The following is a 57,671-nucleotide window of genomic DNA, read 5'->3' as shown; positions in this document are numbered from 1 at the left end:
GGCGAAGGCTTTGGCCTGCAGTGTCGGGTTGAGTTCGAAAACTTCGGTCTTGTAGTCCAACGGCGGTTTTTCGTTCGGACCCTTGGTGTTGATGCCGAGGTAACCGGTCGGCCAGCTCGCCGGCGCATCGCGCGAATCCAGCTCCCATTGCGTGCCGAATTCCACCAGGTAGTGCGCCCACGCGGCGGTGCCGATGGTCCCGTGTTTCGGGCTGATGCCGGCGATCCCGGCGATCAGAAACCAGCTTTTGCGTAGGTCGAATTTCGGCGACAGGGCCAAGGCCAGGGTTGAAGCGGCGGCGTTGCTCTGGCCCATGCCGGTGGTCAGCAGGCACACCTGTTGCGCGTTGCAGCGGATGGTCGGGTACTCGGCGGACAGCCCCGGTACGCGGATTTCCTGCTTGAGATCGAGGCGCTCGATCCAGTTCTGTGCCTCGGGGGCGAACATGGTGATCAGTACGACTTTCGGCTGGATCGGCGCTTCAGCCGCCCACGCCGTGGAAGAGAGCAGGGCCGCAGCGGCCAGGGTCAGACGCGTCATTGCTTGCATGAGAATCTCCTGATTTCAGAACTGATAGCCGATGCCGGCGTAGTAACCCCAACCGTTGGAGCGCGCGCGGAAATTACCGTCGCCAAAGTTCAGCTCGCTGCCGTCTTCCCAGTTGCCGCCGTTGTGGAAGTAACGGCCGACTAGGGTGAAACGCAGGTGGGTGAACGAGTACAGCAACACGTTGGTCGCCACCGTGGCATTGGCGGTGCGCGCCGGGTTGTCCTTGTGAATGTCCGAGCCGAAATCGAAGTTGGTGAAACCGATGTAGGTCAGCGACGCGCCGTTGCTGAATTTGTCGATGGGCACGATGTACTTGAGCTGCGCGCGGTAGCCGTCCCACGAATACTCATTGCTCGCGCCATAGTTTTCCCACTGGTAGCGCCCGTACAGGTTGGCCGACAGGTTGACCCGCGAATGGGTGTCGATGTCGGTGCCGAAGCCGCTGTACAGGGTGTTGGCGCGGTTCTCTTTACGGCTGCCGTGATCGTAGATCCAGTCGAACGCCACGTACCATTCCTTGAACGGGCCGATGGCCAGGCTGCGGCCGGCGAGGTAGTCGATGGAGATGCGCGGCTCGTGTTCCATGAACACCGGTGAGCCGTGATCCCACACGCCTTTGTCGTGGCTGTTGCCGATGTTGAAGATCTTCGGAATGTCTATGTAGCCGTACAGCTCGAACGGCCCCTTGCGCCCGAAGTATTCGTATTCCAGATAGATATCGTCGGCCGGTTGCGGCCCGAAGCTGATGTCCTTGCTGCCGATCAGCGTCAGGTCCTGGTTGTACCAGTCCGACAGATACGCGCCTTTTTTCGGCGGGGCAGCTTCCGGGCTGAGGGCTTCACCCTGGGCGGACTCGTCGGGCAGCGCCGGTTGCGCCAATGCGCTGTGGCTGAGAACTCCGGTAACGCCGGTCAGTAGCAGGGAAACAGCAAACGTGCGCGCAAACGGGGCGCGAAGAAGGGAAGCAACGTGCATTCAAAGTCCTTTTTTTGCGGATCGAGGCCCGGGTTCTGCGGGTCTGTACGGTTTTGTTACGAAAAAGTCGTTATAGGCAGGTCGCAAACGTTTGCACAAGGCGTACCAGTTTCTTTTAAACGCTGAAATTCTCCTGTGGGAGCGGGCTTGCTCGCGAAGGCGTCGGGTCAGGTGACACATCCTTCTCAGTTACACCGCTTTCGCGAGCAAGCCCGCTCCCACAGGGTTAGTCAGGTGTCGCCAAACCCAGTGTTTACTGACCGAAACCCGCGTTCTAGACGGTCCTAGTATTAAAGTATTAACACCATTTAATCAGTGCCCCATCGCGGGGCGTATACTAGCTTGTCAGCCATGACGCGGTTTTGTGATGACCGTCGCAGTCTTGATTCGCGTGTGGAATAAGCACGTTTCCCACGCCTTCAAGGAAGAATTTGGCCACGACAAGGAGTAGCCCGTGGAAGCAAGGTTTGGTGTCGCCCTCGTTTCGCGTTTTTCCCCACTTTCCCTTGCTGTGCACCTGAGCGTTGCCGGGCTGTTGTTCGGTGGGGTCAGCGCACCGGCACTGGCCACATGCTCCACGGCGGGTTCCACCGTGACCTGTAGCGGCGTGCCGAGTCTGCCGCTGTTTCTCAACAATTTTGCCAGTGCCACCAACGGCCTGACGGTCAACGTCAATTCCGGGGCGCAGATGAACGCGACGCTCGGCGGCCATGTGATGGACCTGACCGGGGTCAACATCAGCCTGAACAACTCCGGGACGATCGACCCGGCGCTGCTCGGGCTGGTCTCGGTGTTGAGCGGCGGTGCCTTCATCGGTACGGGCGCAACCAGTACGGTCAGCGTGCTCAATAATGCCAGCGGGATCATTCGCGGTACCGGCATGTTGCTCGGGCTCAACCTGACCAGCGTTGACGGCCTGGGCATCGCGGTGAACAACGCTGCGGCCGGCACTACCAGCATCACCAACAACGGCACCATCACCTCGACCGGACTCTCGGTCGGCGGCATCACCTTGGCCGACACCCCGGTGGTCGGTGTGTACGGCGGCTCGCAGGTCAACATGACCAACAGCAGCACCGGCGTGATCAACGGCCGGATCGCCTTCGAGACCTCGGCGGCGGGCAACACCTTCACCAACGCCGGTGCGATCACCGGCGGCGTGTCGATGGGCGCGAGCAGCACCAACACCTTTACGGCGGTAACCGGCTCCAGCGTCAACGTGGGTGACGGCGTGCAGGTCAGCGTCGGCCTCGGCGGACTGATCGGCATCAACCTGACCTTCGCCCCGACCGGCACTGTCGATGGCGGCGCGGGCGGTACCAACAACCTGATCCTGCAAAACCCGGCCGGTGTCGGCGGCGGCACCACCGGGGTCGGCACGGCGTCGAGCGCCACTTACGTCAACTTCAACAACCTGACCATCAACAGCGGCACCTGGACCTTGCAAGGGCCACTGGTCAGCGGCGCGACCACGCTCAATGGCGGTGTCGCCCAGTTCAACAACAACGCCACGTTCGGCAGCGGGGTGCTCACCTCCAACGGCGGGATCCTCCAGGCCAGCAACGCCGGGTTGAACCTCAGCAATCTGATCTCCCTCGGCGCCGGTGGTGTGACCGTGCAGGGCACCAACGCAACCACCCTGAGCGGGGTGATTTCCGGCAGCGGCGGCCTGAGCAAAGTCGGCTCCGGGCAACTGAGCCTCAGCGCTGCCAACACCTATCTGGGCAACACCACACTCAACGGCGGCACCGTGCAGTTGGGCAACAACCTGGCGCTGAGCACCGGAACCGTCAACGTCACCGTCGCGACCACCTTGAGCGCGCCCGGCACGATCAACCTGAACAATGCGATCAGCCTCGGCGGCACATTGACGGCCGGCGGCTCCGGCGCTCTGACCCTCGGCGGCTTGATCACAGGCAGCAGCGGTTTGACCAAGACCGGCACCGGCAGCCTGACCCTCAGTGGCGCCAACAGCGGCTATACCGGCACTACCACTTTGAGCGCCGGCAGCCTGCTGGTGACCAACAACAACTCGCTGGGTAGCGGCGCGCTGAACACCGCTGCCGGCACCAGTCTCGATAGCACCGCAAACGTTACCTTGGCCAACAACATCGGCATGACCGGCGCGCTCAACGTGCTCGGCAGCAATGCCCTGACCCTGGGCGGCGTGTTGTCCGGCACCGGCGGGATTACCAAGTCCGGTACCGCCAGCCTGACCCTGACGGGGAACAATACCAACGCCGGCAACACGCTTCTCAACGCCGGCAGCCTGTTCGTCGGCAGCAACACCGCACTGGGGACTGGCGCGTTGAACGCCGCGGCCGGCACCACGCTGGATGCGACCACGGCGGTGACCCTGGCCAACGCTGTCGCGCTGGCGGCGGATCTGACCATTGGCGGCACCCAGGCACTGGGCCTGAGCGGGGTCGTCAGCGGCGCCGGCAATCTGATCAAGAACGGCACTGCGAGCCTCAGCCTCAGCGGCAATAACACTTTCTCCGGCGGCACCGCGCTCAACGCCGGTACGCTGATTGTCGGCAGCAACACCGCATTGGGCACTGGCGCATTGACCACGGCGGCGGGCACCACGCTTGATGCCAGCACCGCGGTGGCGCTGACCAACGCGGTGTCACTCGGTGGCAATCTGAACATCGGCGGCAGCGCCAACCTGACCCTCGGCGGTATCGTCAGCGGCAGCGGCGGGCTGACCAAGAACGGCGCGGCCAATCTGATTCTCAATGGCGCCAATACTTTCCTCGGTGCCGTCGCGTTGAACGCCGGCACCATTACGGCCGGCGCGAATGCGGCGCTCGGCAGCGGCAACATCACCGTCGGCGGCGTGGCGACGCTCGACAGCAATGCGGCGGTGACACTGAACAACAACGTCATTCTCAATAACAGTCTGGGGATTGGCGGCAGCAACGCGCTGACCCTCGGTGGCGGGATCAGCGGTACCAGCCAACTGGTGAAAAACGGCGCCGCCAATCTCACCCTCAACGGCACCAATACCTACAGCGGCGGCACCACCCTGAATGCCGGCAGCCTGACCGTCGGCAATGGTGCGGCACTGGGCACCGGCGCCTTGTCGGTGGAAGGCGCGGGCACCCTCAACAGCAGTTCCGCCGTGACCCTGAACAACAACGTGATTCTCAATGCCAACCTCACCGCAGGCGGCGCCAACGCGCTGACCCTCGGCGGGGTAATCAGTGGCGCGAACGGCCTGATCAAGACCGGCGCATCGAGCCTGACCCTGACCGGCAACAACACCTACACCGGCACCACGGCGCTGAATGCCGGTTCGCTGGTGGTCGGCTCCAACACCGCTCTGGGTACGGGCGCACTGAACGCGTCGAACGGCACCACGCTGGATGCAAGCACGGCGGCGACCCTGGCCAACAACGTCAACCTCGGCGGCACGCTGACCGTCGGCGGCAGCAATGCGCTGACCCTCGGCGGGGTGGTCGCCGGCATCGGTGGGCTGACCAAGAACGGCGCGGCCGACCTGACCCTCAACGGCGCCAACACCTATTTCGGCAACACTGCACTGAACACCGGCAAGCTGATTGTCGGCAGCAACACCGCGCTGGGCGTCGGTACGCTGAATGCGGCGGCCAATACCACGCTGGACGCCAACACCGCCGTCAGCCTGAACAACGCAGTGGGCCTGGCGGGAGCCTTGAATATCGGTGGCACGGCAGATCTGACCTTGACCGGTCTGGTCAGCGGCGCCGGCAGTCTGGTGAAAGACGGCGCGGCCAATCTGATTCTCAATGCGGCCAACAACTACCTCGGCGGCACCACGTTGAACGCCGGTACGCTGACCGTCGGCAACAGTTCGGCGCTGGGTTCCGGCGCTTTGACTGTCGCGGGTGCTGCCACACTGGACAGCAATTCACCGCTGGTCAGCCTCAATAACGGCGTCGCTCTCAACGCGGTATTGATTGTCGGCGGCACGCAGAACCTGACCCTCGGTGGCGTGACCAGCGGCACTGGCCAACTGATCAAGGACGGTGCGGCCAACCTGACGCTCAACGGCAACAACACCTTCAGCGGCGGCACCACCCTCAACGCCGGTACCCTGACCCTGGGCAATGCCAACGGTCTGGGTAGTGGTGGCTTGACCGTCGGCGGCGCGGCGACTCTCGATAACAGCGCCTCGTTCGGCATCGGCAACGCGATCACCCTCAACGCCGGGCTGACGGTGGCCGGCAATAACGACCTGAGCCTCAACGGCATCATCGACGGCGCCGGCAGCCTGACCAAAAACGGCCTGTCGGACCTGACTCTGGCCGGCAACAACACCTTTACCGGCGCCGTGAACATCGTCTCCGGCAGCGTCACTACCCTCAACACCAACGCACTGGGCAACACTTCTGGCGTCAACATCAGTGCCGGTGCCGGCCTGAATCTCGGTAGCGATGCCAGCCTCGGCGCGCTGACCGGCAGCGGCAGTGTGCAACTGACTGGCAGCAACACGTTGACCGTCGGTGGCGGCAACGTCACCAGCACCTTTGATGGTGATCTCAGTGGCAGCGGTGGCCTGACCAAAGTCGGCACCGGCACCTTGAACCTCACTGGCATCAACGGCATTACCGGCAATACCGCGATCGATGGCGGTATCGTGAACCTGAGCGGTTCGCTGGGCAGTGCACAGGTCAACGTCAACACCGGCGGTACCCTGACCGGTACCGGCTCGGCGCTTGGCACAGTGAACATTAATAGCGGGGGCCATCTGGCGCTGTCATCGGGCAATACCTTGTCAGCCAGTGGCCTGACCCTCGGTGCCGGTAGCAACGTGGATGTGGCGCTGGGGACTCCGTCGACCAGTTCGCTGATGAACATCGGCGGCAACCTTACCCTTGACGGCAATCTCAACGTCAGCGATGCCGGCGGTTTCGGCGTCGGTGTGTATCGCCTGTTCAACTACACCGGTGCCCTGACTAATCTCGGTCTGGACGTCGCCAGCGTGCCGGTCGGCTATGGCCTTGGCGATCTGGTGGTGCAGACCGGCGTGGGCAATCAGATCAATATTCAAGTGTCGGCACCGAACAGCAACATCCGTTACTGGGACGGCAGCCAGACCATCGCCAACGGCGTGGTCGATGGCGGCAGCGGCACGTGGAATGCGGTCGGCACCAACTGGACCGATGCCAATGGTCTGGTCAACCAGCCATGGGCCGGTGACTTCGCGGTATTCCAGGGTGCTGCGGGCACTGTGACGGTGAACGGCACGCAAGCGTTCACCGGCATGCAATTCCTCACCGACGGCTACAACCTGGTCACCGGTGCGGCGGGGCAATTGACCGCTGTCAACGGCACTGGCGGTACCACAGCACTGCGGGTTGATCCGGGCGTTACTGCGACCATCGGCGTGAATATCGATGGCAGCGGCATCCTCAATAAACTCGACGCCGGTACCCTGGTGCTCAATGGCGCCAACACCTACAGCGGCGGCACGCAGCTGGACGGCGGCAAGATCATTGTCGGCAGCAACACCGCGCTGGGCAGCGGCACACTGACCGCCAACGCCGGTACGCAACTGGACAGCAACACCGCCGTAACCCTCGGCAACGCCGCCACACTCAACGGCAACCTCACCGTGGTCGGTAGCAATGCGCTGACCCTCAACGGCGTAATTGGCGGCACCGGTGGCCTGATCAAGAATGGCGCGGCGAACCTCACCCTCGGCGGCAACAACGCCTTCCTCGGGCCGGTGGCGCTGAACGCTGGCGGATTGGTTCTGGCGTCGAACTCGGCGCTGGGTTCCGGCACCTTGAACGCGGCGGGCGGCACCACGCTGGATGCGAGCACGGCGGTTTCGGTGAACAACGCGGTCGACCTTGCCGGCAACCTCGGCATTGGCGGCACCGCAGATCTGACGCTGGCCGGCACGGTCAACGGCGCCGGCAGCCTGAGCAAAAACGGCGCAGCCAACCTGACCCTCAGCGGCAACAACAACTTCCTCGGCGGCACTACCCTGAACGCCGGCACCCTGACCGCCGGTAGCAACTCAGCACTCGGCCTGGGCAACCTGACCGTGGCCGGCGCTTCGGCGCTGGACAGCAGCGCAGCAGTGAGTCTGGGCAACAACGTGGTGCTCAACGCCAATCTGAGCAACACCGGCAGCAACGACGTAGCGCTCAGCGGCGTGGTCAGCGGCGCCGGTGGCCTGATCAAGAACGGCGCGTCCAACCTGACCCTCAACGGCATCAACACCTACAGCGGCGGCACCACACTGAACGCCGGCACCGTGACCCTCGGCACCTCGGCGGGCCTGGGCTCCGGCGCGGTAACCGTGGCGAGTGCATCGACCCTCGACACCACCGCGCCGCTGGTGCTGGCCAACAACGTCAACGTCAATGCCAACCTGAGCGTGGCTGGCAACAACAACCTGACGCTCGGTGGCGTGATCGCCGGGGCGGGCACCCTGACCAAGAATGGTCTGGCCGACCTGACGCTGTCCGGCAACAACACCTTCAGCGGCACCTTTGATGTGCAATCGGGCAGCCTCACGACACTGGGCAACTCGGCACTGGGCAGCAATGCCGGGGTCAACCTCGGCGCTGCGTCAACTCTCAATCTCGGCGGCTCGGGCAGCCTCGCCAGTCTGACCGGCAGCGGCACCGCACTGATCGGCGGCGGCAACACTCTGAGCATCGGCGGCAACAACGCCAGCAGCCTTTTCGCCGGTGTCCTCACCGGAACCGGCGAATTGAACAAGCTCGGCACCGGAACCCTGACCCTGACCGGCCTCAACAGCCTGACCGGCAACACCACGGTCAACGCCGGCACCTTGAACGTCAGTGGCTCGCTGGACAGCGCCAGCGTACTGGTCAACAGCGGCGGCACCCTGACGGGCGGCGGCTCGCTGGGCGGCGCGGTGACCGTGGCCGACGGCGGTCATCTGGCCGGCGCCACCGGCAGCACCCTGTCGGTGAACTCGCTGGTGTTCAACGCCAACTCCAATTTCGATGTCGGACTGGGCACGCCGGTTTCCGGTGGCGGCAATGCGCTGGTGAATGTCGGCGGCAACCTGACCCTCGACGGCACCCTCAACGTCAGCGACATCGGTGGTTTCGGCAGCGGTGTGTACCGGTTGATCAACTACACCGGGGGCCTGACCGACAACGGCATGCTGATCGGCACGGTGCCGGGCAGCGTCACCCCGGGCGATCTGACCCTGCAAACCGCGCTGGCCAACCAGATCAACCTGCTGGTTACCGCACCGGGCGTCACCGTGCAGTTCTGGGACGGCAACCAACTGGTGGCCAACGGCTCGGTCGATGGCGGCAGCGGCACCTGGGGCACCGGCACCACCAACTGGACCGACGTCAACGGCACCACCAATCAGGCCTGGACCAACAACTTCGCGGTGTTCCAGGGCACGGCGGGCACGGTCACCGTGAACGGCGCACAAACCATCACCGGCATGCAGTTCGTCACCGATGGCTACAGCCTGCAGGACGGCACCGCGGGTTCGCTGAATCTGGTCAACGGTTCGTTGGGTAATGCCACGGTGCGAGTCGATCCGAACGCCACCGCGACCGTCGGCGTTGCGCTTAACGGCAGCGGCACCCTCGGCAAATACGACACCGGCACGCTGGTGCTCAACGCCGCCAACGGCTACACCGGCGGCACCGCGCTCAATGGCGGCAAGATCGTGGTCGGCAATAACGCCGCGCTCGGTACCGGCGTGTTGACTGCCGCTGACGGCACCGCGCTGGACAGCAACGCGGCCGTCACGCTGGGCAACGATGTGCTAGTGAACGGTGGTCTGACTGTCGCTGGCAGTAACGCCTTGACCCTCGACGGTGTAGTCAGCGGTGCCGGCAGCCTGATCAAGTCCGGCGCTTCGAGCCTGACCCTTAACGGCAGCAACACCTACAGCGGTGGTACTCAGCTCGCTGGCGGTACGCTGGTGCTGGGCAATAACAGCGCAATCAGCAGCGGTGCACTGAGCGTGACCGGCAACGGCAGCCTCGACAGCAGCTCGGCGCTGCAACTGGCCAACGCGATCAATCTGGGGTCGCAACTGACCCTGGCCGGCAACCAGAACACCACGCTGCTCGGCGCCATCACCGGTACCGGCAGTCTGGTGAAAAACGGCAGCGCTGACCTCGTGCTGAGTGGTGCCAATACCTACAGCGGCGGCACCACGCTGAACGCTGGCACTACCACTGGCGACATCAGCAGCCTGCAAGGCGCCATCGTCAACAACGCGGCGCTGACCTTCGCGCAGAACGCCGACGGCAGCTACACCGGCAACCTCACCGGCGCCGGCACGCTGAACAAAACCGGCACCGGCCAATTGCTCCTGACCGGTAACAACACCTTCACCGGTGATACCTCGGTGCAGGCCGGCAACCTGATCGTCAACGGCGTGCTCAACAGCGCCAACGTCAACGTCGCCAGTGGTGCGAAAGTCGGTGGCAGCGGACAACTGGGCGGCAACGTGCAACTGGCCAGCGGTGCGACGCTGACCGGTGGCGGCACGGCTACACCGTTGTCGGTCGGTTCGCTGGCGCTGTCCTCGGGCACCAACCTGGACTTCAGCCTCGGCTCGGCCGCCAGCTCCACCACGGTGGTCAATGTCGCCGGTAACCTGACCCTCGACGGCACGCTGAATATCAGCAACGCCGGCGGTTTCGGCACCGGGGTCTATCAACTGTTCCGCTACGGTGGCAGCCTGACCGACAACGGTCTGGTCTACGGCAGCCTGCCGGTATCGGCGGCCAACCTGACCCTGCAAACCGCGATCGCCAATCAGGTCAACCTGCTGGTGCAGGGCAGTCCGGGTGAAGTGCAGTTCTGGAACGGCGACACCACCAATCCTGACGGCAGTATCGGTGGCGGCAGTGGCGTGTGGGGCCCGGGCACCAACTGGACCGATCCGAGCGGCACGCAGGCGCTGGCGTCCAATGGTCAGTTCGCGGTGTTCGGTGGCCAGGCAGGTACCGTCACTGTGCAGGGCAATCAGAACTTCACTGGCCTGCAGTTCCTCTCCGCAGGTTACAGCCTGGTGCCGGGGGCTGGCGGTACGCTGACACCGGTCAACGGTGCCGACGGCAGCCTGGCGCCGGTGCGGGTCAATTCCGGGGCCAGTGCTGAAATCGACGTGCCGCTGATCGGCACCGGCGGTATCGAGAAACTCGATTCCGGCACCCTTGTACTGACTGGCGCCAACACCTACAGCGGTGGCACCACCGTCAGTGGCGGTACGCTGATCGGTAGCACCACGAGCCTGCAAGGCAACATCACCGACAACGCCACACTGGTGTTCCAGCAAAACACCGATGGCCGGTTCAACGGTGTGCTCAACGGCACCGGCGCGCTGTTCAAACGCGGCGTGAGTCGCCTGTTGATGGTCGGCAATCAACCGTTCAGCGGTACGGTTTCCGTCGATCAAGGCCTGCTGCAAGTCGGCAGCCGTGCGGCCCGGGCTTCGCTGGGCGCACAAGTCACGGTCGCCAACGGCGCAGGCCTGAGCGGTAACGGCAGCGTCGGTTCGGTGGTCAACCACGGTGTGGTGGCTTCCGGTGGCGCTGACGGCACCTTGAGCGTGGCCGGCAACCTGACCAACAGCAGCGATGGTGTACTGGCGCTGACCGTCAGCTCGCCAACCGCCACGCCACTGGCGGTGGGTGGTACGGCGGCATTGGGCGGCGGTCTGGTGGTCAACAGCCTGGCGCCGTTCACCGGCAACACCACTTACTCGCTGATCACTGCGGGCGGTGGGGTGACCGGCACCTTCAGTGCCACCGATCTGCCGCAGTACGCGTTCCTTAACAGCTCGCTGATCTACGGTGCCGACTCGGTCACCCTGGCCGTGAGCCGCAACGGCAACTCGTTCGCCGACGTCGCTGCCACGGGCAACCAGCGCGGCACCGCCACGGCACTGTCCAATAACGGGGCGGCTGGCGCGGCGTTGCAGAACCAGATCGTCAACCTCAGCGTGGCCGGTGCACGCAATGCGTTCGACAGCCTCTCCGGGGAAATCCACGCCAGCACTGCCAGCGCCATGCTTGAGGACTCGCGCTTCATCCGTGAGGCGGTCAATGACCGTATGCGCCAGCCGTCGTGCAGCGCTGCGGATGATCCACGCAGAACCCTGGCCCCGAGCGACACGCAACTGAGCAGCAACGGCTGCCATGGGGAAATGGTCGGCTGGATCCGGGCTATCGGTGCCTGGGGCGACATGGGCGGCGACAGCAACACGGCAAAAGTCGATCGCAACCTTGGCGGTTTCATGCTCGGCACCGACAAGGCGCTGGATGACACCTGGCGTGCCGGGATGGCGGCCGGCTACACCCGCAGCAACCTCAACGCGCATGATCGCAACTCGGATGCCAAGGTCGACAGCTACCACCTGGCCGGTTATCTGAACTCGCAATTCGATGCACTGGCAGTGCGCCTCGGCGCGGCTTACAGCTGGCACAGCATCGAGACCAAACGCGATGTCAGCGTCGGTACTTACAACGATCGCCTGAAGGCCGATTACGACGCGCGCAGTGCGCAGGTGTTCGGTGAAGTGGGTTACGCGATCAGCGCAGCAGGCGTTGCCATCGAACCGTTCGCCGGGCTGGCCTACGTCAACTACGACAGCGACACCGGCAAGGAAAAAGGGGGAGTGGGGCGCCTGAAGGCCGACGCCGATCAGGACATCACTTACTCGACCCTCGGTGTGCGCATCGGCAAGTTGGTGACCCTGGCCAACGGCAGCCAACTGACGCCACGCGCGGCCATCGGCTGGCGGCATGCCTACGGCGACACCAAACCTGACGCCGACCTGACCTTCATCGACGGCGGCGCCTCGTTCAGCACCCAGGGCGTACCCATCGCCAAGGACAGCGCATTGCTCGAAGCCGGCATCGACTTCCAGGTCACCCCGACCGGCAAGCTGGGCATCGGCTACTCAGGCCAGGTGTCGAGCGACAACAACGACAGCGCGTTCAACATCAGCTTCAGTCAAAGCTTCTGAATCATGGTCGAAGTACTTTAGCCGCCCGAAAGGGCGGTTTTTTTTGCACAATCGAAAGTCTTTGTGGCGAGTGATTTCTGCACTGAGGTAGGAACGAGATGGATCTGTCGAAGCATTTGTTACATCTGGAAAACCGCCTGCTGTCGCGCGCCGTGCGCGAGGATGCCGCAGAACTGGCGAGATTGATCGCGGACGACTTTGTCGAATTCGGCGCCAGCGGCGGCATCTGGAACAAGTCCGATGTGCTGGCAGCGCTGCCGCAGCAAGCATTCGCACCACGTACCGTCAGTCAGTTCACGCTCAAGCCGTTGTCGGAAGATTCGGCGCTGGTGACGTATCACTGCCATACCGTCGCTGGCGGCCAGCGGATGCCGGCGGACAGTTTGCGCAGTTCGGTATGGCGGCGGCAGGACGAGCAGTGGCAAATGGTTTTTCATCAGGGCACCTTTTGTGCCCGGCCGTGAAATCGTGGTGACCCATCGATAGCTTTCGCGAGCAAGCCCGCTCCCACAGGGGATCGCATTGCAACTAATGTGGGAGCGAGCCTGCTCGCGAAGGGGCCCGGACAGTCAGCGCAAAAATCTGCCGGCCCGCGCTCTGCTAGAATCCGCCCCATCAATTGCCAGAGACTCTCCCATGAGCGAGCCGATTCGCCTGACCCAATACAGCCACGGTGCCGGTTGTGGCTGCAAGATTTCCCCGCAGGTGCTGGAAGTGATTCTGGCCGGCAGCGGTGCGCAGAACCTTGACCCGAAACTGTGGGTCGGCAATGCCTCGCGTGATGACGCGGCGGTTTACGAGATCGATGCCGAGCGTGGTGTGGTGTCGACCACGGACTTCTTCATGCCGATTGTCGACGATCCGTTCGACTTCGGCCGGATCGCTGCGACCAATGCGATCAGCGACATCTATGCGATGGGCGGCGATCCGTTGATGGCGATTGCGATCCTCGGCTGGCCGGTGAATGTGCTGGCGCCGGAAGTGGCGCGGGAAGTGATTCGCGGCGGGCGCGCGGTGTGTGACGCCGCCGGCATTCCGCTGGCCGGCGGGCATTCAATCGATGCGCCGGAGCCGATCTTCGGCCTGGCCGTGACCGGTCTGGTGGAAAAGCGCCACATGAAGCGCAACGACACCGCCACCGCCGGTTGCCTGCTGTACCTGACCAAGCCGTTGGGCATCGGCATCCTCACCACCGCCGAGAAGAAAGGCAAATTGCGTTCCAGCGACATTGGCGTGGCCCGTGACTGGATGTGCACCCTGAACAAACCCGGCAGCCGTTTTGGCAAACTGGCCGGCGTCACCGCGATGACCGACGTTACCGGTTTCGGCCTGCTCGGGCATCTGGTGGAAATGGCCGACGGCAGCCACCTGACCGCACGTATCGGCTACAACCACGTGCCGCGTCTGGACAGCGTCGAGTACTACCTCGAACAGGGCTGTGTGCCCGGTGGCACCTTGCGTAACTTTGACAGCTATTCGAGCAAGCTCGGCCGTCTGCAGGAGTTGCACAAGCGCGTGCTGTGCGACCCGCAGACCAGCGGCGGTCTGCTGATTGCAGTTACACCGGAAGGCAACGCCGAATTCCTGGCCGTGGCTGCCGAACTGGGCCTGGACCTGGCGCCGATCGGCGAGCTGGTCGAGCGACAGACCCACGCAGTCGAGGTGAACTGATGTCACGCGACTGCACCGATTACCGCGATATTTTCCTCAACGACCGGCCAATGATGGATGCCCGTGCGCCGATCGAGTTTGCCCACGGCGCGTTTCCCGGCGTGGTCAACCTGCCGCTGATGAACGACCGCGAGCGCGAGCAGGTGGGGACTTGCTACAAGCAGCATGGACAACAAGCCGCCATCGCCCTGGGTGAGCGGCTGGTGTCTGCCGAAGTGCGGGAGCAGCGCATTCAAGGCTGGGTCGAGTTTGCCCGGGCACACCCCGACGGCTATCTGTATTGCTTTCGCGGCGGCCTGCGTTCGCAGATCGTCCAGCAATGGATCAAGGAAGAGGGCGGGATTGATTACCCGCGTGTCGGCGGTGGCTATAAGGCGATGCGTACGTTCCTGCTGGAGACGATCGATCAGGCCGTGGCCGAGTGCGATATGGTGCTGCTGGGTGGCATGACCGGCACCGGCAAGACCGAACTGTTGGTGCAGTTGAGTAATGGTCTGGATCTGGAAGGCCACGCCAATCATCGGGGCTCGAGTTTCGGCAAGCGCGCCACCGGCCAACCGACCAACATCGATTTTGAAAACCGTCTGGCCGTTGATGTGCTGAAAAAACGCGCCGGCGGGATCCAGCAGTTTGTGCTGGAAGACGAGAGCCGGGTAGTCGGCAGTTGTGCCTTGCCATTGCCGCTGTACCGAGGCATGCAAGTGGCGCCGATGGTCTGGCTCGAAGACAGCCTGGAGCAGCGGGTCGAGCGGATTCTGCAGGATTACGTGATCAACCTGCACGCCGAGTTCGTCGCCGTGCATGGCGAGCAGGGCTTTGCGCTGTATGCCGAGCGGTTGATTGCGAGTTTGAACAATATCCAGCGCCGGCTGGGCGGCGAACGCCATCAGCGGATGTTCCTGCAGATGGAAGAGGCCTTGGCGGAGCAGGCGCGCAGCGGTTCGGTCGAGCAGTTCCGTGACTGGATCAGCGTGTTGCTGCGCGAATATTACGACCCGATGTATGCGTTCCAGCGTGAGAAGAAGGGCGGGCGGATTGAATTTGCCGGGGAGCGCGGGGCGGTGCTGGAGTATCTGCGTGAGCGGCTGAATCAGCGGGTTTGAGGGTGCTCTTGCGGGCCTCTTCGCGAGCAAGCCCGCTCCCACATTGGGTCTCCACTGGGCAGAAATTTCTGCCTGACACAGATCCCGTGTGGGAGCGGGCTTGCTCGCGAAAGGGCCGGTACAGGCAGCGCAAAACTCAAGTCGGACAGGTCACCTTGCCGTTATCCAGCCCCTGCTTGTAGCTGTGGCTCTGCAAACTGGCCTTGCCGTTGTGCCAGGTCAGGGTCAGCACGTACAGCGAATCGAAATCGCCCGACGCCCAGTCATCGGTGATGGTCTGCTTTTCGCCGACGGCCTTGCCGGCTACCTTGTTGATCAGCTCCGGCAAATAGCCGTGCGACCAGGCGGTGTAGATCGTCGCGTTGTGGTACTTGTCCTCGATCAGTTCGCGCGCCAGATCACTGGTGTCGTTGGCGGAGAACTCGATGTTCACCGGCAGGCCGAGCTTGATCGCGGCGGGGCTGATGGTCATCAACGGACGGATGTAGCTGTAGGAGTTGTCCAGTTCGCCTTCCTCGACATTGCGTGTCGGGTTGGCGGCGAACACGTAATCGGCCTTGCCGAATTTTTCCGGCAGCAGGGTCGACAGCTCGATCGCCCGGTTCAGACCCTGACAGTTGAGCTGGCCGAGACCGCCCTCGGGTTTTTCCGCGTGGCGCAGGAAGATCAGTGTCTGCGTACCGTCCACCGGTTGCGCGCGAATCTGGCTCGATTCGAGCGACAAGGTCAGCGCACTGACTGCCAGCAGGGAGGGCAGGGCCACATAGGCGCGATGTTTGAAGCGTTTGGCGAAACTCATGAGGTTCGTCATTGAATATAGGATTCTTCAGCAAATTCGGTTGGGGCTGACCAACCCTTACACCGCGGGCTCCCAGCACCGGGTGTTGTCCATGTCGTGTCGTACTTCCCTTGCAAAGACATAGCTCAGAGTCCACTGAGGCCGCTTGGTTCGATCCTGGCTTCTGCACACTAGCTGCAGAATGTTACGGTTCCTGGATTATGATCAGCGCTTCCCATGTGACTGGATGTTTCCCATGACCGATCTGTCCGCGTTCCCCATCACCCAGAAATGGCCGGCGCAGTACCCCGACTGGATTCAACTCTATTCCCTGCCGACCCCCAACGGCGTCAAGGTCTCGATCATGCTCGAAGAGATCGGCCTGCCCTACGAGCCGCACCGCGTGGGTTTCGACACGCAAGACCAGATGTCCCCGGAATTTCTGTCGCTGAACCCCAACAACAAGATTCCGGCGATCCTCGACCCCCACGGCCCCGAGGACCAGCCGCTGCCGCTGTTCGAGTCCGGCGCGATCCTGATCTACCTCGCCGACAAGAGCGGCCAGTTGCTCGCCCAGGAAGGCGCGCTGCGTTACGAGACGATTCAGTGGCTGATGTTCCAGATGGGCGGTATCGGCCCGATGTTCGGCCAGCTCGGCTTCTTCAACAAATTCGCCGGCAAGGACTACGAGGACAAGCGTCCGCGTGATCGCTATGTCGAGGAGAGCAGACGCCTGCTCAGCGTGCTGGATAAACGCCTGGAAGGTCGCGACTGGATCATGGGCGAGCGCTACACCATCGCCGACATCGCCACGTTTCCGTGGGTGCGTAACCTGATCGGGTTCTATGAGGCGGGGGATCTAGTGGGCATCAGCAACTTCCCGAACGTGACCCGGGTGCTGGAGCGCTTTCTGGCTCGCCCGGCTGTGGTGCGCGGGTTGACCATTCCTTCCTGAGGCCACACATAACCCTGTGGGAGCGGGCTTGCTCGCGAAGGCGTCGTGTCAGTCAACACGTCTTTTTCTGATACACCTCCTTCGCGAGCAAGCCCGCTCCCACAGGATTAGTGATGACGCCCGCAGATTATTGCGTCCTCGGTAACGCACTGTTGATTGATCCAGGTTTGTACCTGCGCCCAACGAAGGCATAAGCTTCGCCCCCTACGACTTTCGTCTCATCTTCCGATTTCAGGAAAGCCCCATGTCCAGCCAGTTCCCCGAAGCACGTCCCCGCCGTCTGCGCCGCAATGCGAGCCTGCGCAGCCTGTTCCAGGAAACCGAGTTCAGCCTGAATGATCTGGTGCTGCCGATTTTCGTCGAAGAAGAGATCGACGACTTCGTGCCGATCAAGAGCATGCCGGGGGTGATGCGTATTCCCGAGCGCAAGCTGGCCAGTGAAATCGAGCGTTATGCCCGTGCCGGGATCAAGTCGGTAATGACCTTTGGCGTTTCCCATCACCTGGACGCCAACGGCAGCGACACCTGGCGCGAAGAGGGACTGGTCTCGCGCATGTCGCGGATTGCCAAGGACGCGGTGCCGGAAATGATCGTGATGTCCGACACCTGCTTCTGCGAGTACACCGATCACGGCCACTGCGGCGTGATGCACAACCACGAAGTCGACAACGACCAGACCCTGATCAACCTCGGCAAGCAAGCTGTGGCGGCGGCGCGTGCCGGCGCTGACGTGATCGCACCGTCGGCGGCGATGGACGGCCAGGTGCGGGCGATTCGCCAGGCGCTGGACGCCGCCGGTTTCACCCAGATTCCGATCATGGCCTACTCGACCAAATTCGCCTCGGCGCTGTACGGCCCGTTCCGCGAGGCCGGCGGCAGCGCGCTGAAGGGTGATCGCAAAAGCTATCAGATGAACCCGATGAACCGCCGCGAAGCCCTGCGCGAATCGCTGCTCGACGAGCAGGAAGGCGCCGATGCGCTGATGGTCAAGCCGGCCGGTGCGTACCTCGACATCATCCGCGACATCCGTGAAGCCTCGAACCTGCCGTTGTCGGCGTATCAGGTCAGCGGCGAATACGCGATGATCAAGTTCGGCGCGCAGGCCGGTGCAATCGACGAGGATCGCGTGGTGCGCGAAAGCCTGGGCGCGATCAAGCGCGCGGGGGCGGATCTGATCTTCACCTACTTTGCGATGGATCTGGCGCTGGCCGGGATCTGACGAATACCGCACAACCCCCTGTGGGAGCGGGCTTGCTCGCGAAGGCGGTGTATCAGCAACGAATAGGTTGACTGACACGACGCCTTCGCGAGCAAGCCCGCTCCCACATTGGGACTGTGTAGAGTCAGGGGCAGTGGAAGTAGGGTCGGATCCCGTGATCCCGAAAGTACCGCTCGATCACCTTCGGATCCGCGCTGTTATCGGCAATCGCCACATAGGTATCCGGGCGCAGCAGATAAAACCCGTTACGCCCCAACCCCGCCGTTTCAAACGCCGGCCGCCAGTCGAACACGTGCAGCGGCAGATGGTGTTCATTGCACCAGGCGATCATCTCGTCGCTGGTGTCGCCGTACACGTGCACCTGCCAGCAGGGCTGGCGCAGTGGCTCGAAATTATCCCCCTCGCCATCATGCGCCCACGGCAAGCGGTCGCCGCCATGCACATGGCCGGCCGTGCCTTGGCTCAGCGGCATGCCGCGATAGTTGAGGGTGACCTGTGAGACGGTGCGAAAGAGGAACTCGCGGCTGGCCTCGAACGTGGCCATTTTCGGGATCAAAAAGGGTGCCAGGCGCGTACGCAGCAGATCGGCGATGCGCCCTTCGGCGGTGACGAAGCTGAACACCTTGTCGGTGGTTGACACCAGCCGCCGGGCGAAGGCGATGCGTTCGGTTTCGTAAGTGTCGAGCAGCTTCGCCGTGGCGCTGCCGTTGAGCACGGCGGCGAGTTTCCAGGCCAGGTTGATCGCATCGCCGATGCCGGTGTTCATGCCCTGGCCGCCGGCGGGGCTGTGCACGTGCGCGGCGTCGCCGAGGAGAAACGCCCGACCGCTGCGAAAATGCTCGGCCACGCGGTGATGCACGCGGTAGGTGGAGAACCAGTTGACCTCGTCGATGTGCACTTTCAGGTGCTCGATGGCGCGGCTGCTGACGTCGGCAAATTGCAGGGTTTCGGCGCGGTCGGCACGTTCGTCACGCACGGTGCCGATCAGTCGGGCACGGCCTTCGCCGGCCAGTGGAAACACCGCAAGGAAGTCCGCTTCATCCAGATCCAGGTGCAGCTCACCGTTCATCGCCGGGCCGCTGGCCTGCACATCCGCGACGTAGAAAACCTGCTGATAGGTGCCACCCGGGAAACCGGTGTCGAGGGTTTTGCGCACCATCGAGCGGGCGCCGTCGGCACCTGCCAGATAGCACGCCTGACAGATTTCCTGCTGCCCGTCCGGCAAGCGCAAATGCGCGCTGAGGCCGTCGCCGGTTTCTTCGAAACTCTCAAGCTCGGTGTTGCGCTCAACCGTCACGTCATAGTCTTCGAGGCGTTCGAGCAGGAGCTGTTCGTGTTGGTCCTGGGGGAAGATTTCGATGAACGAGTAGGGCGTCAGGCCTTCGCCGATGCGCTGCAACGGCAACTGCGCGACCGGTTTGCCCTTGACCCAGAAATTCGCCGCCGCGACCTTGTGGCCGTTGCGCACCACGGTGTCGGCCAGGTCCAGCTGGCGATACAACTCCAGGGTGCGCGCCTGCACCGCCAGTGCTCGTGAGGTGGTGCCGGGCGCGGAGGTCTTGTCGATGATGCGCACGCGCACGCCCAGTTTGCTCAGCCACAGGGCCAGCACCAGACCGGTCGGGCCGGCGCCGATGATCAGTACGTCGCTGCGGTTCATGGGCCTGTCCTCCGTTGGCTGTGGAGCAAGTATGGATCAGATGGAAAGGCTAGCCAGTGCCGGCCTCTTCGCGAGCAAGCCCGCTCCCACAGTCGAACGCATCCCAATGTGGGAGCGAGCCTGCTCGCGAAAAGGCCTTTTCAGGCACCCAAAAACCAAAAAGGCCCCACAGCGGTGAAGCTGCGGGGCCTTTTTCATTTTTGGCTGAGACTCTGTGGCGAGGGAGCTTGCTCCCGCTGGACTGCGCAGCAGTCCGCTTTGCTCACAACAGCGGGTTAGAAATCGATCGTGCCCGACAACTTCGCCACCCGCGGCTCACCCTGGGTCAGGTAGCCGCCCTGCGCCGATTCCCAATACTTCTTGTTCGCCAGGTTTTCGACGCCCAGGCGCAGGGTCACGTCTTTCTGCGAAACCTTGAAGGCGTAACGCGCACCCGCGTCGAAGCGATTCCAGGTTGGCAGGCTGAGGTTGTTGGCCGCGTCGGCGTACTGGCCGCCGGTGCGTAGCATCCGCGCATTCAGCGCCACGCCTTGCAGGCCCGGTACATCCCAGTCGGCGCCGGCGTTGAACTGGAAGCTCGGCACGCCGATGGCACGGTTGCCGTCGTTGGCGCCGTTCTGGGTGTTGCGCAGTTCGGTGTCCATCAGCGTCAGGCCGCTGATCAGGCGCAGGCCGTTGATCGGCTCGCCGAACACGTTCATCTCTACGCCTTTGTTGATCTGCTCGCCTTCACGCACGTAAGTGCAGGTGGCGGCGCTGTTGATTTCACAGTAGCCATCGCTCGGCTGTTCGATGCGATAGACGCCCAGGCTCGCGCCGTAAGTGCCCATGTCGACCTTGACCCCGGCCTCGGTCTGCTTGGAGCGCGCCGGTGCGTAGACTTCGTTGCCGTTGGTCACACGCAAGCCGCCGGCGCTGGTCGGCGAGGTCGGCCCCTGGGCCAGGCCTTCGATGTGGTTGGCGTAGAACGACACGTGCTCCCACGGCTTGAACACGATGCCGTAGACCGGCGTGGTGATCGATTCGTCGTAGCTCGACTTGCGGCTGCCGCTGCCGTAACTGGCGTAGTTGTAGCCTTGCACCACCAGTTGCTGACGACGTAGGCCAGCGGTGATCAGCAGGCGATCATCGAAGAAACCGAGGGTGTCGGAGAGCGCGAGGCTGCGGTTGAAGGTCTTGCCGACGATGCCCGGGTCATTGAGATCGCCGCCGGCAAAATTGCCGACCGGCGACGGGGTTTCCACCGGGTGGTAGATGTTGTTGGCGTACTTGGTCAGGTCGAAATCATAGGCACTGCGCTGTTCGGCCCACAGACCGCTGAGGCCGAAATTGAGCTTGTGGCTGACCGCGCCGGTATTGAACTTGCCGTTGAGGCCGGCCATCAGGCTGGTGTTGTCCTCATCGTGGGGGATGAACGAGCCGGTGGTGTAGGAGGCGCCGTTGTTGCCCACCAGGGTTGTCGAGTTGTAGCGGCCGACTTCGCGGGTGTGCTTGGCGCCGCCGGCGACGTACGCGGTCCAGTTGTCGTTCAGGTCGTATTCGGCGCGGAGCATGCCGAAGGTGTCTTCGATGTCGGTGTAACCCCACTTCGGCGCGTAGTTGGTGTCGGCCGAGGGCGCGTCCGGGATGTGCGTGGCGGTGCCGAGGTTGACCGAGTTGCGGCCACCGTTGACGCGTTCTTTCTGGTAGGCGAAGTCGCCGGAAATACGCAGCGCGTCACCACGATAGTCGAGGCCGATGCTGAACAGTTTCGAGCGCTGGTTTTCGTGATCGATGCCGGTGTCGCCTTCGCGCTGCGACAGGTTGATTCGCGCGCCGAAGCGGTTGTCTTCGCCGAATCGCTGGCCGATATCGAAGTGCTGACCGATGCGACCTTCGCTGTTGATGTCGGTGGTGTAGCGACGCAGCGGCTCGTCGCCGGCACGCTTGGGCTGCAGGTTGACGCCGCCACCGATGCCGGAGCCGGTCGGGGTCACGCCGTTGATGAAAGCGTTGGGGCCTTTGAACACTTCCACGCGCTCCAGGGCGTCGGTGGAAATGATCTGCCGGGGCAGCACGCCATACAGGCCGTTATAGGAAATGTCGTCGCCGTTGAGCGGCAAGCCGCGAATCATGAACACCTGCGCCTGGTTGGAGAAGCCCGAGGCCTGACGCACCGACGAATCATTGAGCAACACGTCGGCAACGTTTTCCGCTTGCTGGTCCTGAATCAGCTGTTCGGTGTACGACGCGGCGCTGAACGGCACGTCCATCATGTCCTGATTGCCGAGCACGCCGAGCTGACCGCCACGGGCGACCTGACCACCGGCGTAGACCGGGGGCAGGGCGTTGGACGTTGGCGCTTGGGCGTTGATGTTGACGTTGTCGAGCACCAGCTCCTTGCCGTTTTCATCGGCAGCGTGAGCGGTGACAGTCAGGGAGCACAGCAGGGCGAGAAGCGTCGGGCGAAACGGGACGGCGAGTCGAGCTGAAACGGGCATGTCGATACCTGGAGGCGTACGGCCGGTGAGAAAATTAGAACGGCGCGGGGAACTCCTTGCGCAAATACGACTCCAGGTGCAAATGATAGGAGTTCGCAGTAACGTTTTGCAATCAGTTTATCTTGGTGAATTTCCCGATCTGAAAGGAAACCTGTAGTGAGGGGATTTATCCCCGATGGCGCGCGGAGCGGGCCGCTTTGATATTGGAGGGCTGCTGCGCAGTTCATCGGGGATAAATCCCCTCACCACAAGGTCACAGTCCTAGCCTGCGTGACGCCTTTGATCGTATGGTGAACCTGCCTCAATGCACGCCAAGGAGCGCCATGCACACCCCTCGATTACTCATTACCCTCGCCGCGCTGCTGGCGCTCGCCGGTTGCGCCGGCCAGCGCAGCCAGGAGCCGGCACCGCGTGCGCCGGCTGAAGTGAAAGCCGAAATAGTGCGGCTGATGCCGGCGAAAGTGCCCGACCGTCAAGGCTGGGCCACCGACATCTACGCCGCGTTCGCCGCACAGAACATCAGCCCGACCACGCAGAATCTGTGTTCGGTGCTGGCCGTGGCCGAGCAGGAGTCCACCTTTCAGGTAGACCCCACGGTGCCGGGGCTGGGCAAGATCGCCCGCGACGAAATCGACCGTCGTGCCGCCAAAGTGCATATTCCCAGTCTGTTGGTCAGTGGCGCGCTGCAAGTGCGCTCCACCAACGGCAAGACCTACAGCGAACGCCTGAACGCGGCACGCAGTGAAAAAGAACTCAGCGCCATTTTTGACGATTTCATCGGTAGGGTGCCGATGGGCCGCACCTTGTTCGGCGGCTTCAACCCGGTACACACCGCCGGACCGATGCAGGTCAGCATCGAATTCGCCGAGCAGCACGCCAAGGAGTATCCGTATCCGGTAGACGGCACGATCCGCCACGAAGTGTTCACCCGCCGTGGCGGCATGTACTTCGGCATCGCGCATTTACTTGGCTACCCGGTGAGTTACCGCGAGCCGCTGTACCGCTTCGCCGACTTCAATGCCGGCTGGTACGCCAGCCGCAATGCCGCGTTTCAGAACGCCGTCAGCCGAGCTTCGGGCATTCCGCTGGCGCTGGATGGCGACTTGATTCGCTACGACTCGATCATGCCTGGCACCACCGAACTGGCGGTGCGCACCCTCGGCAAGTCGCTGGGCATGCGTAACCCGACCATTCGCGATCAACTGGAGAAGGGCAAAAACCTGGAGTTCGAAGAGACCAGACTCTATCAGCGGGTGTTCGAACTGGCGGAGCAAGCGGAGGGAAAAAAACTGCCGCGTGCAGTGTTGCCGGGGATCGTTTTGCAGAGCCCGAAAATCACCCGCAAGCTGACCACGGCGTGGTTCGCCAAACGCGTGGATGAGCGCTACAAGCGCTGCATGGCCAAGGCCGGTTGACGCCGGTTCAAAGCACTTTGACGGCTCGGCCAATGGCTTGAATCGGCCCGGTCGGTTTACCGATCGGCGAGCCATTGGCGCCTTCCAGCGTCAGCTCGAACAGTTGATTCGGTTGCAGCGGCGGCAATTTATCCAGCGGCACCGAGAGCGTCTGCCCCGGTTTGACCAGCCCCAGCGACACCGGCCCTTGCCAGCCGTCAGCTTTGGTCCAGAACTCCAGCGCCTTGTCCGCCGGCACTTCGACCACGCCCAGCGGGATTAACTGAATTTCCCGTGGATTACTGGCCTGAATCACCCAGCCTGGCGCCTTGTCCTGCGGCGCGACCAGCACCACCAGATAATTCGGTTTAGGCGGGGTCTGGGTCAGCAGAATTGAACCCAGGACCAACGTCGCAGCCAGTCCGGCAGCGCTCAGCCCGCGCCACAGCGGCAGCAGATTCCACCACGAGGTGGTGGACGTTTCAGGCGTCAGTCGCTCGACGCTGCGCTCGATTCGCGGCCACAGGAACGCCGACGGTTGCTGCGCTTCGGCATAGTCCGTCAGCTCCAGCAGCCGCCGTTCCCAGGCGTCCACCGCCGCGCGCAGAGCCGGTTCATGCGGCAGGCGTTTCTGCACCTCTATCCGCTGTTCAGCAGAGAGTGTGCCGAGCACGTATTCGCCGGCCAGTTCATCACGTTCCTGCGCCGATTCAGTGGTCATCCCATGCACTCCCGCAAAGCGTTGAGGCTGCGTTTGATCCAGGCTTTGACCGTGCCCAGCGGCGTGCCCAACCGTTGAGAAATCTGCGCGTGGCTGTAGCCGTCGACATAAGCGTGGAGGACGCAGCTTCGCCGCTGCGGGTCGAGTTGTTCCAGACAACGATGGATCCGCGCCGAATGGCCCTGCACATCGAAGGCGTCCTCGTCAGGCTCGGCATCGTGTTCTTCGTTGAACGGCGTCTCCCGGCTTTGATCACGCAGCTGGTTCAACGCCAGATGTCGGGTCACGCTGAACATCCAGCCGCGCGCTGAACCGCGCGCCGGATCAAATTGCGCCGCACCGTTCCAGATCTTGATAAACGCCTCATGCACGATGTCTTCGGCCAGCGCCGTGTCACGCACCAGCCGTTTGGCCACGCCGAGCAGGCGCGGGCCTTCCTGCACGTACAAATCGCGCAGGGCCGACTGCTCGCCGCGGGCACAGGCAGCGAGACGGGCTTCGTAATCAAACACGGATTCGGGCAAGGACATGTGGTGCAATCTAGCTCACATTCCGCAAACATCCAGACAACTCGGCTCTCCCTATGGACTCCTCTGTGGGAGGGGGCTTGCTCCCGAATGCAGTGTGCCAGTGAACGAGATGCTGGCTGACACGCCGCCTTCGGGAGCAAGCCCCCTCCCACAAGGAAAGATTTGAGTGGGCCAGAAACTCAGTTCGCCGCCCAGAAAATGTAGTCGGCCTGATACTTCACCACTTCCTGCTTGCCCTTGTTCGCCGCCGTGCATTCGCTGCCCGGCGCCACGCCGCCCTTGAGCGCGACACGCTGGATATAACTCACGCCGCTCATCGCGCCTTTGCCTTCAGCCGGGTTGGCCTTGACCAGTTGATAGGGCAGGTTGCCCGGGCTCGACGGAGCGACGGCCAATTGCGTGCCGGTGACTTTCGAACCGTCCTTGGCCTGCCAGGTGGCGGGCGGGCCGAAGTAGGTGCCGACCTGCTTGCCGCTGCGATCATTGAGCACCGCTTTCGGGCCGACGAAGGTCCATTCGGTTTGCCCGGCGGCATTGGGCTTGTCGCGGCATTCGTAAGTGATCTCGCCGACCCCGGTGGTTTCCAGGGCGATCTTGTGACCGTCCGGGACTTTGATTGCGTCGGGATAGTTGCTTTGGGCGAAGGTTGTCGAGGACAGGGCGAGCAAACCGGTGAGGCCAATCAGTTGAGTGATGTTCATCAGTGTTATCTCCGAAAGGGGTAGACCGCTGACAGCCGAAGAGGGCTGTTACAGGGACTACCCGTGGCGGAGGCGTTTGGATGCAGTGCCCGACAAATATTTTCCACCTCCACCGATCTCCCCCTGTGGGAGCGGGCTTGCTCGCGAAGGCGTTCTGTCAGTCGATATTCATGTCACAGGCATATCGCATTCGCGAGCAAGCCCGCTCCCACAGGGATTTGCGTCGGGCTTGAGGCCGGAGGCTTTCAGCAGTTCCTGGGTGTAGGGGTGGGCTGGCGCAGCAAAAATCTCCCGCGACGAACCCTGTTCCACGACCTTGCCATCCTTGATCACCAGCAAGTCATGGGCCAGCGCATGCACCACCGCCAGGTCATGGCTGATGAACAGATAGGTCAGCCCATGCTTGATCTGCAGTTGCCGCAACAGCTCCACCACTTGTTTCTGCACCGTGCGATCCAGCGCCGAGGTCGGTTCGTCGAGCAGGATCAGCGCCGGCTCCAGCACCAGCGCGCGGGCGATGGAGATGCGCTGACGCTGGCCGCCGGAAAACTCGTGGGGGTAGCGATGACGGCTCTTGGGGTCAAGGCCGACTTCTTCGAGTACGCGAATCACTGCTGCTTCGCGCTCGGCTTCGGTGCCGATGCCGTGGGTCAGCAAGCCTTCGGCAATGATCTGCTGCACCGACATACGTGGGCTCAGGCTGCCGAACGGATCCTGGAACACCACCTGAATCTGTCGCCGCAAGGGGCGCATCAAGCGTTGATTGAGCAGGCTCAGCTGCTTGTTGCCGAAGCGGATATCGCCCTCGGATTCCACCAGCCGCAGGATCGCCTGGCCCAGCGTCGATTTGCCCGAACCGGATTCGCCGACAATCCCCAACGTTTTGCCGCGTTGCAGGCGGAAACTGACCCCGTCCACCGCTTTGACGTACGCCTGCGAACGACTGAACAGCGCCTTGGGCAGGGCAAACCAGACCTTCAGATCATCGACTTCCAGCAGGTTGTGCTGGTACGGGCTCGGCACCGGCGCACCGCTCGGTTCAGCTTCGATCAGCAAGCGGCTGTAAGGATGCTGCGGCGCGCGAAACAGGGTCTCGCAGTCAGCCTGTTCGACGACTTCACCGTGACGCATCACGCACACCCTTTGCGCGATGCGCCGCACCAGATTCAGATCGTGACTGATCAGCAGCATCGACATGCCGAGCCGCTGCTGCAACTCGATCAGCAGCTCGAGAATTTTCTGCTGCACGGTCACGTCCAGCGCCGTGGTCGGCTCATCGGCGATCAGCAGTTCCGGTTCGTTGGCCAGTGCCATCGCAATCATCACCCGTTGCCGCTGACCGCCGGAGAGCTGATGCGGATAGGCTTTCAAACGCTGCAACGGCTCGCGAATGCCCACCAGTTCCAGCAGCTCCAACGTGCGCTCACGGGCTGCGCGGCCCTTGAGGCCCTTGTGAATCTCCAGCACTTCACTGACCTGTCGCTCCACGGTGTGCAGAGGATTGAGCGAGGTCATCGGCTCCTGGAAAATCATCGCAATCCGGTTGCCGCGCAAACCGCGCATCTGCTGCTCGCTGGCGTGCAGCAAGTTCACCCCGTTGTAAGCAATCGAACCGTTGCTGCTGACGGTTTTGCCCGGCAACAGGCGCAAAATCGAATGCGCCGTCACCGACTTGCCCGAGCCGGACTCGCCGACCAGCGCCAGGCATTCGCCACGACGAATGTCGAGGTTCAGACCGTGCACCACTTCCTGCCCGGCGAAGGCGACACGCAGGTCGCGGATTTCAATCAGGTTGTCGCTCATGTCAGCTCCTCGGATCAAGATCGTGGATCAAACGCATCACGGCAAGCCTCACCGATGAACACCAACAACGACAGAATCAGCGCCAAGGCAAAAAATGCCGTCAGCCCCAGCCATGGCGCTTGCAGATTGCGCTTGGCCTGGCCAATCAGTTCGCCCAGCGAGGCGGTCCCGGCGGGCATGCCGAAACCGAGGAAATCCAGCGCGGTGAGGGTGGCGATGGCGCCGGTCAGAATGAACGGCAAGTAGGTCAGGGTGGAGGTCATCGCGTTGGGCAGGATGTGCCGCAGCATCAGTTCGCTGTCGGTCAGCCCCAGCGCCCGCGCGGCTTTGACGTATTCCAGATTGCGTCCACGCAGAAACTCGGCGCGCACCACATCCACCAATGCCAGCCAGGAAAACAGCGCCATGATCCCCAGCAACCACCAGAAACTCGGCGAGACGAACCCGGACAAAATGATCAGCAGATACAGCACCGGCAGCCCCGACCAGATCTCCAGCACCCGTTGCCCAAGCAAATCGACCCAGCCGCCGTAATAACCCTGCAGCGCCCCGGCAACGATGCCGACCAGCGCACTGATGCCGGTGAGGATCAGCGCAAACAGAATCGAAATTCGTGTGCCGAAAATCACCCGTGCCAACACGTCCCGCGCCTGATCGTCGGTGCCCAGCCAATTGCTGGATGAGGGTGGGCTGGGTGCCGGTTCAGTCAGGTCGTAATTGACCGTGTCGTAGCTGAACGGGATCGGCGGAAACAGCATCCAGCCGCCCTGATCCTCGATCAGCCCGTGCACATAAGCGCTGGCGTAATCAGGCTGGAACGGCAGTTCGCCGCCGAAATCGGTTTCCAGGTATTCGCTGAGGATCGGGAAGTAGTAGGCGCCGTGGTAGCGGATCACCAACGGTTTGTCGTTGGCAATCAGTTCGCCGCCGAGGCAGATCAGGCACAGGCCAATGAACAGCCACAGTGACCAGCGTCCACGGCGGTTGGCCTTGAACTGCGCGACCCGGCGCTGACCCAAAGGAGAGAGTGTAAACATCAGGCAGTCCTCGCCGAGAAGTCGATGCGTGGGTCGAGCAGGGTGTAGCAGAGGTCACCGATCAGCTTGATCAACAGGCCAAACAGGGTGAACAGAAACAGCGCGCCGAACACCACCGGATAGTCACGCGACACCGCCGCCTCGTAACTCATGCGCCCGAGGCCGTCGAGGTTGAAGATGGTTTCGATCAGCAAGGAGCCGGCGAAAAACACCTCGATCAGCGCCGAGGGCACACCGGCCACCACCAGCAGCATCGCGTTGCGAAACACGTGGCCGTAGAGCACGCGACGCTCGGTCAAACCCTTGGCCCGCGCGGTGATCACGTATTGGCGGCTGATCTCGTTGAGGAAGCTGTTTTTAGTGAGGATGGTCAGGGTGGCGAAACCGCCGATCACCAGTGCCGTGACCGGCAACACCAGGTGCCAGAGGTAGTCGCCGATCTTGCCCAGGGTGCTGAGGCTGTCGAAGTTATCCGACACCAGGCCCTGCACCGGAAACCAGTTGACGTAGCTGCCGCCGGCGAACACCACGATCAGCAGCATCGCAAACAGAAACGCCGGCATCGCGTAGCCGATGATGATCGCCGTGCTGCTCCAGACATCGAACGCGCTGCCGTTGCTGATCGCTTTGCGGATGCCCAGCGGGATTGAAATCAGGTAGGTGATCAGCGTTGCCCACAGGCCGAGCGACAACGACACCGGCAGTTTCTGCACGATCAGATCGGTGACCTTGGCGCCGCGAAAGAAACTGCTGCCCAGATCCAGCTGGGCGTAGTTTTTCAGCATCAGCCACAAGCGTTCGTGCATCGGTTTGTCGAAGCCGTAGTGGTGTTTGATTTCCTCGATCAGCGCCGGATCGAGGCCACGGCTGCTGCGCCCGGCACCGCCAACCGCGGCGACTTCGCCACCACCGCTCATGCCGTGCCCGCCGAAACCTTGCAGGCGGGCAATGGCTTGCTCCACCGGGCCGCCCGGTGCGGCCTGCACAATCACGAAGTTGACCACCAGAATGCACAGCAGCGTGGGGATGATCAGCAGCAAACGTCGACTCAGATAACGCAGCATGTCACTGGCCCCCCGCGAGCTGGGTGTGCATCTGTTGCGTGGTCAACGGCTTGGCCGAGACCTCCCACCAGGTGTTGAGGCCTTCGTCGTACGCCGGTTGCACCTGCGGCATGCCGAAGCGGTTCTGATACACCGTCGGCGTGCCCTTGGAGTAGTAGTTGGGAATCATGTAGTAACCCCATTGCAGCACCCGGTCGAGGGCGCGGGCGTAATGCACCATGGCGTCGCGGGTGTCGGCCTTGACCAGCCCGTCGATCAGTTGATCGACCGCCGGGTTGGCCAGCACCATCGAGTTCGAACTGCCGACTTGCGTGGCACTTTGCGACGCATACAGGCTGTACAGCTCGCGGCCGGGGGAGACGATCGGGTCGCCACTGCGCGGGAAACTGGTGACGATCATGTCGTAGTCCCGGGCGTTGAGCCGATTGACGTATTGCGCCGAGTCGATCCGCCGTAGATTGAGGGTGATGCCGATCTGCGCGAGGGTGCGTTTGAACGGCAGCAGCATGCGATCGAAACCGCCCTGACCGTCGAGGAAGGTGAACTCCAGAGGCTCGCCGGCGGCGTTGACCAGTCGGCTGTGTTGCGGCGTCCAGCCGGCCTCGGCGAGCAGCTTCAGAGCTTGCAGCTGCTTGTCGCGGATGTAGCCGCTGCCATCGGTTTTCGGCGCCTGATACACCGTGGTGAACACCTCGTCCGGAATCTGTCCGCGCAACGGTTCGAGGATCTTCAATTCCTCGGCGTCGGGCAGGGCGGTCGCGGCCATTTCACTCTTCGGCCAGAAGCTGTTCTGGCGTACATAAAAGCCGCGCATCATCTGCTTGTTGGTCCATTCGAAATCCCACAGCAGGCTGATCGCCTGACGCACGCGGCGATCCTGAAAAATCGGGTTTTGCAGGTTGAACACGAAGCCTTGGGCGGCGGTGGGTTTTTCCGGAGCGAGGATCGCCTGCTGCAAGCGACCGTCACGCAGTGCCGGGCTGTCGTAACCCACCACGTAGCCGGACGAGGAAAACTCGCGGTTGTAGTCGAACGCGCCGGCCTGCAACAGCTGGCGCGCGACGTCGGTGTCGCCGTAGAAATTCACCGTGAGCGTGTCGAAGTTGTACATCCCGCGACTGACCGGCAGGTCCTTGCCCCACCAGTCCGGGTCGCGCTGGAAACTGATGCTGCGTCCGGCATCGACCTTGCTGACCCGATACGGGCCGCTACCCAGCGGTGGTTCGAAGCCGCCGCCGTTGGCGAAATCGCGAGTCTTCCACCAGTGTTCGGGCACCACGCGCAGCGTCGCCAGGTCCAGCGCCAGGGTGCGGTTGAGGTTGTTCTTGAAGGTGAAACGCACCTGCCGTGGGTTTTCGATCAGCACGTCCTGCACGTCGGCGTACTGCTGACGATAACTGAGGCTGCCCTTGGTCATCAGCAGGTTGAAGGTGTAGCGCACGTCTTCGGCGGTGATCGGCGTGCCGTCGGCGAAGCGGGCCTTGGGGTTGAGGGTGAAGCGCACCCAGAGGCCTTCGGGATCACGTTCCATCTGTTGCGCGACCAGACCGTAAACGGTATAGGGCTCGTCGAGCGAACGGAACGCCAGCGGCGCATACACCCAGTCGTTGACCTGCACCACGGAAATGCCTTGATCGGCATACGGGGTGATGTAGTTGTACTGGCCGATTTCCATCGACGCACGGCTGAGCGAACCGCCCTTGGGCGCGTCGGGATCGACGAAATCGAAATGCTCGAAACCCGCCGGATACTTCGGCGCCTCGCCGTACACCGTCAGTGCGTAGCTGCCGGCGGCCAGTCCCGAGGGGCCGGTGCACAGCAGTGCACTACCCAAAAGCAGGCCTGCCATGTTGCGCAAAACACTCATGCAATCACTCCTCAAAATCCCTGGAAAAGCTCAGCTCAACCTGTGGGAGATCTACTGTGGGAGGGGGCTTGCTCCCGAAGGCGGTGTGTCAGTCAACACACCCTTCACGGATATACCGCCTTCGGGAGCAAGCCCCCTCCCACAGTGGAAACATCTCCCACAGGAGAGACATCCGGTGTTTCCGGTCAGAAGTGATACGTCATGCGCGCAAACAGCGTGCGGCCCAGCGGGTCGGTGTAGCGCGGGTCATAACCGCTCTGGAAGTTGTAGGCCTGGTTGGAGAACGGCGGGTTGCGGTCGAACATGTTCTTCATCCCGGCATCGACGTCCAGCACCTTGTTGAAGGTGTAGCCGGCCGACAGGTCCCACACCGAATACGAGGCCACGCGCGCATGGGTATCGCGGTCGTAGTCGTTGTAACCGGTGGTGAAGCGGTTGGTCAGCGACGCACGAGCTGCACCGAAGGTCCAGCTGCCGGTGAGGTTGTGCTTCCAGCGCGCGATCACGCCGTCCCCTTCGAAGTCGCCGACCTTGTCGGTAAACGGGCCTTTGATGGTGCTCTGGAAGTCATAACTGTCGACGTAGGTGCCTTGCAGCCCCAGGCCGAACTGGCCGTACGGGGTGTTCGGGAAGCGGTAGTCCAGCGACACATCGACACCGTTGGTTTCGACGATGCCGAGGTTGGCGTTGCCGGTGACGATGTAGTTGAGCGTGCCGTCGGCGTTGCGCACGAAGCGATCCGGGTAGCTGCCGGCCTGATCGAACACGGTGGATTCAGGGAACGGCTGGATCTGGTTGGAAATGTGAATCCACCAGAAATCCAGCCCCACCGACAGGTTGCTGACCGGCTGATAGACGAAGCCCAGCGTCACGTTGCGCGCCTTCTCCGGAGCCAGATCTTCATTGCCGCCGATCTGATTGAGGAACTGCTGACCGCAATCGCGCCCGCCGTTGCCGCCCGGTTGCACCACGCCACCGGTACACAGCACCGGGTCGTTGTAGTAGCCCTGGGTGTAGGTGATGCTGCGCGGCGAATACAGCTCGTAGAGCGATGGCGCACGGAACCCTTCGCTGTACGCGCCACGCACTACCAGCTCTTTCAAGGGCTGGTAACGGAACGAGTATTTCGGGTTGGTGGTGCTGCCGAAGTCGCTGTATTTGTCGTGACGCACAGCGGCGGACAGTTCGAGGCTGTCGAGCACCGGCACGTTGATTTCGGCGTACGCGGCTTTCACGCTGCGGTCGCCCTCGACGCTGCCGGCCGGGTCGATACCGAGGCTCTGAATGTCGCCGGCAAACTGCTCGAAATCCTGATGGAATTTCTCTTTGCGGTACTCGCCGCCCAATGCCAGACCCGACGGTCCCGCACCGAACCAGTCACCGATCTCGCGGCTGACCCGCCCGTCGAAACCGGCCACGCGGCCGACGGCGGTGGAATAGGCGCCGTGATACATGGCCTGGTCGATGTACTGCTGACCGGCGGCCGATTGCGGGCCGAACGGGTTGAGCAGACCGCTGGCCAGGCCATCGATCATCGCCTGATCGCTGACATAACCGCTGGTGACGCTGGAGACGATTTTGTTCTGGTTGTACGAGGCGCCGACGTTGTAATCCCAACCGCCGACCAGACCGTCGAAGCTCAGGAGAAAGCGCTGGCTGGTGTTCTGGTCTTTTGATTCACGCGGGCCGGCGGCGGTTTCGCGCCAGTTGACATCGACCGGTTGCGTCGGGTCGAGGGCGAAGCCGGTCGGGCCGGGGGTGATGCCGTTGCCGGGGTAGTAGGGCGACGACGAGTCCAGGCTCAGGCCGGTGAGCGGGGCCGGGCCGACTGCGGTGGCGTTGTTGTTGCGTGACCAGAAGTATTCGAGGTTGACGTTGTGATCGTCGCCGAGCTTGCCGGTGGTCTTGCCGAAGAACGACGTTTTTTCGGTTTGCGGAATCAGGTCGATGTATTCGCGGGTGCTGAAGCGGCACAAGCCGTCGCGGGCCACCAGGTTGGGGCCGTTGCAATTGCTGTTGGCCAACGGGTTGGTGGCGTTGCCGTTCTGGCTGTAGTTGCCGGGGAACGCGGTGCCGGAGGTCTGATCCAGACCGCGGCCGGGCACATAGTCGCGGGCGAAGGAGCGGTCGTTGGCGTCGAGGTTCTGCTGCTTGTTGTAGTTGAACACGCCGAGGACGTTGAAGCGGTCTTGCTCCAGATCGCCGTAGCCCCAACTGGCGCTCATGTCTTTGGTGGCACCGCCGCCGCTGTGGGTCGGGGTTTCGCCACCGAGGGTGAGCTGGCCGTCGGTCATGGATTTCTTGGTGATGAAGTTGATCACGCCGCCGATGGCGTCGGTGCCGTACAGGGCTGATGCGCCGTCGCGCAGAACCTCCACGCGCTCGATCGCGGCAAACGGGATCATGTTCAGATCCACCGCGCCGCCGGCCGAGTTGGTGCCCGACAAGGCGTTGTTCGCCAGGCGTCGACCGTTGAGCAGCACCAGGGTCTTGTTCGCGCCGATGCCGCGCATGTCGGCAAATGAAGCGCCGCCAGTAGCCGCGCCCACGGAGCCGGCGCTGTTGTTGATCGACTGGCTGCCGGTGATTCGCTGCACCAGTTCGGCGGTGGTGGTCACGCCCTGTTTGCGCAACTCATCGGCCTTGAGAATGGTGATCGGCACCGCCGTTTCCGCATCGACCCGGCGAATCGCCGAACCCGTCACTTCCACCCGTTGCAGTTGCGTGGTCGGCGCCACCACCGCTGCCGCAGCGGGCACGGTGGCGTTGTCATCCTCGGCGGCTTGCACAGTCCCGGCGCCCATCCCCATGGCCACCAGATACAACGGAACAAAACGGTGACGAGAGATCGTTGCCACCAAAGGTTTGAGCGTGAAGCGTGGAGTGTTCATCAGCATGGTTGTTTCCGACTTGTCAGACGTTATCGAATTGGCCTTGTGAGCCCCTCATTGCTCCGCTTTCGGTGATACCGCGTGCGGAAAACCACTTTCTTCAAGCAAGCCGATCCCCTCCGAAGACGCCTGGCGTTTTTTCGGTCGGCTGATTGCGACGGGATTCTTCAGCGGTGCCGGGCGCGCTTCTCAAGGTGCGCCCGGCACCGCACTCAGTGGGTGGTCATCACCGAAATCTTGCTGATGCCCGAGCGTTCGATGGATGCCATGGCCTTGGCCACCTGGCCGTAGTTGACGTTGGCGTCGGCCTGCAACTGCACGCGTACTTCGGCGTCCTTGGCCTTGACCTCCTTGAGGCTGGCTTCCAGCGATTCCGGCGCCAGTTCGGTTTTCGCCAGGTAGAACTTGCCGTCCTGATCGACGCTGACCACCACTGGGTCTTTCTTTTCGGCGGGAGCGACGGCGTCGGTTTTCGGCAAATTGACCTTGATCGCATTGGTCATCAGCGGCGCGGTGACGATGAACACCACCAGCAGCACGAGCATCACATCCACCAGCGGCGTGACGTTCATTTCGCTGAGCACTTCATCGCTGTCTTGGGTAGAAAAGGACATCAGCTGGCCTCCCGCACGGCGGCTGTGGTTTTGCTGGCGATGGCCTGGCGGCTGATGGAGAACGCGCTGCGTGAGGCCAACGCATCGAAATCGTGGGCGAAGTCATCCATGTCCGCCGAGGCGAGTTTCAGGCGGCGCAGGAAGAAGTTGTAAATCAGCACTGCCGGGACCGCGACGGCGATCCCCACGCCAGTGGCGATCAGTGCATGACCGATGGGGCCGGCGACCGCTTCAAGGCTGGCCGAGCCGGTTTCGCCGATGCTTTGCAGGGCTTCCATGATTCCCCACACGGTACCGAACAGGCCAATGAACGGCGCGGTGCTGCCGATACTGGCGAGAATCGCCTGACCGTTTTCCAGCGAGCGGCGTTCCTTCTGAATCTGCTGGCGCAGGTTGCGCTCCAGGCGATCGGAACGGTTGATGGTGTGCGCCAGTTGTTGCGTGGTACGCGGCGATTCTTCCACCAGCAAGGCTTCGAAACCGCTGCTGGCGATGCGTGCCAGCGAGCCCGGATACTGGCTGGCGTGTTCGGCAGCGGTGAGCAGATCCGGCGCGCCCCAGAAGGCTTTGCTGAACTGTTTGTTCTGGGCTTTCTGGCGCAGGTATTGCGCCGACTTGACCAGCAGGATCGCCCAACTGACCACGGAAAACAGCACCAGGCCCCAGAGCACACCGGGGACAATCATCGAAGACAGTGAATGGTTCATCGCTACACCTCGCTTGCATTAAGTCGGTTGTGAGTTCGTCGGGTTGTGCCGTTATTGCGGCAATTTGAAATCGATGGTCTGGGTGGCGAAGCCGTCAATCGGCGTGTCACCGCGTTTGGCCGGAATGAACTTCCAGTTCTTTACCGCCGCGACGGCGGCGTCATCCAGTTGCGGCTTGCCGCTGGACTTGGTCACTGTCACCGAGCCGGCGCGACCGTTGGCCAGCACCTGAATGCGCAGCACCACGCTGCCTTCCCAATTGCGCCGCAGCGCCAGCGACGGGTATTCCGGCGGCGGGTTGCCAAGGCTGGCGAGACCGGAAATCGCTGCCGATTCCTTGACCGGGGCAGGCGCGGTGGCCGGGGCCGGTGGCGCGCTCGGTGTCGCCGGCGCAGCGGGAGCGGCCGGTTGTGCCGGGGCGGGCGGAGCTTTCGGCGGCTCGACTTTCTTCACCGGTTTGGGCTTCTCGACCGGTTTCGGTTTTTCGATCGGCTTGGGTTTTTCCACCGGTTTTGGCGGTGGCTTGACCGCGTCTTCGTCTTCCACCGGTTGTTCAGGCTCCGGTTCCGGAGGTGGAGGGGGCGGCGGAGGCGGTGGCGATTCCGGTGTGGGCGGTGCCGGCGGCGTCGGGCTGGTCAACTCGACGGTCATTTCCGGAATCTGCGGCGGAGTCGGCAGTGGCTCGGGCCGGGTCTGCTGGAAAAACCACCAGGCGCCGCCGTGTATCAGCGCCGATACCGCCACCAGCAACAGCATCTGCTGTTTGTTCAACCCGCCGGGTTGCGAGGTATTGGCCGTGAAGGCTGGCCTGTCCGGTGACAGCGGGATTGGCGCTTCCCGTAACGACCCCGGCAGGGTTCTGTGCTTTACCGCATCGTTCATTAAAGCTCCCTCGGGTTGATGAAGGGCAATAAGGTGCCGTCCGAACATAGGGGTGATGTTCGAGTGGGTGGGTGTAACTTTCTTCAAGGTGTACGCAGGCCGATAGTTGAACTATCTATAGAGCAGGGCTTGCTTACAGTTACTGGCTTAGAGCCATCGACTTCGAGTGTTCATTGGCCATTCCCTGGTTGTTCTTCTATTGCTTGAGATCAGTGTTGGTGTCTCATGCTTGTGCTTTTTGCATGTAGCAACCGCTGTGCCAGATGTTGCCGAAATGTATAGGTCTTATTTCATCCGTGTTACCCATGTCGCATTTATATAAGTTTTGCCTTGGTCGTGTATTTCTCCGGCCAACAGTTTCCCGAAACTCCTTTGAGTGGAGTTTTTTCATAGGCGAGTCAGGCTCTACGCGGTATCACGCTGATCGGCGGGATAGAGCGGCGGCTTGGCTAACGGCCCGGGCACTTGCTGGTGCGCGGCGGACTGATTTGGTGCGGGTCTGTGTTTTAGCGGGTCACGGCGTATGTTCCTTGTTCTTGTTTAAATGAAATCACTGTTTCCAGTGCTGAATAATTCAACTCGCTGGAGCCGTTTTGGTGCGCTTGCAAAGTCGCTGAAAGTTATTGTCCGACAATCCAGCCTGCGTTCATTTAATACGGCGCTGGTGCAGGAATTTTTGCAGTTGTATTTAAAAAATAAATAACACGCCCTTGTCGGCGAAGAGTCATCGCCGATCACGGTGTGTGGTCATGGAGTCAGGTAATAAAGTAGAGGCACTGGCCGCCGGGACTGTTCGAATGAACTCGGCGTTGTTGATAAACAAGCAAGCAGAGGCTGATGCGGCAGAGCGTTTGAAGATTCACGCGGTGAACTCCTTGTTGCCAGCTCGGATACGCGAACTTTTGGTTCGGTATCGCACCTTACAAGAACGCGGATAGCGTTCGATGATTGCTCTTGGTGCGGGATGGGCACCGCCAGCGCTGTTTTGCGAGGTTTGAATTCGCAAGTCGCGATTGCATGGGAAAAACGTGCCAAAGCGGATACACCCGCTATAAATAGGGCTACACAGATCTGTCGAGATCGAGGAGGGGGCATGTATCAACTGTACGGACATCGCAATTCAGGTGCCGCAGCCATCGAGGCGGCGCTGGAGTTATGCCAGATCGCCTATCGCTTTATCGATATCGAAGCCTCAAGCGAAGCCGCCGAGGCACTGGCGCGCCTCAATCCACTGAAGCAGGTGCCGACCCTGCAATTGCCCGATGGCAGTGCGATCACCGAGAGTGTGGCGATTCTGATTCATCTGGGCCTGAGTTTTCCCGAGTCCGGTCTGTTGCCGGCCAAGGCGGCTGATCGCGATCAGGCGATTCGCGGCATGGTCTACATCGCCAGCAATTGCTATGCAGCCATCGGCGTCATCGATTACCCCGAGCGCTGGCTGGTGATGCCGGACGAAGCCTCACGGCAGAACCTGATGGCCGGCGCACGTGAGCGCCTGCACTGGAGCTGGGAAGTGTTTGCCGATCAGTTTTCCGCCGAGTTGTACCTGGACGACGAAACGCCCGGCGCGCTGGATGTGCTGGCAGCCGTGGTGACGCGTTGGGCGGGCGGCCGCGAGCACCTGCGCCAGAGCCGTCCGGGGTTTTATGCGTGGTTGCAGCGCATCGACCGGCACCCGGTGCTGGCACCGGTCTTCGCCCGGCATTGGCCGTCCTGAACACCCTGTTAACCAATGTGGGAGCGGGCTTGCTCGCGAATGCGGTTTGCCAGTCAGAGATTTTTCGACTGATACACCGCATTCGCGAGCAAGCCCGCTCCCACAGGGGAGGCGGTGCATGGGCGAAAGGAGATTATTCCCCGCGAATGTACTGCTCCAACTGCTTGATCAGCTCCGCTTGTTCGGCAATCGCCTCTTTCACCAGGTCGCCGATCGACAGCAGACCGATCAGTTTGCCGTTCTCCACCACTGGCAAGTGGCGCAGGCGTTTGTCGGACATGATGCCCAGGCAGGTGTCGACGGTCTGGTGGGTGTCCACGGTGATGACGTCCTTGACCATGATGTCGCGCACCGGTGTGCCCACTGACGAGCGCCCGTGCAGTACCAGTTTGCGTGCGTAATCACGCTCACTGATGATGCCTACGACTTCTTCCACTTCTTCGAATTGTTTACCTGTCTTGACGTCCTCGGTCATCTCCTCGGCGTTCAGCAAAGTTTTGGTCTTTTTCACCACGAGCAATGCGCCGACGTTCTTGGCGGCCATGTCCATCAAGGCTTGCAGAACCATGTCGTCAGGCGAGATGGTGTGCACTTTCTGATTTTCCTGGACTTTGAGCTTGAGCAGTTGGGCGACGGTCTTCATGGCGGTTACTCAGGTGTTGTCGTTGTTCTTCAAGCATCGTAGACCCTTGCGCGCAGGGCAAGGTGGCAAAGCGGCAGATAGCACGCAAAAAACGTCATTTGGCGGTTTTTCCGCCTTTGCTCTAACCCTGTGGCGAGGGAGCTTGCTCCCGCTGGACTGCGTAGCAGGCCCAAACCCTGAGAATTCGGTTTGCCTGATACACCGATTTGCCTGGTTTTGCGACTGCTGCGCAGCCGAGCGGGAGCAAGCTCCCTCGCCACAGGGGATGGGGTTATCTCGGACGATGCCGCGTAGAATGCCCCTCTGATTCAATTCCTGAGGTTGCAGTGGTGGATTTACAGCAGGGCTTCGTCCTGACCCGGCATTGGCGCGATACCCCGGCCGGCACCGAAGTCGAATTCTGGCTGGCGACCGACGCCGGGCCGCGCCGTGTGCGCCTGGCGCCGCAAACGTCAGTGGCGTTTATCCCCGCCGAACAGCGTGAAGCAGCCGAACGCCTGCTGCACGATGAAAAGAACGTCGAACTGCGCCCGCTGGCCCTGCAGGATTTCGAGCATCGCTCGGTGCTGGGCCTGTATTGCCAGCAACACGGCCAGTTGATGCGCCTGGAAACCGCGCTCAATCGCGCCGGGGTCGACGTCTTTGAGGCCGATGTGCGTCCGCCGGAACGCTACCTGATGGAGCGCTTCATCACCGCGCCGGTGCTGTTCAGTGGCAGTGCCGATGACGACGGCGTCTTGCTCAATGCCCAACTGAAACCCGACCCCAACTACCGACCGCAACTACGGCTGGTCTCGCTGGATATCGAAACCACCGAAACCGGCGAGCTGTATTCCATCGCCCTTGAAGGCTGCGGCCAGCGTCAGGTGTACATGCTCGGTACGCCCAACGGCGACGCCAGCATCGTCGACTTCGACCTCGAATACTGCGACTCGCGCACCGTGATCCTGAAAAAGCTCAACGACTGGTTCGCCCTCCACGACCCCGACGCGATCATCGGCTGGAACGTCGTGCAGTTCGACCTGCGCATCCTTCACGAACACGCGCGACGCCTCGGTGTGCCGTTGAAAATCGGCCGTGGCGGTGAAGAGATGCAGTGGCGCGAACACGGCAGCCGCACGCACTACTTTGCTTCGGCAGCGGGGCGCTTGATCATCGACGGCATCGAATCGCTGCGCTCGGCGACCTGGAGTTTCCCCTCGTTCAGCCTGGAAAACGTCGCGCAGACCCTGCTCGGCGAGGGCAAGGCGATCGATAACCCGTACCAGCGCATGGACGAGATCAACCGCATGTTCGCCGAGGACAAACCGGCGCTGGCCAAGTACAACCTCAAGGACTGCGAGCTGGTGACGCGGATCTTCGCCAAGACCGAACTGCTGACGTTTCTCCTTGAACGCGCCAGCGTCACCGGGCTGCCGGCGGATCGCAGCGGCGGCTCGGTAGCGGCGTTCACCCATTTGTACATGCCGCTGATGCACCGTCAGGGTTTCGTTGCGCCGAACCTGGGCACCAATCCGCCACAGGCCAGCCCCGGCGGCTTCGTCATGGACTCACAGCCGGGGCTGTACGAGTCGGTGCTGGTGCTCGATTACAAGAGCCTGTATCCGTCGATCATCCGCACTTTTCTGATTGACCCGGTGGGACTGATCGAAGGCCTGCAACACCCGGACGATGCCGATTCGGTGCCGGGTTTTCGCGGCGCACGGTTTTCGCGCACCCGGCATTGCCTGCCGTCGATTGTCGCGCGGGTCGCCGAGGGCCGCGAGACCGCCAAGCGCGAGCACAACGCACCGTTGTCGCAAGCGCTGAAGATCATCATGAACGCCTTCTACGGCGTGCTCGGTTCCAGCGGCTGCCGGTTTTTTGATACGCGTCTGGCGTCGTCGATCACTCTGCGCGGCCACGAGATCATGCTGCGCACTCGTCAGTTGATCGAAGCGCAGGGCCACGCGGTGATCTATGGCGACACCGACTCGACCTTCGTCTGGCTGCGTCGTGCGCACGGTCAGGAGGAAGCGGCACAGATCGGTCAGGCGCTGGTCAAGCACGTCAACGACTGGTGGCGCGAGCATGTGCGTGAGGAATACGGCCTGCAAAGTGCTCTCGAATTGCAGTACGAAACCCACTACAAACGTTTTCTGATGCCGACCATTCGCGGTGCCGAGGAGGGCAGCAAAAAGCGCTACGCCGGCCTCGTTACCCGCGCCGATGGCAGTGACGAAATGGTCTACAAGGGCCTGGAAACCGTGCGCACCGACTGGTCACTGCTGGCTCGGCAGTTCCAGCAGGAACTCTACGAGCGGATCTTCCAGCGCAAGCCGTATCAGGATTACGTGCGCGATTACGTGCGCAAGACTCTGGCCGGCGAGTTCGATGAACGACTGGTCTACCGCAAGCGCCTGCGCCGCACCCTCGACGACTACGAACGAAACGTGCCGCCGCATGTGCGTGCAGCGCGGCTGGCCGACGATTACAACGCGCAACAGGGTCGCCCACGGCAGTACCAGAACGGCGGCTGGATCAGTTACGTGATCACCCTGGCCGGGCCGGAACCGCTGGAAGTGCGCCGCGCGGCGATCGACTACGACCACTACATCACCCGCCAGCTGCAACCGGTGGCGGACGCGATTCTGCCGTTCGTCGATGACGATTTCTCAACCCTGATCGGGGGGCAACTGGGCCTGTTTTGAGTCCAGCAGTTGCAGGGTCCATTCATCGAGGATGCCGTGGAAGTAGCGCTCCAGCGCCTGAGCGAACGGGCAATCTTCGGTGCTGAACTGCGCAAACAGGGTCATCGAGGAGTGGAATTTTAGGTCATCCGGGTGGCCAAAAATCTCGGCAATCGAGCGCTGGCGGATGTTCAGTACCAGCTGCGTGCAGGTGCGCAGCCGCGCACCGAGCAGGTCGTGGGCCAGATAGGCCCGCGCCTCGTCGGCGGATTGAATGGCGAAGCGCCGGGACATTTCGCTGCCGCCCAGCCCGGCGAACTGCGGGAACACAAACCACATCCAGTGGCTACGCTTGCGCCCCTCGTCGAGTTCACGCTGGACCCGTTCGAACACCGGGTCCTGCGCCTGGACGAAACGCTGCAGATTGAACGGGTCGTACTGATCAGTGCTTCTCATGACGAAGCCCTCGCCAACGGCCAGCGACTCAGACCATCGCCAGCCGCTGCTTGCGTTGTGGCGCTTTGAATACCTGGTCCAGCGCCGCCAGATCCCCGGCATCCAGTTGCAACTGCGCCGCTTGTGCATTGAGTTGCACATGTTCCGGTCGCACAGCCTTGGGAATCGCAATCACACCATCCTGACGCAGAATCCACGCCAGTGAAACCTGTGCCGGGGTCACGTTGTGACGAGCGGCAATCTTGTTCAGTACCGGTTCGGCGAGCATCGCGCCGCCCTGACCGATCGGGCAGTACGCCATCAACGGCATACGCTGTTGCTGGCACCAGGGCAGCAAGTCGAATTCGACGCCGCGCTCTTCCAGGTTGTACAACACCTGATTGTTGGCGCAGGCAGGATTGGCCAGCTCTTCGAGGTCATCGACGTCGAAATTCGACACGCCCCAACGGCCGATCTTGCCGTCCTCGCGCAGGCGTTCGAAGGCTTCGACGGTTTCTTCCAGCGGATACTGGCCGCGCCAATGCAGCAGATAGAGGTCGATGTAGTCGGTGTCGAGCCGGCGCAGACTGCGCTCGCAGGCTTGCGGGATGCCTTTGCGGCTGGCGTTGTGCGGATAGACTTTGCTCACCAGAAACACCTGATCACGCAGGCCGGCAATGGCTTCGCCGACCACGCTTTCGGCACCGCCCTCGGCGTACATTTCCGCCGTGTCGATCAGAGTCATGCCGAGTTCGATGCCTTGGCGCAGCGCGGACACTTCACGCGGGTGCGCCGAGCGATCTTCGCCCATGCGCCAGGTGCCCTGGCCAATCACTGGAACCTGCACGCCTGCCAGTTCAAGGGTACGCATTCAAACCTCCTGTGCTGATGGTCGATACCTTAGTGGGCAGCAGGATAGCGCAGGGGTTCCAATGGAGGGCGATGAACCTGTGGCGAGGGAGCTTGCTCCCGCTGGGGCGCGAAGCGGCCCTTGCTCTTCATTCAGTTGAAAAAGCAGGGGCCTGCTGCGCAGGCCAGCGGGAGCAAGCTCCCTCGCCACGGGCTAAGTGTCATTTAGCGGAGAACTTCAACACCACGCTGTGGTTGTAAGTCTGCCCCGGATCCAGCCGCGTGCTCGGGAAGTCCGGCTGATTCGGCGCATCCGGATAGTGCTGGGTCTCCAGGGTAAACGCACCCCAGTGCGGATAAACCTTGCCACCCTTACCCTTGACCGTGCCGTCGAGGAAGTTACTGGTATAGAACTGCACACCAGGCTCGCTGGTGAACAACTGCAAATGCCGCCCTGACTGCGGATCGCTGACCTCGGCGGCGACTTTGCTCACATCGCCTTTTGTATCCAGCACCCAGTTGAAATCGAAGCCACCCTGTTTCGGTTCGGCGAATTTCAGCTGCGGGTGATCGGCCTTGATGTGCGTGCCGATCGCGGTGGGTTTGGTGAAGTCCATCGGCGTGCCGGCCACTGGCGCCAGTTCGCCGGTCGGGATCAGTTTGCCGGTGACCGGGGTGTAATGGCTGGCGTGCAAGGTGGCAACCTGCTTGAGAATGTCGCCATTGCCGGCACCGGCGAGGTTGAAGTAGCTGTGGTTGGTCAGGTTGAGCACGGTCGGTTTATCGGTGCTGGCCTTATAGTCGATGCGCAACTCGTTGCTGTCGGTCAGGCGGTAGGTCACTTCGGTGGTGAGATTGCCGGGGAAGCCCATTTCGCCGTCCGCCGACAGATAGGTGAGGGTCACGCCGACTGAATCCTTGTCTTTGGTTTCCTGCGCTTTCCAGACCTTCTTGTCGAAACCCTGAGTACCGCCATGCAAAGCGTTGGACTTGTCGTTCTGCGGCACCTGATAGCGCTTGCCGTCGAGTTCGAACGCGCCGTCCGCGAGGCGATTGCCGAAACGGCCGATGGTCGCGCCGAAATACGCTGTGCCTTTCTGGTAACCCTGAACATCGTCGAAACCCAGCACCACATCGGCTGCTTTGCCGTGTTTGTCCGGCACCAGCAGCGATTGCAGGGTGGCGCCGTAGGTGATGACGGTCGCCTGCATGCCGTGGCTGTTGCGCAGGATGTATTGCTCGACGGGCGTGCCGTCATTGGTTTTGCCAAAGGCTTTGTGTTCGGCGCTGAGGCCGGCCGCGTTGGCGGAGAGGGTGGCGATCATCAGGGACAGTCCGAGGCCGGAGAGCAGGTGACGTGATTGAAGCATGGTTGACCTTCCTTTTTGTTGTTGTTTTCAAAACAGGGTAATAGTCATGCTAATTGTGGGTTGAGTCAGAATTTATAGCCGGTTAAAGGTTTAGTGCAAATATAAAGTCATACTAAATAGTTGCCGAAGGTCGGGAAATCGTGCCAGCGCTGCACTTTTCCGGATTCGGCGGCTCTATCCATGGCCAAGATGCGGCGACGCCCGCCGCACAGGAATGTGCCCGTTCGAGAATTCATGCCGAGAGTTTTTCACCCGATCGACCGATTTTTTCGCCGCCCGTGCCTGTTGCTGGCCTGTCTGTCATCGCTGTTTGTCAGCGGTTGCACGCACCAGACCGGCAACGGTTTCATCGCTCAGATGCGTGACGGTCAACCGCAGGAATTCCTGCAGACCAGCGTCGATCGCATGGCCACGTTGGCGATGCGCGACAACCTCAACAGCCTTTATCGGTTGATGGGCAAGCTGTACCTGCGCAACCCGGAAGAACTGCGCAAGTCGGGCTTCCTCGACATCAACACGGCGGTGAAACAGGTGCGCCTTGCCGTCGAGCAGCAGCAACCGTTACCGGTGTTGGGCGGGCGCAAAGATCTGGCGGCGCTCAGCTATGCGATGAGTCCGGAGTTTCTCGGGGATCGGGTCGGCGCCTTCATCTATGCCATCGGCAGCATGCTGGTCACTGCCCACGGCAATCGCATCGAGTTCTACATGACCGATGCAATCAACCCGACCTTCGTCCACAACGCCGCGCGCAACATCGAGAAAGCCACGTGGATTCTGGCCCAGCGCCAGAACAAGGAAGGCCAGCCGCTGCTGTTCTCCAATGAAATCTCGGAGGAGGGCAGCAACCTGAGTTTCGCCACCGAGTTCGGCAAGATCGTCGCGCGGCTCGACCTGCTGGCGCAGATGCTTGATGAGCGCTACCGGCGCATAGGGTTGAATTACGCGCAGAGTCTGCTGTTCCTGAATTTTTTGCCGGTGCAGTAAGTGCGGAGATCCAATGTGGGGGCGAGCATGCTCGCGAAAGCGATCTGCCAGGCGCTGAATCTCTGATAGATCCACCGCATTCGCGAGCAGGCTCGCTCCCACATTGATCAAATTGTGCGTGGGATTTTTGTATACAATCCATCGCTACTATTGATCCAAAGGGAGCTGCACCTGTCATGACCGACTCCGCAAGCACCGACTTCAACCGTATCGACCGCGCTACCCGCACAGAAAAACTGCCCTATGCCGCGTTACTGGCGTTCGCCATGACCGGCTTCATCGCCATCCTCACCGAGACCCTGCCGGCCGGGCTGCTGCCGCAGATCGGCGTCGGGCTTGGGGTCAGCGAAGTGCTCGCCGGGCAACTGGTGACGCTGTATGCGCTGGGCTCGATTGTCGCGGCGATTCCGCTGACCGTCGCCACCCGGGGCTGGCCACGGCGGCGGGTGCTGTTGATGACGGTTGGCGGGTTCCTGGTGTTCAACACGGTGACCACGTTCTCCAGCCATTACGGCTTGACCCTGGCCTCGCGGTTTCTCGCCGGGATGGCGGCAGGGCTGTCGTGGGGAATCATGGCCGGTTACGCCCGTGGCATCGTGCCGGTGCACCAGCAGGGGCGGGCACTGGCAATCGCCATGCTCGGCACCCCGGTGGCGCTGTCGCTGGGCACCCCGGCGGGAACCTGGCTGGGCAACCTGATCGGCTGGCGCGCCTCATTCGGGATCATGTCGGCGCTGGCGTTGGTGCTGGCGGCGTGGATTGTGCTGGCGGTGCCGGACCGTCCGGGCCAGGCCAGCGCCGAACGCCTGCCGTTGCTGCAATCTCTGCGTCTGCCGGGCGTACGGCCGGTGCTGTTCGTGGTGCTGACCTGGATGCTCGGGCACAACATTCTCTACACCTACATTGCGCCGTTCCTGATGCAGGCCGGGCTGGCCGAGCGCGTCGATCTGGTGCTGCTGGTGTTCGGCCTGTGTTCGCTGGTGGGGATCTGGATCATCGGCCTGCTGGTGGATCGCTGGTTGCGCTGGCTGACGCTGATCAGCCTCGCGGTGTTTGCCGTGACCGCACTGGTGCTGGCGCTGATATCTCCGTCGCCGTGGCTGATCTACACCTGCATGGCCGTGTGGGGCCTTTCGTTTGGTGGCTCGGCGACGTTGCTGCTGACGGCGGCGGCGGATTCGGCCGGCGAGCATGTGGACGTGGTGCAAGCGATGCTCACCACCTCCTGGAACGTGGCGATTGCTGGCGGCGGTCTGTTTGGCGGGTTGCTGCTGGATCGGGCGGGCGCGATGTCGTTTCCATGGGCGTTGTTGATCCTGTCGCTGATCGCGCTGGCGACGGTGTGGATCAACCGGCATCACAGTTTCACCCAACCGGGCCGGGCGCGCCCCCGCATGTCTTTGTAGGAGTGAGCCTGCTCGCGATGGCGCCCCCGCAAACAAATCATTCGTGTCTGATAAAACGCTACCGCGAGCAGGCTCACTCCTACAGTAGAGATGATGTGGATTTGAACAAAGGCATAACGATAGACCGCATCGATATATGTGGTTATATGAAAAATCGCTATGCTGCGGGCCAGATTTTTCCTGTCGTTTTTTCTGGACGTCTTAATGGAATTGGCAAATTTCGGCCTGGTGATTGCCGGGCTGGTGGTGGGTTTTATTGTCGGCATGACCGGTGTCGGCGGCGGTTCGTTGATGACGCCGATCCTGCTGTGGTTCGGTATCAACCCGGCAACCGCGGTGGGCACTGACCTGTTATACGCGGCCATTACCAAATCCAGTGGCGTGCTGGTGCACAAAAAGAACAACAACATCGACTGGGCCATCACCGGCTGGCTGACCCTCGGCAGCGTGCCGGCAGTCGCCATGACCCTGTGGTTTCTCAGCACCCTGCACACCGCGCCCGAGGCGATGAACGCGATCATCAAACAGGCCTTGGGCTTCGTGCTGTTCGCCACGGCGCTGGCGATTCTGTTCAAGAAGCGCCTGCTCGAATTCGCCCACAAACGCGCGGGCGGCAATTACAACCCGAGCGGCGCGCGCCTGAATGTGATGACGGTGATCACCGGGCTGATCCTCGGCACCATGGTCGCCCTGACCTCGATCGGCGCCGGCGCCCTCGGCACGGTCGCGTTGTTCATCCTCTATCCGCTGCTGCCAACCCGGCGCCTGGTCGGCACCGAAATCGCCCACGCCGTGCCGTTGACCCTGGTTGCCGGTCTGGGCCACGCGAGCATGGGCAACATGGACTGGGGCGTGTTGGGCTTTCTGCTCATGGGTTCGTTGCCAGGCATCTGGCTCGGCAGCCACCTGACCGGGCGCATTTCCGATGAATTGCTGCGCCCGTGCCTGGCGACCATGTTGCTGTTGATCGGCTATAAACTGGCGTTCTGATGTAGGAGCTGCAGCAGGCTGCGATCTTTTGATCTTCGTTTTTACGATCAAGATCAAAAGATCGCAGCCTGCGGCAGCTCCTACACTGGGGTATGAAGGATGTTGAATTTCATGACGGTCACCGGCAAATCCTCGTAGACCAGATCCTCGACCACCTCCCAACCCAACCCCGCATACAGTGCTTGCGCCGCATCGGTGTACAGATACAACGTCTGTACGCCCAACGCCCTGGCTTCTTCGACAATCCGATTGACCAGTTGCGAAGCAACCCCGCGTCCACGCTCTTCGGCCTTCACATAAACCCCGGCCAGCCATGGCGTCAGCTCGGGACGGATCTTCATGTCGCTGTCGATCAGCAGCGCGCCACCGAGCAATTTGCCGTCTTCAATGGCCACCACCACGCTGGGAACCGCACCCTTGCCGCAGGCCGCGCGCATCCGCTCGGTGCGGGCTTCAAGGGTATCGCCGTCACGGAATTCGCCCCACTCCTTGAAATTGAGTTCGGCCAGTTCCTCAATCAAATGCGGGTGATCGCACAGGTAGTCGATGTGCATGGGTTGAACTCCATTTCGTGGGCAGAACGACCACCCTAATGCGCTGATAAAAGGTAATCAAATCCGCGTCACGATTATGCCGATGCAGTTGCGCAATGACGTGGCTGACCTAAGCTTCTGACAAGGCGAAACATATTTGCCGGGCACGACCCCGGAACAATCGCCGCGATGCGCAATCATTAGAGCGTGGATATCAAAAGGAGATGCGCATGCTCATCAGGTCACTGACCCTGACACTCTTGCTGGCGATTGCCGGCCCCTTGTTCGCCGCTGACAATGACTCGCCCATAGCCGGGGATATGGGACGGGCCCGACCGTTGATCGTGATCGCCCAAAGCACCGTCGACCCGGTGTGGGTGGGGTTGAAAAAGTCGCTGGAAGATCCGGCGAACAAGAAGGGCGTCGCCGACCGCAACATCAAGGTCTACACCATCCTCAATATGGCCGGACAACTCGACGGCAAGGATCTCGGCCAGCAAGACACCATGGCTTTGCTGCGGTCGCTGAAACTCGGTGCCGGCGCGTACCCGAAAGTATTCCTGCTGGGCAAGGACGGCGAGACCAAACTGTCGGCCTCGGGCGATGAAGCGAAATCGGTGGACCTGAAGAAAATCTTCGACACGGTTGATGCACTGCCGGCCAGCGAGAAAGAAATCAGCGCACCGACAGTCGCTGAAACCAAGGCCACCGCCGCCGAACCGGCAGCCAAGAAAGGCGAGAAGGGCGCCAAGGCGAGTAAACCGGCGAAACCGAGCAAGCCACCGGAAATGCCGGATGACTGATGGCATGGCCTGAATCAAAAAATGGGCGACCTCTGCAGGTCGCCCATTTTTATGGCCCGCCCAAAAAGATCGCAGCCTGCGGCAGCTCCTACATGGGATCGGTGTAGGAGCTGCCGAAGGCTGCGATCATTTGATTTTCAGTCGGCTAAAGCGCTGAGGATCGTGTGAGCAATCTTCACCCGCTCCGGAATCGGAAAGTTCTTGTTCGCCAGAATCACCACGCCGACATCCTTCGACGGCACAAACGCCACGTAGGTCCCAAAGCCACCGGTAGAGCCGGTCTTGTTGATCAGCACATTTTTCGCCTGCGGTTGTGGCGGGGTCAGCCATTGCACCTTGTGCGGCTGCATGGCCATTTCCGTGCTGTTGCCGGCCAGCAAGCGGTCGAGGCTGATCGGGTAACGGTACATTTCCCAACCCAGGCCCTGGGTCATGTCGCCGACGCTGTAGTAGCCGGTGTGGGTGTTGGCGATGGCTTGTTGCAGCGGCGTTTCAAGGCTTGCCGGTTTCAGGTTGGCCTGCACGTAACGCAGCATGTCGGCGGCGCTGGTTTTCACGCCGTAGGCTTCTGAATCCATGGCGCCCGGAGTGACGCGCACCGGTTGGTTGTTCTTGTCGTAGCCCTGCGCATACAGGTTCATTTGCGCCTTCGGCACCTGCAGATAAGTGTGCTGCAGGCCGAGTTTCGGCAGCAGGGTCTCGCTCATCACCTGATCATATGGCTGACCGAGGGTCTTGGCGGCCAGATAACCGAACAGGCCCAGGCTCGGGTTGGAATACAGGCGCTGGCTACCGGCCGGGAAGCTCGGTTTCCACTGTTGGTAGTAGCCGAGCATCTTCTCCGCCGAATCCCACTGGCCAGGGAATTGCAGCGGCAGGCCGCCGGCGCTGTAGGTGCCCAGTTGCAGCACGCTGATGTTGTCGAAAGCGCTGCCCTTGAGTTCTGGCCAGATCTGGCTGGCCTTGGTCGACAGGTCCAGTTTGCCCGTCGCCTGCGCATAGCCGGCCAGGGTCGCGGCGAAGGTTTTGCTCACCGAGCCGATTTCGAACAGGGTGTTTTCGCTGACTTTCTGCCCCGTGTCCTTGGCGGCGACGCCGTAATTAAAGTAATGCGGTTGGCCGTTGATGGTGATGGCGACGGCGAGGCCGGGGATGTTCTGCTGCTGCATCACCGGGGTGACGGCTTTGTTCACCAGCGCTTGCAGTTGCTCGTCGCCGGGTGTGGCGGCCATGCACGCGGTGGCGCCGAAAAACAGGCCGAAAGCGCTGCAGGAAATGACTTTGCTCGGGGTGATGAAGGACATGAGTGAACCACTCTCCATGAGTGTTGAGGGTGATATCCCGCTAAACTGCGGGCAATCGCAAGGTTGGGCAGCTGATCAGCGCCGACAATTTAGGCAGTCTGGCATTCGTCGACAAACGATGAAAACTCGGACGAGCCATTAGAAAAATTTGGGACTGGGCATGATTCGACCTCAACTGCCGCTCAATGCACTGCGCGCGTTCGAAGCTTCGGCGCGGCATCTGAGCTTTACCCGTGCCGCCGTGGAGTTATGCGTGACTCAGGCGGCGGTGAGCCATCAGGTGAAAAGCCTCGAAGCGCAACTCAACGTCACCCTGTTCAAACGCCTGCCCCGCGGGCTGATGCTGACCAGTGAAGGCGAGACCCTGTTGCCGGTTTTGACCACGTCGTTCGATCATATCGCGCAGATGCTCGAGCGGCTGGCCGGCGGTCAGTCTCGGGAAATGTTGACCGTGGGTGCCGTCGGAACCTTTGCGGTCGGTTGGTTGCTGCCACGGCTGCCAGACTTCCAGGCGAAACATCCGCTCATAGATTTGCGGCTGTCGACTCACAACAATCGTGTCGACGTGGCCGCCGAGGGGCTGGATTACGCGATTCGTTTTGGCGCCGGGGCGTGGCACGGCATCGAGGCCACGCGCCTGCTCGATGCGCCATTGTCGGTGCTGTGCGTGCCGGAAATTGCCCGGCAGTTGCATACCCCGGGCGATCTGCTGCAACAGCGCTTGCTGCGTTCCTATCGCACCGATGAATGGCCGGAATGGTTTCACGCCGCCGGCCTGGCGACCCACGCGGCGCCGCCGCAAAGCATTGTGTTCGACTCATCGCTGGCGATGATGGAGGCCGCGCTGCAGGGCAGCGGGGTGGCGTTGGCACCGCCGCTGATGTTCGCCCGGCAACTGGCGGCGGACGTGATTCGTCAGCCGTTTGCGATTGAAATCACCACCGGCAGTTATTGGCTGACGCGCTTGCAGTCACGGCCGGAGACGGCGGCGATGACGGCGTTCAAGCAGTGGCTGGTACAAATCTCTGCCTGACACAAATCCCCCCCCCTGTGGGAGCGGGCTTGCTCGCGAAGGCGGCGTGTCAGTCAACTCAAATATCGACTGACACGCCGCCTTCGCGAGCAAGCCCGCTCCCACAGGGGACAGTGGTGGACTGCAGATCAGAATTCAGCGCACCAGACACGGCCGCTTGTTATCGAACGTCCACCCCGGTATCAAAAACTGCATCGCCACGCTGTCATCCCGTGCGCCGAGACCCATGCCTTTGTACAGTTCGTGGGCCTTGGCCAGCTGATCCATGTCCAGTTCCACACCCAGCCCCGGTTTCTGCGGCACTTGCACGCAACCGTCGACAATTTGCAGCGGGGCCTTGGTCAGACGCTGGCCGTCCTGCCAGATCCAGTGCGTGTCGATAGCAGTGATGTCGCCCGGTGCCGCCGCCGCGACGTGGGTAAACATCGCCAAAGAAATATCGAAATGGTTGTTGGAGTGCGAGCCCCAGGTCAGGCCCCACTCATGGCACAGTTGCGCGACACGCACCGAGCCTTGCATGGTCCAGAAGTGCGGGTCGGCCAACGGAATGTCCACCGACTGCAACTGAATGGCGTGGCCCATCTCGCGCCAGTCGGTGGCGATCATGTTGGTCGCCGTCTTCAGCCCGGTAGCGCGGCGAAACTCGGCCATGACTTCACGCCCCGAGTAACCGTTTTCCGCACCGCACGGGTCTTCGGCGTAAGCCAGCACCTTATGTTGATCGCGGCACAGGCGGATCGCTTCTTTCAGTGACCACGCGCCGTTCGGGTCGAGGGTGATGCGTGCCTCGGGAAAGCGTTCGGCCAGCGCCGTCACGGCTTCGATTTCCGCGTCGCCACTGAGCACACCGCCCTTGAGTTTGAAATCCTGGAAACCGTATTTCGCCTGAGCCGCTTCGGCCAGGCGCACCACCGCTTCGGCGGTCATGGCCTTCTCGTGACGCACGCGGAACCAGTCGTTATCGGCGTCCGGTTCGCTGCGGTAGGCGAGGTTGGTCTCGCGTTGATCGCCGACATAAAACAGATAACCGAGCATCTTCACTTGATCGCGTTGCTGGCCTTCGCCGAGCAGCGCCGCGACCGGTACGTCGAGGTGTTGCCCGAGCAGGTCGAGCAGGGCGGCTTCGAGTCCGGTGACCGCGTGGATGGTGATGCGCAGGTCGAACGTCTGCAGACCACGGCCGCCGGCATCACGTTCGGCGAAGGTCTGGCGCACCTGATTGAGGATCTTCTGATAGTTGCCGATTGTGCTGCCGAGCACCAGGCTGCGGGCGTCCTCCAGTGTCTGGCGGATGCGCTCGCCACCGGGCACTTCACCGACGCCAGTGTGGCCGGCGTTGTCCTTGAGAATGACGATATTGCGGGTGAAAAACGGCCCGTGGGCGCCGCTCAGGTTGAGCAGCATGCCGTCGTGGCCGGCCACGGGAATCACCTGCATTTCAGTGATGATTGGCGCTTTGGCAGTGTCGTGTGCGGTCATGTTTTTATCCTTGTCAGCATCTTTAAAAAGGAAGTCATGCGTGCTTTGGCGCGGCCTCGGCCACGGCGAGGTCAGCAGCGGGTTTCGGGGTGGTGCGTGCAGCGAAGACGATGATCGCGGCGATGATCGAGGTCGCGGCCAGGCCGTAGAGGCCGCCCTGAATCGAGCCGGTGTGTTCTTCGAGCAGGCCGAAGGTGGTCGGCGCGACGAAGCCGCCGAGGTTGCCTACCGAGTTGATCAGTGCGATCACTGCCGCGGCGATCCGTGCATCCAGATAGGCCTGCGGAATCGGCCAGAACAACGATGAGGCGGACTTGAAGCCCAGCGCGGCAAAACAGATCGCGACAAAGGCGAAGATCGGCCCGCCGGTGGTGGACATGAACATCCCTGCTGCGGCGATCAACAACGCGGTGGCGACCCAGGCTTGCTGGTGCTTCCACTTGGCCGAGAAAGCGGCGAAGGCGTACATGCCGACGATCGACAGCAGCCACGGGATCGAGTTGAACAGCCCGACCTGGAAGTCACTCATCTCACCCATTTTCTTGATGATGCTCGGCAGCCAGAACGTCGCGGCGTAGATCGTCAGCTGAATGAAAAAGTAGATCAGGCAGAACAGGATGATTTGCCGGTCCTTGAGCAGTTTGCCCATTGACGGGCGGATCGGCGTCGCGGCTTCGCGGGCCTTCTGTTCATCGTCGATGGCGCTGACCAGTGCGTCCTGTTCGGCGCGGGTCAGCCATTTCGCGTCATGCGGTTTGGCGTCGAGCCAGAACCAGACGAACACGCACAGCCCCACGGAAAACATGCCCTCGATGAAGTACATCCATTGCCAGCCGTGCATGCCGAGGCCGTTGATCTGCAAGAGCAGGCCGGACAACGGGCCGGAGATCAGCGAGGCGACTGCCGAACCACTGAGGAAAATTGCAATCGCCTTGCCGCGTTCGGCGCCGGGTAGCCAGCGCGTGAAGTAGTAGATCACCCCGGGAAAGAACCCGGCCTCGGCCACGCCGAGCAGAAAGCGCAGGATGTAAAAGTGCGTTTCGTTCTGGATGAACGCCATGCCGGCGGCGACCAGGCCCCAGGTGAGCATGATGCGGGTCAGCCAGATACGCGCGCCGACTTTTTGCAAAAGCATGTTGGACGGCACTTCGAACAGCGCGTAACCGATGAAGAACAGACCGGCGCCGAAGCCGTAGGCGGCAGCCCCGATGCCCAGATCATGTTCCATGTGAGTGCGGACGAAACCGATGTTCACCCGGTCAATGTAATTGACGATGAACATGATCACGAAGAGCGGCAGGACGTGGCGTTTCACTTTCGAGATGGCGGACGCGAGTGTCGAATCGACGCCCTCGTTCATCCCGGAGACGGAGGTTTTCACTTGGTTTTCTCCCACTGATTATTTTTATGCGGGGTAGGGCTGGATGGTGCGTTGTTGATAGACATCATACAACTGAGATTTTTTGTCCTACAAGTGGGGTGGAGCGATTAAATTTGTCTGGTGAACGAATTCTTTATTTATTTTTGGTGTTTTTCCCCGTTTTTATTGGTTTTAATCGCGGCCGTCAGACGCGCCTCTTGGGGTTCACGATCCAAATGCTCAAACAGGGCGTAGCGCTTGGTTGTTGCGTTTTTTTCGATTTATTGAGTGTTGTCATACAAGTTGAAGGCGGTTTCGGCGCTAAAATCGACTCGTCAGCCACCGCGCAGTGCTACGATCGGCAAGCCCCGATCACCGGAACCGAACATGCAAGAAGACCTCGACGCCCCCGCGCCCAAACGTGCGCACAACCTCGCACACGATCTGGTGGAAAAACTCACCCAGAGCATCCTGCTCGGCCGGCTGTCGCCCGGCGACAAGCTGCCGTCGGAGAACGCCATCGTTCAGGAGCACGGCGTCAGTCGCACGGTGGTGCGCGAGGCGATTTCCAAGTTGCAGGCGTCGGGGCTGGTGGAGACGCGGCACGGCATCGGCACGTTCGTCATCGAGCGCGTCGCGGAGCAGGGCTTGCGCCTGAATGTCGACACCGCGCTCGGCGTGCGCAGCATTCTTGAATTGCGCATGGGCCTGGAGACGCAGGCTGCGGCGTTGGCCGCGTCACGTCGCAGCGAGCAGCAATTGCTGCAAATGCGTCAGGCGCTGGATGACTATCAGCGTCTGCTGGACAGCAACGATAGTTGCGTCGAGGCCGACCGACGCTTTCATTTGCTTATTGCCGAAGCCACCGGCAACGTCTGCTTCAGCGAAATCATGCAGCACTTGGGCAGCGCGATGATTCCACGTCAGCGGCTCAATGCCGCCGAGCGTGGCGCGGCGGATCTGAGCAAGCTGGGGCAGTTGGCCCATCTGGAGCACGAAGCGATCTTGAATGCGATCAAACGGCAGGATTCGGACGCGGCGCGCGCGGCCATGTGGCTGCACCTGACCAACAGCCGCGACCGCTTCAGTGCGCAGGGCTGATTGCCGTTGGTCTGCTCGATAGCACCGCCTGCGCAGGCGCGCTTCCAAGATGTATGGCCCGGGTTCTCCGGACCTCCTTGGTGAGGTGTGTCATGGCTAATGATTTGCTGTTTCAGGGTGGTGTGTTGCCGACCGATCCAACCCGTCCGGTGCCCGGCACGGATGAGCCGACACTGGCCGATCACGATGCGCCGCCGGGCATGAGTCCGGGGCGCGATCCGTTGAGTGATGCCGATCGGCCGGAAGACTGGAAGGACCCGGCGGCGGACGATGATGATGTGCCACCGGCGGATGAGCCGACGCCATTGTCGGATGACAGGCGCTGAGGCTAACCCGGCATGAGATATTTATAGTCTGCGCCGGCCCTTTCGCGAGCAAGCTCGCTCCCACAGGTAGAACGCATCCCCCTGTAGGAGTGAGCCTGCTCGCGATGGGGTCATAGCCTCAGTAAAAACCTCGATCAGACCTCAATCGGTCGACCCTCCACCCGCCGCTCCAGATTCAACGCCAGCACACTGATCAACACCACCGCCGACCCCACCAGCACCATCAGCGTCGGCCGCTCGCCCAATCCCAGCGAAGCAATCCCCATCGCCGTCGGTGGTATCAGGTACAACGTCATCGTCGCCCGGCTCAAGTCCACATGCTTGAGCACAAAGCCCCAGGCCAGATAGGCCAGTGCACTGGGAAATACCCCCAGCGCCAGCACTGCCCACTGCACTTGCAGCGGCGCTTTCACCACCGCCGCACCCAGCCCCGGCAGATAAATCAGCAACAGCAGCGTCCCCGACCACACCGCATAACAAGCCAGACTGAAGCCGTCATAACGTCGGGCGTGATGTTTTTGCAGGGCGAAATAAATGCTCCATGACAGCGCCGCCAGCAGAATCAGCAAGCCATGCGCGTCGATCTGCCCCAGGCCCCGATCGGCGCTGACCACGATCACCACCCCGACCAGTCCCAGCAAGACGCAGCCCCATCGCCAGACACTGACCTGATCCTTGAACACGTAACGCGCCAGCAGCGTACTGAACAGCGGGCTCGACTGCGCCAGTACGCTGGAGGCGCCGGCGCTGACACTTTGCTGGCCGATGTTCAGCGCCACGTGATGCAGGCTGACCGCGAACAAGCCCAAAGCGAACAGCAGCGGCACATCGCGCCGTTGCGGTAGGCGAATACCTTTGAAGGCAGCGATGACAGCCATGAACACCGACGCCAAAAGAAACCGCAGCAGCGCCAGATGCCCGGGGTCGTAGGCTTGCAGGCCGATGTGAATGCCGGTGGGTGAATAGGCCCAGCAGCCGACCACGAAGGCCATGGCCAGAATGATTTTCAAGGGAGAAGGAGACGGCATGATCGGCGCACCGCAAGGGTTGATGCGCCGAGTATCCGGGCGGTCAACAAGTCTCCACAACTGACTTATACTGCGCTGAATGTTCACTTTGAGTGATGAGTATGGAGCTGGCGCAGATCCGCATGTTCAAGACCGTGGCTGACGAGGGCAGCATTGCCCGCGCCGCTGAAAAATTGTTTTGTGTGCCGTCGAACATCACCGCACGGATCAAGGCGTTGGAAGCGGAACTCGGTGTGGCGCTGTTTCTGCGCGAGGGGCGCGGGCTACGGATCAGCCCGGCGGGGCAGACGTTTCTTGCGTATGCCGAGCAGATTCTGGCCCTGACCGCCGAAGCCAAGCGCGCGGTGGATCCCGCCGCCGAACCCTCTGGCCCGCTGCGTATCGGCGCGATCGAGTCCTCGGCCACCGGGCGTTTGCCGCGGCTGTTGGCCAAGTTTCACCAGCGCTATCCGCAGGTGGCGCTGGAATTGACCACTGGCACCTGGGGCCAATTACTCGACGACACCGTCAGCCATCGCCTCGACGGTGCGATCGTCGCGGTGGACGTCGAGCGCTCGCAACTGAAACGCACGCCGATGTACCGCGAGGAGTTGCTACTGATTGCCTCGACGTCATTCGGACCGGTGCGCGACATCCACGATCTGCAGGATAAAACCGTGTTCATGTGGCCGCAGGGTTGCCCGTATCGGGCGGCGCTGGAGCACTGGTTGTTGCGTCAGGGGCAGGCGCTGCCGATTGTCAGCCTGGCGAGTTACGGGGCGATTGTCGGTTGCGTGAGTGCTGGCGCCGGGGTGGCCTTGGTGCCTAAAGGCGTGTTCGAGCAATACGCCAAAGGCGCTGGCTGCGTGGGCTATGAGTTTCCCGAACTGACGGCGATCGACAACCTGTTTTACTGGCACGAAAACGCCGGGGTACACCCGGCGCGTGAGGCGTTCGTGGCGATGTTGCGCGAAGAATTCCTCTGACCCCGCTACACCCGCATTCCCTGTGTAGGAGCTGCCGAAGGCTGCGATCTTTTGACTTTGTTATTGAAGAACAAGATCAAAGGATCGCAGCCTTCGG

At 61.9% G+C, this 57,671-nt stretch carries 42 protein-coding genes and 2 pseudogenes (1 of these 44 running past the window's edge); 18 read left to right on the top strand and 26 right to left on the bottom strand.

Translation table 11 applies throughout. The annotated features are described in order from the left end of the window. Both LVD08_RS12680 and LVD08_RS12675 read right to left on the bottom strand, forming a co-directional pair. Positions 1–549 carry the 5' portion of a purine-nucleoside phosphorylase gene (locus tag LVD08_RS12680; protein ID WP_247268294.1) on the bottom strand. Its footprint begins 474 nt before the window's first position, so only the first 549 of its 1,023 coding nucleotides appear in the window; the start codon lies at positions 547–549; its stop codon lies beyond the left edge, outside the window. A gap of 15 nt (positions 550–564) precedes the next feature. Continuing rightward, positions 565–1,524, bottom strand: coding sequence for a nucleoside-specific channel-forming protein Tsx (locus LVD08_RS12675; RefSeq protein WP_247268293.1), 960 nt, complete (start codon positions 1,522–1,524; stop codon positions 565–567). A gap of 454 nt (positions 1,525–1,978) precedes the next feature. On the opposite strand from LVD08_RS12675, the gene LVD08_RS12670 reads away from it, so the two are divergent. The 4 genes from LVD08_RS12670 to mnmH all read left to right on the top strand — a co-directional run bounded on the left by LVD08_RS12670 (position 1,979) and on the right by mnmH (position 15,276). Further along, a complete protein-coding gene (locus LVD08_RS12670) occupies positions 1,979–12,502 on the top strand; it encodes an autotransporter-associated beta strand repeat-containing protein (RefSeq protein ID WP_247268292.1) in 10,524 nt (3,507 codons plus the stop codon). Positions 12,503–12,600: 98 nt separating this feature from the next. Then, a complete protein-coding gene (locus tag LVD08_RS12665; protein WP_247268291.1) occupies positions 12,601–12,966 on the top strand; it encodes a nuclear transport factor 2 family protein in 366 nt (121 codons plus the stop codon). Between the two features lie 172 nt (positions 12,967–13,138). Then, positions 13,139–14,173, top strand: a complete 1,035-nt coding sequence (selD, locus tag LVD08_RS12660; protein WP_247268290.1) for a selenide, water dikinase SelD — start codon at positions 13,139–13,141, stop codon at positions 14,171–14,173. Further along, the gene (gene mnmH / locus LVD08_RS12655) at positions 14,173–15,276 is read left to right on the top strand and encodes a tRNA 2-selenouridine(34) synthase MnmH (RefSeq protein WP_247268289.1); all 1,104 of its coding nucleotides are present in this window, start codon (positions 14,173–14,175) and stop codon (positions 15,274–15,276) included. Before selD ends, mnmH begins: the two co-directional genes overlap by 1 nt. A gap of 136 nt (positions 15,277–15,412) precedes the next feature. Here mnmH and LVD08_RS12650 read toward each other — a convergent pair whose 3' ends face one another. Then, positions 15,413–16,087: a histidine phosphatase family protein gene (locus LVD08_RS12650; protein WP_247268288.1), complete on the bottom strand. Its 675-nt coding sequence runs from the start codon at positions 16,085–16,087 to the stop codon at positions 15,413–15,415. A 223-nt stretch (positions 16,088–16,310) separates the two neighbouring features. Between LVD08_RS12650 and LVD08_RS12645 the strand changes: the two genes are divergently transcribed. Then, positions 16,311–17,009, top strand: coding sequence for a glutathione S-transferase family protein (locus LVD08_RS12645; protein WP_247268287.1), 699 nt, complete (start codon positions 16,311–16,313; stop codon positions 17,007–17,009). A 244-nt stretch (positions 17,010–17,253) separates the two neighbouring features. Continuing rightward, positions 17,254–18,228, top strand: a complete 975-nt coding sequence (gene hemB / locus LVD08_RS12640; RefSeq protein WP_027613860.1) for a porphobilinogen synthase — start codon at positions 17,254–17,256, stop codon at positions 18,226–18,228. 124 nt (positions 18,229–18,352) lie between these two features. Here hemB and LVD08_RS12635 read toward each other — a convergent pair whose 3' ends face one another. Both LVD08_RS12635 and LVD08_RS12630 read right to left on the bottom strand, forming a co-directional pair. Continuing rightward, a complete protein-coding gene (locus LVD08_RS12635; protein ID WP_247268286.1) occupies positions 18,353–19,888 on the bottom strand; it encodes an FAD-dependent oxidoreductase in 1,536 nt (511 codons plus the stop codon). A 275-nt stretch (positions 19,889–20,163) separates the two neighbouring features. Continuing rightward, the gene (locus LVD08_RS12630) at positions 20,164–22,368 is read right to left on the bottom strand and encodes a TonB-dependent receptor (protein WP_247268285.1); all 2,205 of its coding nucleotides are present in this window, start codon (positions 22,366–22,368) and stop codon (positions 20,164–20,166) included. Positions 22,369–22,691: 323 nt separating this feature from the next. Between LVD08_RS12630 and LVD08_RS12625 the strand changes: the two genes are divergently transcribed. Then, entirely contained in the window at positions 22,692–23,783 is a 1,092-nt protein-coding gene (locus tag LVD08_RS12625; protein ID WP_247268284.1) for a DUF1615 domain-containing protein, read from the top strand. A gap of 7 nt (positions 23,784–23,790) precedes the next feature. Here LVD08_RS12625 and LVD08_RS12620 read toward each other — a convergent pair whose 3' ends face one another. The 11 genes from LVD08_RS12620 to LVD08_RS12570 form a co-directional block, all read right to left on the bottom strand. Continuing rightward, complete coding sequence (locus tag LVD08_RS12620) at positions 23,791–24,483, bottom strand: anti-sigma factor (protein ID WP_247268283.1); 693 nt, start codon at positions 24,481–24,483, stop codon at positions 23,791–23,793. Next, positions 24,480–25,013 carry a sigma-70 family RNA polymerase sigma factor gene (locus LVD08_RS12615; RefSeq protein WP_247268282.1) on the bottom strand — a complete coding sequence of 178 codons (534 nt, stop codon included), beginning with the start codon at positions 25,011–25,013 and terminating at the stop codon, positions 24,480–24,482. Before LVD08_RS12615 ends, LVD08_RS12620 begins: the two co-directional genes overlap by 4 nt. A 179-nt stretch (positions 25,014–25,192) precedes the next feature. Further along, on the bottom strand, positions 25,193–25,714 hold the full coding sequence (locus tag LVD08_RS12610; RefSeq protein ID WP_003223564.1) for a DUF3455 domain-containing protein: 522 nt from the start codon (positions 25,712–25,714) through the stop codon (positions 25,193–25,195). A 168-nt stretch (positions 25,715–25,882) separates the two neighbouring features. Then, on the bottom strand, positions 25,883–27,517 hold the full coding sequence (locus tag LVD08_RS12605; RefSeq protein WP_247268281.1) for an ABC transporter ATP-binding protein: 1,635 nt from the start codon (positions 27,515–27,517) through the stop codon (positions 25,883–25,885). 14 nt (positions 27,518–27,531) lie between these two features. Continuing rightward, the gene (locus tag LVD08_RS12600) at positions 27,532–28,554 is read right to left on the bottom strand and encodes an ABC transporter permease (RefSeq protein WP_096797383.1); all 1,023 of its coding nucleotides are present in this window, start codon (positions 28,552–28,554) and stop codon (positions 27,532–27,534) included. Then, complete coding sequence (locus LVD08_RS12595) at positions 28,554–29,618, bottom strand: microcin C ABC transporter permease YejB (protein WP_247268280.1); 1,065 nt, start codon at positions 29,616–29,618, stop codon at positions 28,554–28,556. Before LVD08_RS12595 ends, LVD08_RS12600 begins: the two co-directional genes overlap by 1 nt. A gap of 1 nt (position 29,619) precedes the next feature. Further along, on the bottom strand, positions 29,620–31,485 hold the full coding sequence (locus LVD08_RS12590; RefSeq protein WP_247268279.1) for an extracellular solute-binding protein: 1,866 nt from the start codon (positions 31,483–31,485) through the stop codon (positions 29,620–29,622). A gap of 185 nt (positions 31,486–31,670) precedes the next feature. Next, complete coding sequence (locus LVD08_RS12585) at positions 31,671–34,382, bottom strand: TonB-dependent receptor (protein WP_247268278.1); 2,712 nt, start codon at positions 34,380–34,382, stop codon at positions 31,671–31,673. Between the two features lie 206 nt (positions 34,383–34,588). Next, positions 34,589–34,990: an ExbD/TolR family protein gene (locus LVD08_RS12580; RefSeq protein ID WP_003223575.1), complete on the bottom strand. Its 402-nt coding sequence runs from the start codon at positions 34,988–34,990 to the stop codon at positions 34,589–34,591. Then, positions 34,990–35,697: a MotA/TolQ/ExbB proton channel family protein gene (locus LVD08_RS12575; RefSeq protein ID WP_247268277.1), complete on the bottom strand. Its 708-nt coding sequence runs from the start codon at positions 35,695–35,697 to the stop codon at positions 34,990–34,992. The genes LVD08_RS12580 and LVD08_RS12575 overlap by 1 nt, the downstream gene beginning before the upstream one ends. Positions 35,698–35,748: 51 nt before the next feature. After that, positions 35,749–36,579, bottom strand: a complete 831-nt coding sequence (locus LVD08_RS12570) for an energy transducer TonB (protein WP_247268276.1) — start codon at positions 36,577–36,579, stop codon at positions 35,749–35,751. Positions 36,580–37,123: 544 nt separating this feature from the next. Here LVD08_RS12570 and LVD08_RS12565 point away from each other — a divergent pair. Together LVD08_RS12565 and LVD08_RS12560 are read left to right on the top strand one after the other, a co-directional pair. Continuing rightward, positions 37,124–37,282 carry a hypothetical protein gene (locus tag LVD08_RS12565; protein WP_247268275.1) on the top strand — a complete coding sequence of 53 codons (159 nt, stop codon included), beginning with the start codon at positions 37,124–37,126 and terminating at the stop codon, positions 37,280–37,282. A gap of 390 nt (positions 37,283–37,672) precedes the next feature. Beyond that, positions 37,673–38,296: a glutathione S-transferase N-terminal domain-containing protein gene (locus LVD08_RS12560; protein ID WP_247268274.1), complete on the top strand. Its 624-nt coding sequence runs from the start codon at positions 37,673–37,675 to the stop codon at positions 38,294–38,296. Between the two features lie 133 nt (positions 38,297–38,429). Here LVD08_RS12560 and LVD08_RS28250 read toward each other — a convergent pair. Beyond that, a pseudogene (locus tag LVD08_RS28250) lies at positions 38,430–38,720 on the bottom strand (CBS domain-containing protein); the annotation flags it as partial. Positions 38,721–38,804: 84 nt separating this feature from the next. Next, positions 38,805–38,939: pseudogene (locus LVD08_RS28245) on the bottom strand (CBS domain-containing protein); the annotation flags it as partial. 329 nt (positions 38,940–39,268) lie between these two features. Here LVD08_RS28245 and LVD08_RS12550 point away from each other — a divergent pair. Beyond that, positions 39,269–41,629 (top strand): DNA polymerase II, encoded by a 2,361-nt coding sequence (locus tag LVD08_RS12550; protein WP_247268272.1) that lies wholly within the window; start codon positions 39,269–39,271, stop codon positions 41,627–41,629. Here LVD08_RS12550 and LVD08_RS12545 read toward each other — a convergent pair. The 3 genes from LVD08_RS12545 to LVD08_RS12535 form a co-directional block, all read right to left on the bottom strand. Then, positions 41,594–42,064, bottom strand: a complete 471-nt coding sequence (locus LVD08_RS12545) for a DUF1810 domain-containing protein (RefSeq protein ID WP_247268271.1) — start codon at positions 42,062–42,064, stop codon at positions 41,594–41,596. The genes LVD08_RS12550 and LVD08_RS12545 overlap by 36 nt on opposite strands. A gap of 28 nt (positions 42,065–42,092) precedes the next feature. Then, positions 42,093–42,914, bottom strand: coding sequence for an aldo/keto reductase (locus LVD08_RS12540; RefSeq protein WP_247268270.1), 822 nt, complete (start codon positions 42,912–42,914; stop codon positions 42,093–42,095). A gap of 199 nt (positions 42,915–43,113) precedes the next feature. After that, a complete protein-coding gene (locus LVD08_RS12535; RefSeq protein WP_115990247.1) occupies positions 43,114–44,262 on the bottom strand; it encodes an aldose epimerase family protein in 1,149 nt (382 codons plus the stop codon). Positions 44,263–44,496: 234 nt separating this feature from the next. Between LVD08_RS12535 and LVD08_RS12530 the strand changes: the two genes are divergently transcribed. The 3 genes from LVD08_RS12530 (at position 44,497) to LVD08_RS12520 (ending at position 47,642) form a co-directional block, all read left to right on the top strand. Then, complete coding sequence (locus tag LVD08_RS12530) at positions 44,497–45,246, top strand: hypothetical protein (RefSeq protein ID WP_247268269.1); 750 nt, start codon at positions 44,497–44,499, stop codon at positions 45,244–45,246. 176 nt (positions 45,247–45,422) lie between these two features. Beyond that, entirely contained in the window at positions 45,423–46,652 is a 1,230-nt protein-coding gene (locus LVD08_RS12525; protein WP_247268268.1) for an MFS transporter, read from the top strand. A 204-nt stretch (positions 46,653–46,856) separates the two neighbouring features. Further along, complete coding sequence (locus LVD08_RS12520; RefSeq protein ID WP_064586898.1) at positions 46,857–47,642, top strand: sulfite exporter TauE/SafE family protein; 786 nt, start codon at positions 46,857–46,859, stop codon at positions 47,640–47,642. An 80-nt stretch (positions 47,643–47,722) separates the two neighbouring features. Here the strand turns inward: LVD08_RS12520 and LVD08_RS12515 are convergent, their stop codons facing one another. After that, on the bottom strand, positions 47,723–48,196 hold the full coding sequence (locus tag LVD08_RS12515; RefSeq protein WP_247268267.1) for a GNAT family N-acetyltransferase: 474 nt from the start codon (positions 48,194–48,196) through the stop codon (positions 47,723–47,725). 209 nt (positions 48,197–48,405) lie between these two features. Between LVD08_RS12515 and LVD08_RS12510 the strand changes: the two genes are divergently transcribed. Next, on the top strand, positions 48,406–48,978 hold the full coding sequence (locus LVD08_RS12510; protein WP_027613884.1) for a DUF4174 domain-containing protein: 573 nt from the start codon (positions 48,406–48,408) through the stop codon (positions 48,976–48,978). 137 nt (positions 48,979–49,115) lie between these two features. On the opposite strand, the gene ampC is transcribed toward LVD08_RS12510, so the two are convergent. Further along, complete coding sequence (ampC, locus tag LVD08_RS12505; RefSeq protein ID WP_247268266.1) at positions 49,116–50,282, bottom strand: class C beta-lactamase; 1,167 nt, start codon at positions 50,280–50,282, stop codon at positions 49,116–49,118. A gap of 160 nt (positions 50,283–50,442) precedes the next feature. On the opposite strand from ampC, the gene LVD08_RS12500 reads away from it, so the two are divergent. After that, positions 50,443–51,315: a LysR family transcriptional regulator gene (locus LVD08_RS12500; protein ID WP_247268265.1), complete on the top strand. Its 873-nt coding sequence runs from the start codon at positions 50,443–50,445 to the stop codon at positions 51,313–51,315. 135 nt (positions 51,316–51,450) lie between these two features. Here the strand turns inward: LVD08_RS12500 and gudD are convergent, their stop codons facing one another. Further along, complete coding sequence (gene gudD, locus LVD08_RS12490; protein WP_247268264.1) at positions 51,451–52,794, bottom strand: glucarate dehydratase; 1,344 nt, start codon at positions 52,792–52,794, stop codon at positions 51,451–51,453. A 34-nt stretch (positions 52,795–52,828) separates the two neighbouring features. Then, entirely contained in the window at positions 52,829–54,175 is a 1,347-nt protein-coding gene (locus LVD08_RS12485) for an MFS transporter (protein WP_103369510.1), read from the bottom strand. 366 nt (positions 54,176–54,541) lie between these two features. On the opposite strand from LVD08_RS12485, the gene LVD08_RS12480 reads away from it, so the two are divergent. Both LVD08_RS12480 and LVD08_RS12475 read left to right on the top strand, forming a co-directional pair. After that, positions 54,542–55,255: a FadR/GntR family transcriptional regulator gene (locus LVD08_RS12480; RefSeq protein WP_247268263.1), complete on the top strand. Its 714-nt coding sequence runs from the start codon at positions 54,542–54,544 to the stop codon at positions 55,253–55,255. Positions 55,256–55,347: 92 nt separating this feature from the next. After that, on the top strand, positions 55,348–55,581 hold the full coding sequence (locus LVD08_RS12475) for a hypothetical protein (protein WP_097087777.1): 234 nt from the start codon (positions 55,348–55,350) through the stop codon (positions 55,579–55,581). Between the two features lie 134 nt (positions 55,582–55,715). Here LVD08_RS12475 and LVD08_RS12470 read toward each other — a convergent pair whose 3' ends face one another. Then, positions 55,716–56,609, bottom strand: a complete 894-nt coding sequence (locus tag LVD08_RS12470) for a DMT family transporter (protein WP_247268262.1) — start codon at positions 56,607–56,609, stop codon at positions 55,716–55,718. Positions 56,610–56,710: 101 nt separating this feature from the next. On the opposite strand from LVD08_RS12470, the gene LVD08_RS12465 reads away from it, so the two are divergent. Beyond that, complete coding sequence (locus tag LVD08_RS12465; RefSeq protein WP_247268364.1) at positions 56,711–57,574, top strand: LysR family transcriptional regulator; 864 nt, start codon at positions 56,711–56,713, stop codon at positions 57,572–57,574. Positions 57,575–57,671 lie beyond the last annotated feature (97 nt).

Source organism: Pseudomonas sp. YL2 (assembly GCF_023063025.1).
GTDB lineage: Bacteria > Pseudomonadota > Gammaproteobacteria > Pseudomonadales > Pseudomonadaceae > Aquipseudomonas > Aquipseudomonas putida_A.
This window is presented reverse-complemented; position numbering and strand designations above follow the sequence as displayed.

Excerpts from the sequence above, each read along its gene's own strand:
- LVD08_RS12675 (WP_247268293.1), bottom strand. The coding sequence starts at position 1,524 with ATGCACGTTGCTTCCCTTCTTCGCGCCCCGTTTGCGCGCACGTTTGCT.
- LVD08_RS12665 (WP_247268291.1), top strand. The coding sequence starts at position 12,601 with ATGGATCTGTCGAAGCATTTGTTACATCTGGAAAACCGCCTGCTGTCG.
- selD (WP_247268290.1), top strand. The coding sequence starts at position 13,139 with ATGAGCGAGCCGATTCGCCTGACCCAATACAGCCACGGTGCCGGTTGT.
- mnmH (WP_247268289.1), top strand. The coding sequence starts at position 14,173 with ATGTCACGCGACTGCACCGATTACCGCGATATTTTCCTCAACGACCGG.
- LVD08_RS12650 (WP_247268288.1), bottom strand. The coding sequence starts at position 16,087 with ATGACGAACCTCATGAGTTTCGCCAAACGCTTCAAACATCGCGCCTAT.
- LVD08_RS12645 (WP_247268287.1), top strand. The coding sequence starts at position 16,311 with ATGACCGATCTGTCCGCGTTCCCCATCACCCAGAAATGGCCGGCGCAG.
- hemB (WP_027613860.1), top strand. The coding sequence starts at position 17,254 with ATGTCCAGCCAGTTCCCCGAAGCACGTCCCCGCCGTCTGCGCCGCAAT.
- LVD08_RS12635 (WP_247268286.1), bottom strand. The coding sequence starts at position 19,888 with ATGAACCGCAGCGACGTACTGATCATCGGCGCCGGCCCGACCGGTCTG.
- LVD08_RS12630 (WP_247268285.1), bottom strand. The coding sequence starts at position 22,368 with ATGCCCGTTTCAGCTCGACTCGCCGTCCCGTTTCGCCCGACGCTTCTC.
- LVD08_RS12625 (WP_247268284.1), top strand. The coding sequence starts at position 22,692 with ATGCACACCCCTCGATTACTCATTACCCTCGCCGCGCTGCTGGCGCTC.
- LVD08_RS12620 (WP_247268283.1), bottom strand. The coding sequence starts at position 24,483 with ATGACCACTGAATCGGCGCAGGAACGTGATGAACTGGCCGGCGAATAC.
- LVD08_RS12615 (WP_247268282.1), bottom strand. The coding sequence starts at position 25,013 with ATGTCCTTGCCCGAATCCGTGTTTGATTACGAAGCCCGTCTCGCTGCC.
- LVD08_RS12610 (WP_003223564.1), bottom strand. The coding sequence starts at position 25,714 with ATGAACATCACTCAACTGATTGGCCTCACCGGTTTGCTCGCCCTGTCC.
- LVD08_RS12605 (WP_247268281.1), bottom strand. The coding sequence starts at position 27,517 with ATGAGCGACAACCTGATTGAAATCCGCGACCTGCGTGTCGCCTTCGCC.
- LVD08_RS12600 (WP_096797383.1), bottom strand. The coding sequence starts at position 28,554 with ATGTTTACACTCTCTCCTTTGGGTCAGCGCCGGGTCGCGCAGTTCAAG.
- LVD08_RS12595 (WP_247268280.1), bottom strand. The coding sequence starts at position 29,618 with ATGCTGCGTTATCTGAGTCGACGTTTGCTGCTGATCATCCCCACGCTG.
- LVD08_RS12590 (WP_247268279.1), bottom strand. The coding sequence starts at position 31,485 with ATGAGTGTTTTGCGCAACATGGCAGGCCTGCTTTTGGGTAGTGCACTG.
- LVD08_RS12585 (WP_247268278.1), bottom strand. The coding sequence starts at position 34,382 with ATGCTGATGAACACTCCACGCTTCACGCTCAAACCTTTGGTGGCAACG.
- LVD08_RS12580 (WP_003223575.1), bottom strand. The coding sequence starts at position 34,990 with ATGTCCTTTTCTACCCAAGACAGCGATGAAGTGCTCAGCGAAATGAAC.
- LVD08_RS12575 (WP_247268277.1), bottom strand. The coding sequence starts at position 35,697 with ATGAACCATTCACTGTCTTCGATGATTGTCCCCGGTGTGCTCTGGGGC.
- LVD08_RS12570 (WP_247268276.1), bottom strand. The coding sequence starts at position 36,579 with ATGAACGATGCGGTAAAGCACAGAACCCTGCCGGGGTCGTTACGGGAA.
- LVD08_RS12565 (WP_247268275.1), top strand. The coding sequence starts at position 37,124 with ATGAAATCACTGTTTCCAGTGCTGAATAATTCAACTCGCTGGAGCCGT.
- LVD08_RS12560 (WP_247268274.1), top strand. The coding sequence starts at position 37,673 with ATGTATCAACTGTACGGACATCGCAATTCAGGTGCCGCAGCCATCGAG.
- LVD08_RS12545 (WP_247268271.1), bottom strand. The coding sequence starts at position 42,064 with ATGAGAAGCACTGATCAGTACGACCCGTTCAATCTGCAGCGTTTCGTC.
- LVD08_RS12540 (WP_247268270.1), bottom strand. The coding sequence starts at position 42,914 with ATGCGTACCCTTGAACTGGCAGGCGTGCAGGTTCCAGTGATTGGCCAG.
- LVD08_RS12535 (WP_115990247.1), bottom strand. The coding sequence starts at position 44,262 with ATGCTTCAATCACGTCACCTGCTCTCCGGCCTCGGACTGTCCCTGATG.
- LVD08_RS12530 (WP_247268269.1), top strand. The coding sequence starts at position 44,497 with ATGCCGAGAGTTTTTCACCCGATCGACCGATTTTTTCGCCGCCCGTGC.
- LVD08_RS12525 (WP_247268268.1), top strand. The coding sequence starts at position 45,423 with ATGACCGACTCCGCAAGCACCGACTTCAACCGTATCGACCGCGCTACC.
- LVD08_RS12520 (WP_064586898.1), top strand. The coding sequence starts at position 46,857 with ATGGAATTGGCAAATTTCGGCCTGGTGATTGCCGGGCTGGTGGTGGGT.
- LVD08_RS12515 (WP_247268267.1), bottom strand. The coding sequence starts at position 48,196 with ATGCACATCGACTACCTGTGCGATCACCCGCATTTGATTGAGGAACTG.
- LVD08_RS12510 (WP_027613884.1), top strand. The coding sequence starts at position 48,406 with ATGCTCATCAGGTCACTGACCCTGACACTCTTGCTGGCGATTGCCGGC.
- ampC (WP_247268266.1), bottom strand. The coding sequence starts at position 50,282 with ATGTCCTTCATCACCCCGAGCAAAGTCATTTCCTGCAGCGCTTTCGGC.
- LVD08_RS12500 (WP_247268265.1), top strand. The coding sequence starts at position 50,443 with ATGATTCGACCTCAACTGCCGCTCAATGCACTGCGCGCGTTCGAAGCT.
- gudD (WP_247268264.1), bottom strand. The coding sequence starts at position 52,794 with ATGACCGCACACGACACTGCCAAAGCGCCAATCATCACTGAAATGCAG.
- LVD08_RS12480 (WP_247268263.1), top strand. The coding sequence starts at position 54,542 with ATGCAAGAAGACCTCGACGCCCCCGCGCCCAAACGTGCGCACAACCTC.
- LVD08_RS12475 (WP_097087777.1), top strand. The coding sequence starts at position 55,348 with ATGGCTAATGATTTGCTGTTTCAGGGTGGTGTGTTGCCGACCGATCCA.
- LVD08_RS12470 (WP_247268262.1), bottom strand. The coding sequence starts at position 56,609 with ATGCCGTCTCCTTCTCCCTTGAAAATCATTCTGGCCATGGCCTTCGTG.
- LVD08_RS12465 (WP_247268364.1), top strand. The coding sequence starts at position 56,711 with ATGGAGCTGGCGCAGATCCGCATGTTCAAGACCGTGGCTGACGAGGGC.